This window comes from Streptosporangium oxazolinicum (assembly GCF_039537505.1).
GTDB classification, from domain to species: domain Bacteria; phylum Actinomycetota; class Actinomycetes; order Streptosporangiales; family Streptosporangiaceae; genus Streptosporangium; species Streptosporangium oxazolinicum.
This window is the reverse complement of sequence record NZ_BAABAQ010000002.1, coordinates 860818-917443: the sequence shown is the minus strand read 5'-3', so window position 1 is coordinate 917443 and position 56626 is coordinate 860818. Positions and strand designations below refer to the sequence as shown.

The 56626-nt window shown below is 71.8% G+C and carries 51 protein-coding genes (1 of these 51 cut by a window edge); 35 read left to right on the top strand and 16 right to left on the bottom strand.

The genetic code is table 11. The annotated features are described in order from the left end of the window. A protein-coding gene (locus ABD817_RS09025; RefSeq protein WP_344916964.1) for an AfsR/SARP family transcriptional regulator crosses the window boundary here: on the bottom strand, positions 1-2126 show its 5' portion. Its footprint begins 1330 nt before the window's first position; 2126 of the gene's 3456 nt are visible here — the first part of the coding sequence; it begins with the start codon at positions 2124-2126; the stop codon falls past the left edge of the window. A gap of 149 nt (positions 2127-2275) precedes the next feature. Between ABD817_RS09025 and ABD817_RS09020 the strand changes: the two genes are divergently transcribed. The 6 genes from ABD817_RS09020 to ABD817_RS09000 all read left to right on the top strand — a co-directional run bounded on the left by ABD817_RS09020 (position 2276) and on the right by ABD817_RS09000 (position 8504). Beyond that, on the top strand, positions 2276-2872 hold the full coding sequence (locus tag ABD817_RS09020) for an NADPH-dependent FMN reductase (RefSeq protein ID WP_344916962.1): 597 nt from the start codon (positions 2276-2278) through the stop codon (positions 2870-2872). A 36-nt stretch (positions 2873-2908) separates the two neighbouring features. After that, positions 2909-3478: a dihydrofolate reductase family protein gene (locus tag ABD817_RS09015; RefSeq protein ID WP_344916960.1), complete on the top strand. Its 570-nt coding sequence runs from the start codon at positions 2909-2911 to the stop codon at positions 3476-3478. 125 nt (positions 3479-3603) lie between these two features. Continuing rightward, on the top strand, positions 3604-3696 hold the full coding sequence (locus ABD817_RS39735; RefSeq protein ID WP_486389320.1) for a phosphatase domain-containing protein: 93 nt from the start codon (positions 3604-3606) through the stop codon (positions 3694-3696). Between the two features lie 189 nt (positions 3697-3885). Next, the gene (locus ABD817_RS09010) at positions 3886-5430 is read left to right on the top strand and encodes a serine/threonine-protein kinase (RefSeq protein ID WP_344916958.1); all 1545 of its coding nucleotides are present in this window, start codon (positions 3886-3888) and stop codon (positions 5428-5430) included. Positions 5431-5866: 436 nt separating this feature from the next. Beyond that, positions 5867-7375, top strand: coding sequence for a DUF1996 domain-containing protein (locus ABD817_RS09005; protein ID WP_344916956.1), 1509 nt, complete (start codon positions 5867-5869; stop codon positions 7373-7375). A gap of 412 nt (positions 7376-7787) precedes the next feature. Then, complete coding sequence (locus ABD817_RS09000; RefSeq protein WP_344916954.1) at positions 7788-8504, top strand: maleylpyruvate isomerase family mycothiol-dependent enzyme; 717 nt, start codon at positions 7788-7790, stop codon at positions 8502-8504. 205 nt (positions 8505-8709) lie between these two features. Here ABD817_RS09000 and ABD817_RS08995 read toward each other — a convergent pair whose 3' ends face one another. Next, entirely contained in the window at positions 8710-9777 is a 1068-nt protein-coding gene (locus ABD817_RS08995) for a TerC family protein (RefSeq protein ID WP_344916951.1), read from the bottom strand. A 304-nt stretch (positions 9778-10081) separates the two neighbouring features. Between ABD817_RS08995 and ABD817_RS08990 the strand changes: the two genes are divergently transcribed. Beyond that, on the top strand, positions 10082-11071 hold the full coding sequence (locus tag ABD817_RS08990) for a LacI family DNA-binding transcriptional regulator (protein ID WP_344917261.1): 990 nt from the start codon (positions 10082-10084) through the stop codon (positions 11069-11071). Between the two features lie 92 nt (positions 11072-11163). Here ABD817_RS08990 and ABD817_RS08985 read toward each other — a convergent pair whose 3' ends face one another. Beyond that, on the bottom strand, positions 11164-11352 hold the full coding sequence (locus ABD817_RS08985; protein ID WP_344916949.1) for a hypothetical protein: 189 nt from the start codon (positions 11350-11352) through the stop codon (positions 11164-11166). A gap of 477 nt (positions 11353-11829) precedes the next feature. On the opposite strand from ABD817_RS08985, the gene ABD817_RS08980 reads away from it, so the two are divergent. From ABD817_RS08980 to ABD817_RS08915, 14 genes are all read left to right on the top strand, one after another. Then, complete coding sequence (locus tag ABD817_RS08980) at positions 11830-13467, top strand: ABC transporter substrate-binding protein (RefSeq protein WP_344916947.1); 1638 nt, start codon at positions 11830-11832, stop codon at positions 13465-13467. A gap of 3 nt (positions 13468-13470) precedes the next feature. Then, positions 13471-14481 (top strand): ABC transporter permease, encoded by a 1011-nt coding sequence (locus ABD817_RS08975; RefSeq protein WP_344916942.1) that lies wholly within the window; start codon positions 13471-13473, stop codon positions 14479-14481. Continuing rightward, positions 14481-15530, top strand: coding sequence for an ABC transporter permease subunit (locus ABD817_RS08970; protein ID WP_344916940.1), 1050 nt, complete (start codon positions 14481-14483; stop codon positions 15528-15530). Before ABD817_RS08975 ends, ABD817_RS08970 begins: the two co-directional genes overlap by 1 nt. 6 nt (positions 15531-15536) lie before the next feature. Further along, on the top strand, positions 15537-17525 hold the full coding sequence (locus ABD817_RS08965; protein WP_344916938.1) for a dipeptide ABC transporter ATP-binding protein: 1989 nt from the start codon (positions 15537-15539) through the stop codon (positions 17523-17525). 8 nt (positions 17526-17533) lie between these two features. Beyond that, a complete protein-coding gene (locus ABD817_RS08960; RefSeq protein ID WP_344916936.1) occupies positions 17534-19591 on the top strand; it encodes a hydantoinase/oxoprolinase family protein in 2058 nt (685 codons plus the stop codon). Positions 19592-19704: 113 nt separating this feature from the next. Continuing rightward, the gene (locus ABD817_RS08955) at positions 19705-21402 is read left to right on the top strand and encodes a hydantoinase B/oxoprolinase family protein (RefSeq protein ID WP_344916934.1); all 1698 of its coding nucleotides are present in this window, start codon (positions 19705-19707) and stop codon (positions 21400-21402) included. Continuing rightward, positions 21395-23152 carry a hydantoinase B/oxoprolinase family protein gene (locus tag ABD817_RS08950; RefSeq protein ID WP_344916932.1) on the top strand — a complete coding sequence of 586 codons (1758 nt, stop codon included), beginning with the start codon at positions 21395-21397 and terminating at the stop codon, positions 23150-23152. The genes ABD817_RS08955 and ABD817_RS08950 overlap by 8 nt, the downstream gene beginning before the upstream one ends. After that, on the top strand, positions 23149-24477 hold the full coding sequence (locus tag ABD817_RS08945) for an amidohydrolase family protein (RefSeq protein WP_344916930.1): 1329 nt from the start codon (positions 23149-23151) through the stop codon (positions 24475-24477). Before ABD817_RS08950 ends, ABD817_RS08945 begins: the two co-directional genes overlap by 4 nt. A 149-nt stretch (positions 24478-24626) precedes the next feature. Continuing rightward, complete coding sequence (locus ABD817_RS08940; RefSeq protein WP_344916928.1) at positions 24627-25106, top strand: nuclear transport factor 2 family protein; 480 nt, start codon at positions 24627-24629, stop codon at positions 25104-25106. Continuing rightward, the gene (locus tag ABD817_RS08935) at positions 25103-25291 is read left to right on the top strand and encodes a hypothetical protein (RefSeq protein WP_344916925.1); all 189 of its coding nucleotides are present in this window, start codon (positions 25103-25105) and stop codon (positions 25289-25291) included. The genes ABD817_RS08940 and ABD817_RS08935 overlap by 4 nt, the downstream gene beginning before the upstream one ends. Positions 25292-25304: 13 nt before the next feature. Continuing rightward, positions 25305-25652, top strand: coding sequence for a TIGR04076 family protein (locus ABD817_RS08930; RefSeq protein ID WP_344916923.1), 348 nt, complete (start codon positions 25305-25307; stop codon positions 25650-25652). A gap of 69 nt (positions 25653-25721) precedes the next feature. Then, positions 25722-26750, top strand: a complete 1029-nt coding sequence (locus ABD817_RS08925; RefSeq protein WP_344916921.1) for an LLM class flavin-dependent oxidoreductase — start codon at positions 25722-25724, stop codon at positions 26748-26750. 160 nt (positions 26751-26910) lie between these two features. Continuing rightward, positions 26911-27102: a kynureninase/PvdN C-terminal domain-containing protein gene (locus tag ABD817_RS08920; protein WP_344916919.1), complete on the top strand. Its 192-nt coding sequence runs from the start codon at positions 26911-26913 to the stop codon at positions 27100-27102. After that, the gene (locus tag ABD817_RS08915; RefSeq protein WP_344916917.1) at positions 27099-28433 is read left to right on the top strand and encodes an FAD-dependent oxidoreductase; all 1335 of its coding nucleotides are present in this window, start codon (positions 27099-27101) and stop codon (positions 28431-28433) included. Before ABD817_RS08920 ends, ABD817_RS08915 begins: the two co-directional genes overlap by 4 nt. Positions 28434-28460: 27 nt before the next feature. Here ABD817_RS08915 and ABD817_RS08910 read toward each other — a convergent pair whose 3' ends face one another. Then, complete coding sequence (locus ABD817_RS08910) at positions 28461-29090, bottom strand: helix-turn-helix domain-containing protein (protein WP_344916915.1); 630 nt, start codon at positions 29088-29090, stop codon at positions 28461-28463. Positions 29091-29185: 95 nt separating this feature from the next. Here ABD817_RS08910 and ABD817_RS08905 point away from each other — a divergent pair, with 95 nt between their 5' ends. Beyond that, positions 29186-30454, top strand: coding sequence for a damage-control phosphatase ARMT1 family protein (locus tag ABD817_RS08905; RefSeq protein WP_344916913.1), 1269 nt, complete (start codon positions 29186-29188; stop codon positions 30452-30454). Positions 30455-30623: 169 nt separating this feature from the next. Here the strand turns inward: ABD817_RS08905 and ABD817_RS08900 are convergent, their stop codons facing one another. The 3 genes from ABD817_RS08900 to ABD817_RS08890 form a co-directional block, all read right to left on the bottom strand. Continuing rightward, positions 30624-31289, bottom strand: coding sequence for an AIM24 family protein (locus ABD817_RS08900; protein ID WP_344916911.1), 666 nt, complete (start codon positions 31287-31289; stop codon positions 30624-30626). A 183-nt stretch (positions 31290-31472) separates the two neighbouring features. Further along, positions 31473-32132 carry a DUF47 domain-containing protein gene (locus tag ABD817_RS08895; RefSeq protein WP_344916909.1) on the bottom strand — a complete coding sequence of 220 codons (660 nt, stop codon included), beginning with the start codon at positions 32130-32132 and terminating at the stop codon, positions 31473-31475. After that, complete coding sequence (locus ABD817_RS08890) at positions 32129-33109, bottom strand: inorganic phosphate transporter (protein WP_344916907.1); 981 nt, start codon at positions 33107-33109, stop codon at positions 32129-32131. Before ABD817_RS08890 ends, ABD817_RS08895 begins: the two co-directional genes overlap by 4 nt. A 474-nt stretch (positions 33110-33583) precedes the next feature. Here ABD817_RS08890 and ABD817_RS08885 point away from each other — a divergent pair, with 474 nt between their 5' ends. From ABD817_RS08885 to ABD817_RS08865, 5 genes are all read left to right on the top strand, one after another. Continuing rightward, entirely contained in the window at positions 33584-34285 is a 702-nt protein-coding gene (locus tag ABD817_RS08885) for a RibD family protein (RefSeq protein WP_344916905.1), read from the top strand. Between the two features lie 25 nt (positions 34286-34310). Continuing rightward, positions 34311-34781: a cytidine/deoxycytidylate deaminase family protein gene (locus ABD817_RS08880; protein WP_344916903.1), complete on the top strand. Its 471-nt coding sequence runs from the start codon at positions 34311-34313 to the stop codon at positions 34779-34781. Between the two features lie 402 nt (positions 34782-35183). Continuing rightward, the gene (locus ABD817_RS08875; RefSeq protein ID WP_344916901.1) at positions 35184-36419 is read left to right on the top strand and encodes a glycosyltransferase family 9 protein; all 1236 of its coding nucleotides are present in this window, start codon (positions 35184-35186) and stop codon (positions 36417-36419) included. Between the two features lie 34 nt (positions 36420-36453). Next, positions 36454-37494, top strand: coding sequence for a glycosyltransferase family 9 protein (locus tag ABD817_RS08870; RefSeq protein ID WP_344916899.1), 1041 nt, complete (start codon positions 36454-36456; stop codon positions 37492-37494). Further along, positions 37491-38456, top strand: a complete 966-nt coding sequence (locus ABD817_RS08865) for a UDP-glucuronic acid decarboxylase family protein (protein WP_344916897.1) — start codon at positions 37491-37493, stop codon at positions 38454-38456. The genes ABD817_RS08870 and ABD817_RS08865 overlap by 4 nt, the downstream gene beginning before the upstream one ends. Before the next feature lie 74 nt (positions 38457-38530). Here ABD817_RS08865 and ABD817_RS08860 read toward each other — a convergent pair whose 3' ends face one another. The 3 genes from ABD817_RS08860 to ABD817_RS08850 form a co-directional block, all read right to left on the bottom strand. Then, positions 38531-39259, bottom strand: a complete 729-nt coding sequence (locus ABD817_RS08860; protein WP_344916895.1) for a hypothetical protein — start codon at positions 39257-39259, stop codon at positions 38531-38533. 115 nt (positions 39260-39374) lie between these two features. Next, positions 39375-39878: a GNAT family N-acetyltransferase gene (locus ABD817_RS08855; RefSeq protein ID WP_344916893.1), complete on the bottom strand. Its 504-nt coding sequence runs from the start codon at positions 39876-39878 to the stop codon at positions 39375-39377. 203 nt (positions 39879-40081) lie between these two features. After that, positions 40082-41272 carry an ROK family protein gene (locus tag ABD817_RS08850; RefSeq protein WP_344916891.1) on the bottom strand — a complete coding sequence of 397 codons (1191 nt, stop codon included), beginning with the start codon at positions 41270-41272 and terminating at the stop codon, positions 40082-40084. A 325-nt stretch (positions 41273-41597) separates the two neighbouring features. Between ABD817_RS08850 and ABD817_RS08845 the strand changes: the two genes are divergently transcribed. From ABD817_RS08845 to ABD817_RS08825, 5 genes are all read left to right on the top strand, one after another. Continuing rightward, the gene (locus ABD817_RS08845) at positions 41598-43070 is read left to right on the top strand and encodes a sugar ABC transporter ATP-binding protein (protein WP_344916889.1); all 1473 of its coding nucleotides are present in this window, start codon (positions 41598-41600) and stop codon (positions 43068-43070) included. Continuing rightward, positions 43067-44110 (top strand): ABC transporter permease, encoded by a 1044-nt coding sequence (locus tag ABD817_RS08840; protein ID WP_344916887.1) that lies wholly within the window; start codon positions 43067-43069, stop codon positions 44108-44110. The genes ABD817_RS08845 and ABD817_RS08840 overlap by 4 nt, the downstream gene beginning before the upstream one ends. Before the next feature lie 94 nt (positions 44111-44204). Next, a complete protein-coding gene (locus ABD817_RS08835) occupies positions 44205-45143 on the top strand; it encodes an ABC transporter permease (RefSeq protein WP_344916885.1) in 939 nt (312 codons plus the stop codon). Positions 45144-45174: 31 nt separating this feature from the next. Next, complete coding sequence (locus tag ABD817_RS08830) at positions 45175-46383, top strand: substrate-binding domain-containing protein (protein WP_344916883.1); 1209 nt, start codon at positions 45175-45177, stop codon at positions 46381-46383. Between the two features lie 106 nt (positions 46384-46489). Next, positions 46490-47329 (top strand): sugar phosphate isomerase/epimerase family protein, encoded by an 840-nt coding sequence (locus ABD817_RS08825; RefSeq protein WP_344916881.1) that lies wholly within the window; start codon positions 46490-46492, stop codon positions 47327-47329. A 201-nt stretch (positions 47330-47530) separates the two neighbouring features. Here the strand turns inward: ABD817_RS08825 and ABD817_RS08820 are convergent, their stop codons facing one another. The 3 genes from ABD817_RS08820 to ABD817_RS08810 form a co-directional block, all read right to left on the bottom strand. Next, positions 47531-48988, bottom strand: coding sequence for a hypothetical protein (locus ABD817_RS08820; protein ID WP_344916879.1), 1458 nt, complete (start codon positions 48986-48988; stop codon positions 47531-47533). Between the two features lie 189 nt (positions 48989-49177). Beyond that, positions 49178-50686, bottom strand: coding sequence for a S1 family peptidase (locus ABD817_RS08815; protein ID WP_344916877.1), 1509 nt, complete (start codon positions 50684-50686; stop codon positions 49178-49180). A gap of 86 nt (positions 50687-50772) precedes the next feature. Continuing rightward, on the bottom strand, positions 50773-51732 hold the full coding sequence (locus ABD817_RS08810) for a LysR family transcriptional regulator (protein WP_344916875.1): 960 nt from the start codon (positions 51730-51732) through the stop codon (positions 50773-50775). 326 nt (positions 51733-52058) lie between these two features. Between ABD817_RS08810 and ABD817_RS08805 the strand changes: the two genes are divergently transcribed. Next, positions 52059-52838, top strand: a complete 780-nt coding sequence (locus tag ABD817_RS08805) for a putative hydro-lyase (RefSeq protein WP_344916873.1) — start codon at positions 52059-52061, stop codon at positions 52836-52838. Between the two features lie 93 nt (positions 52839-52931). Here ABD817_RS08805 and ABD817_RS08800 read toward each other — a convergent pair whose 3' ends face one another. From ABD817_RS08800 to ABD817_RS08790, 3 genes are all read right to left on the bottom strand, one after another. Beyond that, positions 52932-53519, bottom strand: coding sequence for a P-loop nucleotide/nucleoside kinase family protein (locus ABD817_RS08800; RefSeq protein ID WP_425583296.1), 588 nt, complete (start codon positions 53517-53519; stop codon positions 52932-52934). 292 nt (positions 53520-53811) lie between these two features. Further along, a complete protein-coding gene (locus ABD817_RS08795) occupies positions 53812-54633 on the bottom strand; it encodes a patatin-like phospholipase family protein (RefSeq protein ID WP_344916871.1) in 822 nt (273 codons plus the stop codon). A gap of 57 nt (positions 54634-54690) precedes the next feature. After that, a complete protein-coding gene (locus tag ABD817_RS08790) occupies positions 54691-55089 on the bottom strand; it encodes a PPOX class F420-dependent oxidoreductase (protein WP_344916869.1) in 399 nt (132 codons plus the stop codon). Between the two features lie 49 nt (positions 55090-55138). Between ABD817_RS08790 and soxR the strand changes: the two genes are divergently transcribed. Both soxR and ABD817_RS08780 read left to right on the top strand, forming a co-directional pair. Continuing rightward, on the top strand, positions 55139-55609 hold the full coding sequence (soxR, locus tag ABD817_RS08785) for a redox-sensitive transcriptional activator SoxR (RefSeq protein WP_344916867.1): 471 nt from the start codon (positions 55139-55141) through the stop codon (positions 55607-55609). 327 nt (positions 55610-55936) lie between these two features. Next, a complete protein-coding gene (locus ABD817_RS08780) occupies positions 55937-56449 on the top strand; it encodes a TIGR02611 family protein (RefSeq protein WP_344916865.1) in 513 nt (170 codons plus the stop codon). Positions 56450-56626 lie beyond the last annotated feature (177 nt).

Genomic DNA, 56626 nt, shown 5'->3' with positions numbered 1-56626 from the left:
GGGACGGCGAGTGCCGCCGCGAGGGATCGGTGGGCCTCGGTCAGCCGGCCGCGCAGGAACCAGTACCAGGCCATCGCGCCGACGAGGCGCAGCGCGCCGTCCGCGTCGCCGTCCCTGACGGCCGCGTTCAGCGCGGCGCGGAGGTTCGCGGCGTCGGCGTCGAGGCGCCGCAGCCAGTGCCGCTGGTCCGCCTCGTAGAGGCGCGGCTCGGCCCGCTCGGCGAGGCCGATGTAGTGGCGCAGGTGCCGCCGCCGCACCCGCTCGTACTCCCCGGAGTGCTGGAGGCGCTCGACGCAGTACGCCGCCACCGACTCCAGCAACCGGTATCTCGGCCCGTCGGCACCGTCCACCACGACCACCAGCGACCGGTTCACCAGCCGTGCCACCAGGTCGAGCACGTCCGAGGCCGGAAGGTCGTCCTCCGCGCAGACGGCCTCGGCGGCCTCCATCGTGCAGCCGTCGGCGTGCACGGCGAGGCGGCGCAGGACGGCGCGTTCGGCGTCGGTCAGCAGGTCCCAGCTCCAGTCGATCATCGCCGTCAGGGTCTGCTGGCGCGGGGGGACACCCCGGTGCCCGGTGGACAGCAGCCTGAACCGGTCGTCGAGGCGGGTGACGAGACCGTGCACCCCGAGGGCGGGGACCCTCGTTGCGGCCAGCTCCAGCGCCAGCGGGATGCCGTCCAGCCTGCGGCACAGCGCCGCGACCGCCGGGGCGGTGTCCGCGTCGAGGACGAACCCCCGGGCCCCCCGGGCCCCCTGGGTCACCGCGGACGCGCGTGCCACGAACAGCCGTACCGAAGCCGTCCGCTCCAGCGCGGGGATGTCGTCGGCGGCGCTGCCGGGCACCTCCAGCGGCGGGACGCTCCAGACCACCTCGCCCGGCAGGGCGATCGGCTCCTGGCTGGTCGCGAGGATCCGCAGCCCCGGGGCGGCGCGCAGCAGCGCTCCGGCCAGCTCGGCGACCGGCTCGACGACGTGCTCGCAGTTGTCCAGCACCAGCAGCAGCCGCCGGGGGCGCAGCGCCTCGGTGAGCCGGTCGGCGGCGGTCACCGGCGCGGCACCCGCGGTGTCCTGGACGTCCAGCACCGTCATGATCGTCTCAGCCAGCCGGTGGACCGCGTCCTCGTCGCCGGGGCGGTCGAGCGCGGCCAGCTCGACCAGCCACACCCCGTCGCGCACGATGCCGGGCGGAGCCGAACCGGTCAGCCGTCTGGCGGTCTCGATCGCCAGACGGGTCTTGCCCACACCGCCGGGACCGGTGAGCGTCACCAGCCGTTCCGCCTCCAGCAGGGCGCGGATCCCGGTGACGGCCTCCTCCCTGCCGACCAGGTCGGTGAGGGGCGCGGGGAGGTTGGTGCCGGGCCTGTCCGGGAGAGGGCCGGGCGCGGCCAGGGCCGGGTCCTGGGCGAGGACGGCACGATGCAGGGCGACCAGGTCGGCGCCCGGATCCAGGCCCAGCTCGTCGGCGAGCAGGACGCGCAGCTCCTCGTAGCTGTCCAGTGCCTCGCTCTGCCGCCCGGAGCGGTACAGGGCACGCATGTGCGCGGCGCGCAGCCGCTCCCTGAGGGGGTGCGCGGCGAGCAGGTCGCCGAGTTCTCCCGCGAGCCGGACGTGCTCGCCCAGCTCCAGCCGTACCTCCGCGTGATCCTCCTGCGCGGTGAGCCACCGCTCCTCCAGCCGCGCGATCGCGGGGCGCGCGAACGGCTCGTCGCCGAAGTCGGCGAACGCGGGACCGCGCCACGACGCCAGCGCGTCGGCCAGCAGCGCCGCCCTGGCCGGTAGGTCCCCGGTCAGGGCCGCCTCGTCGAGCAGGCGCAGGAAGGCGGCCTCGTCGGTGTCGGCTCTCATCACGTAGCCCGCGGGGTGGCGGGCGCCCAGATCCCGGCAGCCGGGCTCGGCGTCCTCCAGCACCCTGCGCAGCTGCGAGACCTTGGCGGCCAGGGCGCCGGTCGGGTTGCCGGGCGGGTCGTCGCCCCACAGGTCGTCGATGAGCCGGTCGGCGGGCACCGGGCGTCCCTCGTGGACGAGGAGGTCGGCCAGCAGGGTGCGGACCTTCAGCCCGGGGATCGCCACCGGTTCGCCGGAGGTCGTCCACACGGCCAGCGGCCCAAGCACCCCGAAACGCATGAGGGCCACGATAACCCCGCCCACCTGTCGCCTCACCACGGTTTTCGCGCCCCCCGATCCGGCCGTAAAACGGCGGGAGCTTTTCCGTAAAAGGGGTGCGGCACGCTGAGGACACGTCGGATCGAGCGGGACACGAGGGAGGTACGGAGATGGCGGAGACGCCGGGGGACGACCGGCTGCGGCTGGCGGTCATCATCGGGAGCACCCGCGACGGCCGGTTCGGGCCCACCGTGGCGGGCTGGTTCACCGCTCGGGCCCGCAGGCGCGGCGATCTGGACGTCGACCTGATCGACCTGGCCGAGACCGGCCTGCCGCAGACCCTCAACGACCAGGACGGGCCCGTTCCTGCCGAGGTGGCCGCCCTGGCGCCGAGGCTGGCGGCGGCCGACGCCTTCGTCGTGGTCACCCCCGAGTACAACCGGAGCTTCCCGGCCCCGCTGAAGACCGCCATCGACTGGTACCACGAGGAGTGGCAGGCCAAGCCCGTCGCCTTCGTCGCCTACGGCAGGGACTCCGGCGGCCTGCACGCGGTCGACCAGCTCCGCCAGGTATTCACCGAACTGCACTCCGTGGCCATCCGCGACGCCGTCACCCTGCCCCGCTACTGGGACCTCTTCGCCACCGACGGCACCTGGCCCAGGGCCACCGCGGAGTGCAACACCGCGGTGCGGACCACGCTCGACCGGCTGACCTGGTGGGCCCGCGCCCTGCGCGACGCCCGAGCCAGGAGCCCGTACGTCACCTGAGCACCCCTTTTCAACGTGAACGACACGGAGGAAACCATGCGGAAGATCATCGCCAAGACCCACACCAGCCTCGACGGCTTCATCGACAACCCCCACCTGTGGTCCATGCCGTACTCGAACGAGGCGGTGCAGAAGTACTCCATGGACCTTGTGCTCACCAGCGACACCCTGCTGCTGGGACGGGTCACCTACGTGGGCATGGCCCAGGCCTGGCCCGGCAGGAGCAACCCCTACGCCGACCACGTGAACGCCATGGAGAAGTACGTGGTCTCCTCGACCCTGGAGAAGGCCGAGTGGGAGCCCTCGACCATCGTCCACGGCGACGACCTCGTCGCCACGGCGACCGAACTGAAGCGGCGGCCCGGAGGGAACATCATGATCTGGGGCTGTGGCCGGCTCACCGACACGCTCATGGAGCACGGCCTGCTCGACGAGTACCGGCTCCTGGTCTCCCCCGTCATCGTCGGTAAGGGGCAGCGGCTGTTCCGGGGGGAGGACGTCACGGCGAGCCTGGAGCTCGTGGACAACACGACGTTCGACACCGGCCTCATCGCCCTCACCTACCGTCCGGTGAACGCGGCCGGAGACCGGGCGGCCACCGGCTGAGCGACCCGGCCGGAGTCCCGGGGGCGCACGCGGCCCGACCGGCTACGCGCGTACCAGCCAATCGGTGATGGCGGCGAAGTCGGCGTGCGTGAGGCCACGGCGGGGGGCGACGCGATGAGGGGAGCATCGCGGCGGTCATCGGGGACCGGGCAGGCGTCGTCCGCATGTGGCGATCCCTTGGCCTGACCGTCCTCCAGGTCGCCGAAGGCGACTACTGACCGGCGTTCCAGCGGCGCCCCGGGATCGCCTACGGCTCGATGAGGCCCGACAGGATGGAAAAACCCAGCTCAGAGAGGATTTGGGACGTATATCCGCAGGTCGGAACCTCCGCTCATATAGTTGTGTGCCAATTGTCGGGCTCATAATCGATGGCGGGGATCGTGGGCGTTTGGGAAGGGACAGCGGCCGTGCTCGCCGGTCGATACCGGCTGGACGAGCTGATCGGCCGGGGCGGCACGGGCGAGGTCTGGCGCGGTTACGACCTGAGGCCGGGCTGGGCGGTGGCGGTCAAGATCCTGTCGCCGGAGGTGGCCGACGCCGCGACGCGTGAGAGGTTCGCCCGGGAGGCCAGGACCGCCGCGCGCGTCGTCCATCCCAACGTGGTGACGGTGCTCGACATGGGCGAGCACGAGGCCCGTCCGTACCTGGTGATGGAGTTGCTGACCGGCCGGGACCTCGCCGCGGAGCTGGCCGGGCGGGGGCCGCTGAGCGTGTCCGAGACGTGCCACCTGGTCAGGCAGGCCGCGCTCGGGTTGGACGCCGCGCACCGGGCCGGGGTCGTGCACCGCGACGTCAAGCCCGCGAACCTGCACCTGGGCGCGGGGGGCGCGCTCAAGGTTCTCGACTTCGGTACCGCCAGGGTCGCGACCGAGGCCGCGATGCGGCTGACCTCGGTGGGAAGCGTCATCGGCACGGCCGCCTACCTGTCTCCCGAGCAGATCCTCGGCGAGCCGGGAAACACGGCCTCCGACATGTACGCGCTCGGCTGCGTCTGCTACGAGCTGCTGTGCGGGCGGCCCCCGTTCGTCGGCGCGGCGACGGAGGTGATCTCCCAGCACGTCCGCGACCGGCCGGACCCGCCCAGGCGGTACCGGCCCGATGTCCCGGTGGAGCTGGAGAGACTGGTTCTCGCCCTGCTGGAGAAGGATCCCGCCGCGCGGCCGACCGGGGGAGAGGTGGTCCGCCAGGTCACCGCGACGGCCCGCCACGCGTCGCCCACCCGCGACACCGCGCCGCCGGTGCCCAGGCCGGGACCGGTGCCGGCGACGGCCAGACCGGGAACGGCATCCGCGTCCGGCGCTGTGCCGCCGGCGGCCGGGTGGGTGCCGGAGCCCGTGTCCGGTGCCCTCTCCGCGCTCGTGCGGGGGCGATCACCCGGGCGGTCCGTCGCGATCGCGCTGGGCGTGGTGGCCGTGCTGGTGGCGACGGCCCTCTGGGCGCTGGCGCCGTCGGACCCGGCCGGGCAGGTCACCTCGGCGGTGTCGTCCTCGATCGCGGCGGTGCCGTCCGAGACGCGGCCTCCGGAGCGGCCCGTGTCGCCGTCACCCACACCGGCCGTCTCGGTGAGCGTGTCCACGGCGCCGTCCCCGATACCGATCCGGTCACCACCGGCGGCGACCGGATGGCAGACACTGCTGCCGGTCTTCCACCGGGCGGTCACCGATCAGGAGCGCCAGGGGAAGATCGACCCCAGGGTGGCCCGCGAGATCCGCGAGAGGGTCTCCAGAGTGGCCCAGGACCTTCAGCGGGGCGAGAACGAGAAGGCGCGCGACGAACTGCGCCGACTCGGCCGGGACCTGTCCGAGGCGCGGCGCAGGGGCAGGCTCGCCTTCGACGGTCCGCTCATCGACTTCCTGCGCGACTCCGGGTTCGTCTTCCCGCTGGACGGCAGGGACGCGGGGTCCCGTCGCCACCACTCCGGGGGAGACGACGATGACGATGACGATGACTAAGGCGTGAAGGATTCGCCCGCGCGTCGCTTTCCGGTCCCACAGGGGACCGGGACTCACCGACCGGCCACCGGTTGCGGGTATCGTGCTCCGCTCCCTGCCGGTCGCTGGTCGCGTCGTCGTCGGCAGGCGGCGGACCCGGGCCATTCGCACCCAAATGCGCGAATGAGGAGACCGGTGTCGGCCTTCCGGTCACCGTTCGGAAGACGGGCCGGGCGCGGGTCGGGCGAAGGACGGAGGCGGGCCGGGCGCGGTCCGGGCGCGGGACGGGTGCGGGACGTGTGTGGGACGTGTGTGGGACGGGCGACAAGACGTTTCGAGTTTTTCCGAAGTTTTCGTTATCCACCCGTGGCCTGCGGGTCTCCTGTGTAGCGGCGCCTGCGAGCGCCGCCGGACGTCCCCTCCACGAGTTCCCAACAGGACAAGGACTTCATTCACTATGAGCACAACCGCCTCGCGCGGCATCCGAGCCGGACGCGCGTCCATTGGACGTCAGGTCCGCAGCCTGTCGCTGGCCGGTGTTCTCGTCGGCCTCCTGAGCACCTCCATGGTGAGCGCCGCCTCCCCGGCCGCCGCGGCCGAGGTGCCCCTCTCGCAGGGCCGTAACGCCATCGCCTCCTCGGCGGAGCGCGGTGACCTGTCGGCCGCGGCCGCCTTCGACGGCAAGGCCGGTACCCGCTGGGGCAGCAAGTTCAGCGACCCGCAGTGGCTCGCGGTCGACCTTGGAAAGTCCACCGCCATCAAGAAGATCGTCATCAACTGGGAGAACGCCTACGCCACGGCGTTCCAGATCCAGACCGCCACCGACGGTGACGGCCCCTGGAAGACGGTGTACAGCACCACGGCGGGCAAGGGCGGTGTCCAGACCATCAACGTGTCGGCCACCGGCCGGTTCGTGCGGCTGTACGCGACCAAGCGGTCCGGCCGGTACGGCGTCTCGCTGTGGGAGTTCCAGGTCTTCGGCACCGGCTCGGGCACCTCGAACCCGACCCCCACCCCGACCCCGACGTCGACGACCCAGCCGAAGCCCACCCCCACTCCGACCTCGACCTCGACAACCCAGCCGAAGCCGAGCACCACCCCGACCGTCGCCCCGCCCACCGCCGGTTGGGTGCCGGTGAACCAGGCCGAGTGGAAGAAGACCCTGGACGCGTACAACAAGGTCGCGCCCGAAGCGGTCCCCGCGAACATCGTGCGGGTCCCCGAGTTCCACACCAACTGCACGGTGGCCAACGAGGCCAAGGACGACCCGGTCGTGCTGCCCGGCCTGCCCGGCGCCTCCCACCTGCACACCTTCTTCGGCCCGAAGGTGACGGCGGACACCACGACCGAGGACCTGCTCAAGAGCACCACGACCTGTGACGCTCCCGGGGACAACAGCGCCTACTGGGCACCGACCCTGCTGAAGAACGGCAAGCCGGTCCCGATGGAGAACTTCCGCGTGTACTACGGCTCCCGGCTCAAGGACCCGTCGGAGGTCGTGCCGTTCCCGCCGGGCCTGCGCGTGGTGCAGGGTGACGCGAAGCGGCAGGTGGCGACGCCGAAGGGTGCCTCCGGCCAGTTCTGGTGCGCCGGTAGCGCGGAGACCGGCCGCAGCGCCGACGGCAACTGGCCCGTCTGCGCCCCGGGCGGCAACCTGATCTACCAGCTGACGTTCCAGGACTGCTGGGACGGCAAGCACATCGACTCGCCCGACCACAAGTCGCACATGGGACCGGCCAAGAACGGCACGTGCTCCGGCGACTACCCGGTCGCGGTCCCGAACCTCTCGTTCATGCTCGGCTACGACTCCCTCGGCGGTGACGGCCTGACGCTGTCGTCGGGCATGCCCTCCTCGATTCACGGGGACTTCATGAACGCCTGGAAGCCGGAGGACCTCGGCGCGCTCGTGAAGATCTGCCTCAACGCGAAGGCCAAGTGCGGCGTCACGCCGGGCTGGAAGAAGTGACCGACCCCGGTCGCTAGTCCCACATGACATGCCGTGCCGGTGATCCCGCGTTTCGCGGGGTCACCGGCACGGTGCGTGTAGCGGTGATCGATCAACGGCCGCGCGGCCGTGTTTCCCTCCGCTCGTACGCGAGCGGCCGGACCGGTCCCCACCCCAACCTGGCGGACCGTTCCGGTCGAGGGCTAGCGCGGCGAGGATCCCTCCTCGTGTCGTCGCGGTGGACGCCCGGGTCGGTACGGTCTCGCCGCGACAAGAGATCGAAGCGTCTTGATCATGCCCGTGGCCAAGGGAACCTCACTCGACCCTGCCCGGACCCGGGAGACGATCCTCGCCTCCGTGACCGGGTGGCCGCGTGCGGCGGTCAGGCGGCTCGACGAGGAGATGTTCGCCGTTCTCCGGGTACGGCTGGGGCATGACCAACGAATCGAAGGATCCCCTGGTGGGACTCGACCCGTTCGACGTCTTCGACGCCGAGGCGGAACGCCTTGACCGCTACTTCGCGGGACTTGACGCGCAGGGCTGGAACCGCCCCTCGCGGGCGGACGGCTGGTCGGTGCGGGACGTGCTGGGGCACCTGGCGGGGGAGGAGCTGTACAACCACGCCTGCCTGGACGACGACATCGACGGTTTCACCGCGATGCTCCGGCGCGAGGGCGTGGGAGGCGGTTTCGACGGTTTCAACGAGTGGTGTGTGGAGAGACGCCGTGGCCTTCCGGTCGAGGAGGTGCTCCAGGAGTGGCGGCGTGAGAACGGGGACACGCGCGAGCGGATGCGCGCGCTCGGCTATGAGGCCCCGTTGCCGACCTTCGCCGGGCCGTACCCGGTGGGGTCGCAGACCTTCCACTACGCCTCCGAGTACGCCACCCACGCCGACGACGTCGGCGCGCCCGTCGCGGAGGAGGAGGCCGGGGAGCGGGCCGGATGGCGGGCGCGGGTGGGCGTGTTCGTGCTCGCCGAGCAGGACTCGAAGGTCCAGGTCGAGCTGACCGGCGACGAGGCCCGGGTGCGCGTGGACGGGATGAGCGAGCGGCTGCCGATCCCCGTGTTCGTGGAGGCGACGGTCGGCCGCCTGCCGGACGACCATCCCCTCGACCGCAGGCTGAAGGCCGCCCTGCGCTGCCTGGCCTGAGCGGCGGCGACCCGCTCGCGTGGTTCTCCGCCGGGGAGCCATCCGGTACGGCGCCGGTTCGCCGGAGCGTCCGCCTCCAAGGAGGTCCGAGGAGGTCCGAGGAGGTCCGAGGAGGTCTGAGGAAATCCGAGGAGATACTCGCCGACGGGGATCCGTTCGTAGGAAATCCGTCGGCGAGACATCCGCTCGCGGGGGATCCGGCCTCTCAGTCGTCGGTGGATCCCCGTCGGCCGGAACGGCCCTCCTGTCCCCGGCTCTCGCTCCCGTCCCGGCCCGGCTGCCCGTCCTTGCGGCGCATCCGGTGCAGGGTGCCCGCGTGCGCGCGCTCCTCCGGGTGCGCGCGCACCCTCCGCAGGCTGGCGATGACGGTGACCAGCAGCACCAGGAAGATCACGCCGAGGGAGACCGGGGTCGGGACCTCGGGGAAGGACTTCGAGACGTCCTCGTGCAGGAACGACAGGATGAGTTTGAGGCCGATGAAGCCGAGGATGACCGCGAGGCCGATCGACAGGTAGACCAGGCGTTCGAGCAGGCCCTCGATCAGGAAGTACAGGGCGCGCAGCCCCAGCAGCGCGAAGGCGTTGGCGGCGAAGACGATGAGCGGGTGCTGGGTGACGCCGAAGACGGCGGGAATGGAGTCGAGGGCGAACAGCAGGTCGGTGCTCCCGATGGCGAGGAAGACCACGAACAGCGGCGTGACCACCCGCTTGCCGTCCTCGCGGGCGACGAGCCTGCCGCCGTGCATGTCGTCGCTGACCGGCAGCACCTTGCCCGCGCGGCGGATCAGGGGGTTGTTCTCGACGTCGGGGTCCTGGTTCCTGTGCCGGACGAGCTGGACCGCCGTCCAGATCAGGAGCAGGCCGAAGATCAGGAACGTGAAGGAGAAGAGGGCGATGGCCGCCGCGCCGACCGCGATGAGAATGGCGCGCAGCACCAGGGCGGTGGCGATGCCGAAGAGCAGCACCTTCTGCTGGTGCTCCTCGGGCACCGAGAACCGCGCCATGATGATGACGAAGACGAAGAGGTTGTCGACGGAGAGGCTCTTCTCCACCATCCATCCGGCGAAGTACTCCGTCGCGAGCCCCGACCCGGCCAGCCACCACAGGACCAAGCCGAAGGCTATGGCCACGCCGATGTAGAAGACCGTCCAGGCGGTGGCCTCGCGCATGCCCACCGCGTGCGGGCGGCGCGCCGCCACCACGAAGTCGAGGGCGAGCAGCACCACCACCAGCGCGATGACCGCGATCCACATACCCACCGAGTCGATCGCCATCCGTGTCCCCTCTTGCCTGTCGAGATCACTCGCTTTACCCCGGGCGTGGACCTCCACACCCGGTGACCACCGGCGGACCCGCCCCGGCGGCGCGGAGAGGCGCGAGCACATGATGTCGAGGTTGAACTGTGAACAAGCGGACACACAGCGTCCTTCGCAGTGGACGTCAACGGATGATCTGCGAGTGATCGGAATGTGATGTCCGAGGCGCTTGACGTGGGGTGTTGTTAGTGATCACAGTCTGTCCCAAGCCGCCGGAAGGAGCCGATCAGTGAGCCCGAGCCTCGGACGTCGTCCGCCGGTGATGGCGGACGTCGCCACGAGGGCCGGGGTGTCGCACCAGACGGTCTCGCGCGTGCTCAACGACCACCCCAACGTCCGCGCCGAGACCCGCGACCGGGTGCTGGCGGCGATCCGCGAGCTCGGATACCGGCGCAACATGGTCGCCCGCGCCCTGGTCACGAGGCACACGCGCACCCTCGGCGTGGTCGGCTTCGACACGACCCTGTACGGACCCGCGAGCACGGTCTACGGCATCGAGCAGGCGGCCAGGGCGGCGGGTTACTTCGTCAGCATGGTCAGCCTCAAGACCATCGACACCGCGGGCGTGCGCGACGCGCTCGGCTACCTGGCCGAGCAGGCCGTCGACGGCATCGTGGTGGTCGCGCCGCAGCGCTCGGCCGCCCCCGCGCTGGCCGGTGTGCCCACCGACATCCCCGTCGTGGCCGTCGAGGGCAGCCACGCGGGCGACGTGTCGGTGGTCAGCGTCGACCAGGTCGAGGGCGCCCGCCTGGCCACCCGGCACCTGCTCGACCTCGGTCACGAGACCGTGTGGCACATCGCCGGTCCGGCGGACTGGCTGGAGGCCGAGGGGCGCGTCGACGGCTGGCGCGAGGTGCTGACCGCCGAGGGCCGTCCGATCCCCGAGTCGCTGTCCGGCGACTGGAGCCCGCGCTCCGGCTACGAGGCCGGGCTGCGCCTGGCGGCGACGCCGGGCGTCACCGCGGTGTTCGTCGCCAACGACCAGATGGCACTCGGGGCGCTGCGGGCCTTCGCCGAACTGGGCGTGCGGGTGCCCGAGCAGATCAGCGTCGTGGGGTTCGACGACATCCCCGAGTCGGAGTTCTTCACTCCGCCGCTCACCACGATCAGGCAGGATTTCGGGGCGGTGGGGAAGTACAGCATCGAGGTGCTGCTCAGGCGGATGGAGGCGGGAGCGGAATGGTCCCGGGAGCGACATGTCGTCCCGCCGAGGTTCGTGCCGAGGGCCAGCACCGCGCCGTTTCGTACCTGAACTCGCCTGCCGTTCCCCGCGCGTCGTCCCTGGCCCGTACGTGGGCCAGCGGGCCAGCGGGACCGCGTACGGAGCGGAGGGCGTGGTGACGGTCAGTCGCTGTCGTAGCTGTCGTCCAGCAGGCGAGAGAGCACGCTGACGGTCGCCGCGCCCGCCGCGACGCCGCTGAGCAGGGAGGGAGCCCAGGCGGACCCGGCCACCAGGGCGAGCGCGCAGGCCAGCGCCGCGATCAGGGCCGTGGCGGTCACGACGAGCAGTACGGGTACAGGTACGGAGAACATCGGCTCACTCCCGCAGGCGGCACCGCCGGGGGCTCGGCGGCACGGTGGTCGAGACCCGGATCCGGTCGAACCCGTCCTCGCCCCGGTTATGTCCTGCCCGTCCTGGGCGATGTAATCACGCGCCGCGTGAACCGGTCCGCTCGCGCGTGAGGGCGGGATCCCGGGGGTGTGCCCGGCCCTGTCGACAGGGTAGGGAGCGCCGGTCACATCCGGGCGTCGTTCTTGTGAAATTCAGTGAACATGACCCCGTGCAATTGATCTCTGAGCTGCTCGGTTGCCTTTCTGAGCACGGCTTTTGCTCGTGAACAAATATCGATCCCTTGTTCACTAAACTCAGGTCTGATAGAACAAACGGCACATGCAGGTCGGATGGGCCGTCAGTGGAGCGATCCGCTAACCTCGCGGCCTATCCCTCATGGCCCCTGGAGGACTGCGATGCCCGGTTTCTCTCACCCCCACGGTCCGGTATCTCATACTTTGTCCCGCCGGTCGATCCTGCAACTCGGGGGTGGGGTCGCTCTCCTCCTCGCGACCGGGTGCGCCGCGGGCACCAAGGCGGGCGGCTCAGGCACCCCCGCGGCGAGTGCCGCCCCCGGCGGGAGCGCCGCCCCCGCCGCCTCGGCGCTGCGGATCGCGGTGGGCAGCTACCTGAGCAGCTGGGACCAGGACTTCGTCGGGTTCGACCTGACCGCGCTGATGCTCTACAAGAACGTCTTCCCCTACATGGTCGACTACGGGGTCACCTCGGTCGGCGGCGGCCAGATCCTCGACACCGAGGCCATCGCCCCGGCCTTCGCCGAGTCCTTCGAGCCCGACGCCGACAACAAGGTCTGGACCCTCAAGCTGCGCAAGGGCGTGAAGTTCGCCAGCGGCAACGAGATGACCGCCAGGGACGTCAAGTGGTCCAAGGACCGCGCCTTCGCCGCGAAGGCCAACGTCGCCGGGATCTACCGGCTGATCGGGCTCACCGAGGCCGACCAGGTCGAGGTGGTCGACGACTACACCGTGACGTTCACCCAGGCGTTCCCCAGCGCCCTCACCCGGCAGATCCAGGCCATCTCGCTGTACGTCTTCGACTCCGAGGAGGCCAAGAAACACGCCACCGGCGACGACCCCTGGGCCAAGGAGTGGTTCGCCAAGAACCCGCCGACCGGGGGCTACTTCAACGTGGGCAAGGCGGTCCAGGGGCAGGAGATCCTGCTCACCGCCAACACCGGCTACCCCGGCGCCGACGGCGCCAAGAGCTCCGAGATCAGGCTCACCGTGGTCCCCTCCGCCGCCAACCAGCGCCTCCAGCTGCAGAACGGCGACATCGACATCGCCTTCGGGATCGGCCAGCGCGACATCAAGGACCTCAAGACCACCCCGGGCATCAAGGTCATCTCCGCGCCGAGCAACAACCAGGTCGCCATCCAGATGTCGGTGACCACCGCTCCCTTCGACGACCCCGCGGTCCGCAAGGCGCTCGCCCACGCCGTCCCGTACGAACAGATCATCGCCAACGTCTACGGCGGCGACGCGCGGCCCGCCAGGAGCGTCGTCCCGCTGGACATGCCCGGCTACTCCGAGACCGGCTACCCCTACGCCTACGACGTAGCCAAGGCCAAGGAGACGCTGGCCGGGGCGGGCAAGACCTCGGTCGCCTCCGAGCTGGTCTTCCAGACCGACAGCGAGGAGCAGCAGCAGATCGCCGTCCTGGTGCAGAGCGAGGCCAGGAAGGCGGGCATCGAGCTCAAGCTCACCCCGCTCGACCCCGCCACGCTCGCCGAGCGCAGGGAGAAGAAGAACATCCCGCTGCAGATCACCGTGGGCCAGCTCTGGGTCAACGACGTGGAGTACATGCTCGGGACCAGCTTCACCAAGGGCGCCAGCCTCAACTACTCCAACTACGTCAACGACGAGATCGAGAAGATCTTCGAGGACTCCCACACCGTCGTCGACGAGGCCGGGCGCGCCAAGCTCTGGCTGCGCGTGCAGGAGATCCTGGCCGGGGACGTGCCGTGGGTCGTCGTCTGCCAGCCCAACTTCAACCTCCCCGTCAGGGAGGAGGTGGCGGGGTGGGTCCAGCCGATGGACGGTCTGGCCCGGCTGCGCTACCTGAGCGTCGCCAGGTAGCCCATGCGCGTCCTCCGGTTCCTCCTCAGACGGCTGCTCCAGCTCGTCCCGGTGCTCCTCGGGGTGGTCGTCCTGACCTTCCTCCTCGTCAGGGTCCTGCCGGGCGACCCGATCCGTACCATCCTCGGCCCCAACGCCACGGAGGCCGACGCCGCCGCCGCGCGGGCCAGGTTCGGGCTGGACCAGCCCCTGTGGCGGCAGTTCCTCGACTACGCCGGGGGACTGTTCACCGGTGACTTCGGCACCTCCATCCAGAGCGGTGCCTCCGTGGGCTCCGAGATGGCCGTGCGCTTCGGGCCGACCGTGGAGCTCGTGGTGATCGCGCTGGCCGTGGCGCTGGTACTGGCCACGGTGCTCGGCATCTGGTCGGCGCGGAACGCGGGCCGGTTCGGCGACCACACCGTCCGCGTCGCGGCGCTCGTCGGCAACTCGGTGCCGGAGTTCTGGCTCGGCCTGGTGCTGGTCCTCGTCGGCTACAGCGTCCTGGGCTGGTTCCCGGCGCCCAGCGGCCGGGTGGACCCCGACACCGATCTCAGCCTGATCACCGGCGCCGACCTGCTCGACGCGGCGCTGACGGCGAACGGTCCCGCGTTCGTCTCCGCGCTGCAGCACCTCGTGCTGCCGGTGGCCACGCTGGTGATCGTCATCGTCGCGCCGCTGCTGCGCAGCGTCCGGGCCTCCGCGCTGGAGGTGCTGGCCTCCGAGGCGTACGCGGCCGCCGCCGCGCACGGGCTCGGGGACCGGCTGCTGCTCCGCGGCTACCTGGTACGGGCCGCGCTGGTGCGGCTCCCCGCGCTGGCCGCCCTGGTGTTCGGCTTCTCCATCGGCTCGACCGTCCTCGTGGAGTACGTCTTCTCCTGGCAGGGCTTCGGGCAGTGGGCGCTGCGCGGCCTGCTCTACCGGGACTACCCGGTGGTGCAGGCGTCGGTGCTCGTGATCGCGCTGTTCTACGTGGTGGTGTTCCTCGTCGCCGACGTCGTGCAGGCGGTCCTCGACCCGAGAGTGAGGATCTGATGCCCGACGCCGAACACGCCCCCGAGGCCGGAGCCGGACGCGTCCCCGAGGCCGGAGCCGAGCACGTCCCCGAGGCCGGAGCCGGACGCGTCCCCGAGGCCGGAGTCAGACGTGCCGCCGAGATCGACGCCGGACGCGTACGGAAGCCCGGCGAGGCGCGTACCCCGGATCCCGCGCGCACCTCGAAGACGGCCCGCACCTCGAAGACGGTGCGCGTCCGGGAGGCCGGTGGGGACCGTCGTTTCGCGTCGTCCCTGATCACGGCCGGGTCCGCGGTCCTGGTGCTGGTCGCCGTGGCGGTCGTGTTCGCGCCGCTGCTGAGCGCGTGGGGCCCCGAGGAGATCGACCCCCTCGCGTCCCTCGCGCCGCCGGGGGGTGCCCACCCGCTGGGCACCGACCTCAACGGCATGGACGTGTGGAGCCGCGTCCTGCACGCCGCGAGGCTCGACATCGGCATCGCGGTCGCCGCGGTCGCCCTGGCCGTGGTCGCGGGCAGCCTCGTCGGCCTGGTCGCCGGATACCGGGGCGGCTGGCCGGACGACGTGCTGATGCGGGTGCTCGACGTCTTTCAGGCGTTCCCCACCTTCATCCTGGCCCTCGCGGTGGCCGCGCTGCTCGGCGGCGGGACCGCGAACCTGGTCGTGGTGATCGCCCTGGTGAACGCGCCCGCGTACGCCCGGCTGGTGCGGGCCGAGGTGCGCTCCATCAGGGAACTGCCCTTCGTGGAGGCGTCCCGCGTCTCCGGCTCCTCCTTCTGGGGGGTGCTCTGGCGGCACGTCCTGCCCAACAGCCTGACGCCGGTGCGCGTCATCGCCCCGCTGAACTGCGGCTGGGCGATGCTCACGCTGGCCGGGCTGTCCTTCCTCGGGCTCGGCGTGCCGGTGCCCACCGCCGAGTGGGGGGCCATGATCAGCCTCGGCACCGGCGACGTCGTCTCCGGCCGGTGGTGGACCTCGGTACCGCCCGGCCTCTTCCTGCTGATCTGCGTCCTGGGCTTCAGCCTCCTCGGTGAGGGCCTCCAGGAACGCGCCGACTCCACGAGGAGGTGACGGACGATGACACTCCTGTCGATCGAGGACCTCTCCGTCGTGATCCACCGCCCCGGACGCCGGGTCGCCGCGCTGAGCGGGGTGAACCTGAGCGTCGAGCCCGGCGAGGTGGTCGGCCTGGTCGGGGAGAGCGGCGGCGGCAAGAGCATGGTGGCCCGCTCGATCGTGGGCCTGCCGCCCGGCGGCTCCCGTACGACCGGGCGGATCCTGTTCGACGGCGCCGACGTGCTGACGATGGGCGCCGCCGAGCTGGAGTCCTTCCGGGGGCACGGTGCCGCGATCTGCTTCCAGAACCCGCGCGGCGCGCTCAGCCCCACCAGGACCGTCGGCCGCCAGCTCGTCGACCGGCTGGTCACCCACCGGGCGCTGGCCCCCGCCCCCGCCAGGGAGGTCGCCGCCGAGCTGTTCGAGTCGGTCGGCATCCGCAGCCCGAGGCGCCGCCTGGACGCCTACCCGCACGAGCTCTCCGGCGGCATGGCGCAGCGCGTCATGATCTCGCTGGCCACCGGGTGCGCCCCCGGCCTGCTGATCGCCGACGAGCCCACCACCGGACTGGACGTGACCCTCACCAGGGAGATCCTCGGCCGCTTCCGGCTCGCCGCGAACGCCGAGCGGCGCGGCGTCCTGCTGATCTCCCACGACCTCGCCTCCATCGCGGAGGTCTGCGACCGCGTCGTGGTGCTCTACGCCGGGACGGTGGTGGAGAGCGGCCCCGGGCCGCAGGTGCTCGACGAGCCCGCCCACCCCTACACGCGGGCGCTGCTGCGCTCGGTGCCCGATATCGGCGGACGCCCGGTGACCGCCACCCCCGGCGCGATGCCGCTGCTCGCGGAGGCGCCGTCCTCCTGCCCGTTCGCGCCGCGCTGCGCGCACGCGACGGAGCTGTGCACGACGGAGCTCCCGCGCGCCGAGGCCCTGGCCTCCGACTGGAGCGCCGCCTGCTTCCACCCCCGCTCCGGGCCCCTCACCGATCTCCCCGCCCTCCCCGCTCGCCCCGGCCCCGCGAAGCCGTCCGCCCGTACGACGACGGGCGGGGAGGTGCTGCGCGTCGAGGACGCGCACGTCGTCTACGGTGCCCGCTTCGGCGGCGGGGGCCACCACGCCCTGCGCGGGGTGAGCCTCAGCGTCGCCGCGGGCGAGACCCTTGGCGTCGTCGGGGAGAGCGGCTGCGGCAAGAGCACGCTGGCCAGGCTGATGCTCGGGCTGGTACCGCCCTCCCGGGGGAGGGTCGAGGTGGCCGGGCGGGTCCTCTCCGAGTCGCGCGGCCGGGAGCTGCGCCGCCTGCGTACCCGGGCCCAGCTGGTCTTCCAGGACCCCGTGGGGTCGCTCAGCCCCCGGCGGACCGTGGAGGACGCGATCGGCGAGCCGCTGCGCGCCGCCGGGGTGCCCGCCGCCGAACGGGCGTCGCGCGTCGCCCGGGTCCTGGAACGGATGGAGCTGGACCCGTCGATCCTCGGGCGGCGCCCGCACGAGCTGTCCGGCGGGCAGGCGCAGCGCGTCGGCATCGCCCGCGCGCTCGTCGGCGATCCCGACCTGATCGTCTTCGACGAGCCGACCTCGGCGCTCGACGTCACCGTGCAGGCGCAGATCCTGAAGGTGATCGCCGAGGTGAGCGGCGACCGCTCGCGCGGCACGGTCCTCATCTCCCACGACCTGGCCGTCGTCCGAGGGTTCTGCGACCGCGTCGTGGTTCTCTACCTGGGACGGGTCGTCGAGGAGGGGCCGGTGGAAGAGGTCTTCGGCAATCCCCTGCACCCCTACACCCGGGCGCTGCTGGCCGGTGCCCCGAGCCTCGGCGCCGGGTACGGCGGACCCCGGGTCGAACTGACCAGGGATCTGGAGGAGGCGGACGCCGCAGAGGGCTGCGCCCTCGCGCCGCGCTGCCCCTTCGCGACCGGCGAGTGCCGGGAACGGGAACAGGAACTCCGCCCGTACGACGCGAGCCTGGTCGCCTGCCGCCGCGTCGCCGAGATCCCCGCGCTGATCGAAAGGTGACACCCGCAATGCCCGACCCCAAGCACCTCCGGCTGGCCGTCGACATCGGCGGCACCTTCGTCGACGCGATGGAACTGGACACGCGTACCCACCAGGTGCGCTTCAGGAAGACCTCGACCACCCCGGCCCGCCCCTGGGAGGGCGTGCTCGACGCGGTCACCGCGCTCGGCACCGACCTGTCGCAGGTGGAGCTGTTCATCCACGGCACCACCCTCGGCCTCAACGCCGTCCTGGAGCGGCGCGGCGAGCCCACCGGGATCGTCACCAACGACGGCTTCCGCGACATCTTCCTGATCGGCAGGGGCAACGTGCCCGCCGACCACATGTACGACTTCCAGTACGAGCGGCCGGAGAGCCTCGTGCTGCGACGCCACACCGCCGGGGTGCGGGGGCGGCTCGACCACCGGGGCCGGGTGGTCGAGGAGCTCGACGCCGCCGGGGTGCGGGAGGCCGCCCGCGTCCTCGTCGAGGAGCGGGGCGTGGTGTCGATCGCCGTCTGCTTCCTGCACTCCTTCCTCGACCCCTCCCACGAGCGGGAGGCCGCCCGGATCATCCGCGAGGCGTACCCGGAGGTGACGGTCTCGGTCTCCACCGACATCGTCAGGGAGTACCGCGAGTACGAGCGGACCAGCACGACCGTCCTCGACGCCTACATCCGGCCGATCTTCGAGAGATACGTGGACCGGCTGGAGCGCGGGCTGGCCGAACGCGGGTTCGGCGGGCGATTCCTGATCATGCGGTCCGGCGGCGGTTCCATGACGTCGGCCGTGGCCAAGACCTCCCCGACGCACACCGTGCTGTCGGGCCCGGCGGGCGGCATCGTGGGCGCGGCGCACATCGCCGACGCCCTCGGTCGCCGGGACCTTCTGACCTTCGACATCGGCGGTACCTCCCTGGACGCGTGCGTGATCGAGCACGGGTACCCGGTGGCCGCCTACGAGGCGCAGCTGGAGCACTTCCCGCTGCTGATCCCCACGTACGACATCCGCACGATCGGCGCCGGAGGGGGCTCGATCGCGTGGCTGGAGCGGGGATTGCTGAAGGTGGGGCCGCAGAGTGCGGGTGCCGACCCCGGCCCGGTGTGTTACGGCCGGGGCGGCACCCGCCCCACCGTCACGGACGCGGCGGTCGTCCTCGGCTACGTGGACCCGGACCGCTTCCTGTCCGGGACCATGGAGCTGCGGGCCGACGCCGCCCGCGCGGCGCTCGACGAGCAGGTGGCCGGGCCCCTCGGGCTCAGCCCGGAGGCCGCGGCGGCGGGCGTCTTCGACGTGCTGCTGGCCAGGACCGTCGGCGCGGTCCGGCAGATCACCGTCGAGCGGGGACACGACCCCCGGGGTTTCTCGCTGCTCGCGTTCGGCGGGGCCGGGCCGCTGCTCGCCCCGCTGCTCGCGGCGGAGATGGGCATCGGCGAGGTCGTCGTGCCGTTCGCGCCGTCGGGCTTCTCCGCCTGGGGCATGCTCAGCGCCGACATCGTCGACGACTTCTCCCGCACGGTGATGACCACCCTGGACGACGCCGACCTCGACGGGCTGGAGACGGTGTTCAAGGACGTCGAGACCGAGGCGGTCGCCTCCCTGGAGGCACAGCGGGTCCCGGCCGGGCGCACGGTCCTTGAGCGCCAGTTCGAGCTGCGTTACCTGGGACAGGAGCACTCGCTCATCGTCACCGCGGGCCGCGACCTCGACCGCGACGCGATCAGGCGGGCGTTCGAGGAGACCCACGCGGCGCGGTACGGGCACGCCATGGACAACCGGGTGCAGATCCTCAACCTGCGGGTGCGCGGCGTCGGCCGCACCGACAGGCCGGAGCTGGTGGCGCGCCCGCCGGGCGACGGCGACGCGGGCCGGGCGCTGCTCACCCGCAGGGACGCCTACGACTTCGGCACCCGCGCCACGGCGTCGTTCGCCGTCTACGACCGCGCGCTGCTGGAGCCCGGCGACGCGTTCGACGGGCCCGCCCTGGTCGACGAGGGCACCTCGACCACCGTGGTCCCCTCGGGACAGCGAGTCGAGGTCGAGGAGCACGGCTACCTGCTGGTACGGCTTGTGGAGGCGGCGTCATGACGGAGCGGCAGGACGGTGGGCGACGGGACGACGGGCGCTCGGACGGTGGGCGGCCGGATGACACGCGGCCGGTTGGCGCGCGGCCGGACGGGGAGCGTTCGGATGGAGCACGCTTGGACGGTGCTCGGTCGGACGGTGCTCGGCCGGATGACGCGCGGCTGGACGGCGCGACCGCCGAGGTGGTGCGCAGCTACCTGCTCGCGGCGGCGGAGGAGATGCGGGCCACGCTGATCCGCACATCGTTCAACCCGGTCATCTACGAGGTCCACGACTTCGGCATGTCGATGTACGACGCGGACCTGCGCCTGATCGCCGAGGCGACCGGGCTCACCTTCTTCCTCGGTGCCAACGACTTCTCACTCCGTAAGGGTGTGGAGTATGTGGGGCGGGAGAATCTGTGTCCGGGTGATGTGGTGTTGTTGAATTATCCGTATTGGAATGCGGCGCATTCTTATGATGCGACGTTGTTCTGTCCGGTGTTTGTGGGTGTGGATCTGGTGGGTTTTTTGTGTGTTCGGGCTCACTGGATGGATTTGGGGGCGAAGGATCCGGGGTATGTGTTGGATTCTACGGATATGCATCAGGAGGGGGTTATTTTTCCGGGGACGAAGGTGTTCTCGGGGGGGGTGCCGAATCGGGAGATCATTGAGTTGATCCGGTTCAATTCGCGGATGCCGGATCTGGTGATCGGTGATCTGAACGCGCAGGTCGCCGCGCTGCGCACCGGCGAGCGCCGGTTCCTGGAGATCCTGGAGAAGTTCGGACGCCCGACCGTGGACGCCGCGGTCCAGCGGATGGTCGAGGACGGGGAGGCGCGCACCCGTGCCGCCCTCGCCGAGCTGCCGCAGGGCTCGTGGACGGCGGTCGACTGGCTGGACGACGACGGCGTCACCGAGGACCCGGTCCGGATGCAGGTCACCGTCACCATCGCCGACGGCACCTTCACCGTCGACTTCGCCGGTTCCGCGCCCGCCACGCCCGGTCCCATCAACATGCCGTTCGGCGCGACCATCGCGATCTGCAAGGTCGTCCTCAAGGCGCTCACCTCGCCCGACGAGCCGTCCAACTTCGGCACGACCGTTCCCCTGGAGGTGCGGGCCGAGCCGGGCACGCTCTTCCACGCCGTCTACCCGCAGCCGACGTTCACCCTCTGGACCGGCATCGTCGCGGTCGAGCTCATCCTGAAGGCGCTGGCGCAGGGCATGCCGGACCGGCTTCCCGCCTCGTCGGGGGGTGACGTGCCGGGGTTCATGATGGTCGGGATCCATCCGGAGACCGGGCAGATGTTCGCGGTCAGCAACAACGACCCGGTCGGCTGGGGCGCCACCCCCTCCCACGACGGCATGAACGCCGCGACCCACGTCTCGGGCAGTACGGGGCGCATCACCCCGATCGAGGTCCTGGAGGCGAGGACCGGGATGTTCTTCGAACGCGTCGAGATGCGGGAGGACTCCGGGGGCGCGGGGCGGTTCCGGGGTGGGGTGGGTCTGCGGCGTGACATCCGGTTCGTCGTGCCGGGGGAGTTCCTGTCGGTGATCAAGAAGACGCGGTCGCGTCCGTGGGCGTTGGAGGGTGGGCTGGAGCCGGAGCCCAACCAGGTGGTGGTGTTCCCCGGTACCGGGCGTGAGCATCGGGTGAGCACCAGGCGGACCAGGGTGGAGGTCGGGGATCGGGTCACGTTGCTGACGGCCGGGGGCGGCGGTCACGGCGATCCGCGCGAGCGTGACCCGGAACTCGTCCGCCGTGACGTCGCCGAGGGCTACGTCTCCCCGGACGCCGCCCGCGCCACCTACGGGATCGACGATGTCTGAGCCCTCCGCCCCCGGCCCCGCCGTCTCCGGCGCCACCGTGCCCGTCGCCGTTCCGGGGAAGGGCTCCGGCCCGGCGGACGAGGGGCGCGGCGCGGTGGACGGCGCGACGGTCGAGGTGGTGCGCAGCTATCTCGCCTCGGCCGCCGAGGAGATGCGGGCCACGCTCGTCCGTACCGCCTTCAACCCGGTCATCTACGAGGTCTTCGACTTCGGCGTCTCCGTCTACGACGCGGACCTGCGCCTGGTCGCCGAGTCGACCGGCCTGAGCCGTTTCCTCGGCGCCAATGACTATTCCATCCGTAAGGGTGTGGAGTATGTGGGGCGGGAGAATCTGTGTCCGGGTGATGTGGTGTTGTTGAATTATCCGTATTGGAATGCGGCGCATTCTTATGATGCGACGTTGTTCTGTCCGGTGTTCGTGGGTGTGGATCTGGTGGGTTTTTTGTGTGTGCGGGCTCACTGGATGGATTTGGGGGCGAAGGATCCGGGGTATGTGTTGGATTCTACGGATATGCATCAGGAGGGGGTTGTTTTTCCGGGGACGAAGGTGTTCTCGGGGGGTGTGCCGAATCGGGAGATCATTGAGTTGATCCGGTTCAATTCGCGGATGCCGGATCTGGTGATCGGTGATCTGAACGCGCAGGTCGCCGCGCTGCGCACCGGCGAGCGCCGCGTCCGCGAGCTCTATCTCCGCTACGGCGGGGACGTCGTCGGGTCCGTCGTCGAGACCGTGATCGCCGCTGCCGCCGAGTCCGCGGCCGAGGCCGTCGCCCGCCTCCCGCAGGGATCGTGGACGGCGGTCGACTGGCTGGACGACGACGGCGTCACCGGCGACCCGATCCGGATGCGGGTCACCGTCACCGTCGCCGACGGCACCTTCACCGTCGACTTCGCCGGGTCGTCCGGCGCGACCGCGGGGCCGGTCAACCTCCCGTTCGGCGCGACCATCGCGACCTGCCGGGTCGCGTTCAAGGCGATCACCACCCCGGGGGAGCAGACCAACGCCGGGCACTTCGCCCCCCTGGAGGTGCGGGCCGAGCCCGGCACGCTCTTCCACGCCGTCTACCCGGCGGCGACCTTCACCCAGTGGACGGGGACGGTCGCCCTGGAACTGATCTACAAGGCGCTGGCGCAGGGCATGCCGGACCGGCTTCCCGCCTCGTCGGGGGGTGACGTGCCGGGGTTCATGATGGTCGGGATCCATCCGGAGACCGGGCAGATGTTCGCGGTCAGCAACAACGACCCGGTCGGCTGGGGTGCCACCTCCTCCCACGACGGCATGAACGCCGCCAACCACCTGTGCCAGACCCAGGCCCGCAACACCCCCGTCGAGGTCCTGGAGGCGAGGACCGGGATGTTCTTCGAACGCGTCGAGATGCGGGAGGACTCCGGGGGCGCGGGGCGGTTCCGGGGCGGGGTGGGTCTGCGGCGTGACATCCGGTTCGTCGTGCCGGGGGAGTTCCTGTCGGTGATCAAGAAGACGCGGTCGCGTCCGTGGGCGTTGGAGGGTGGGCTGGAGCCGGAGCCCAACCAGGTGGTGGTGTTCCCCGGTACTGGGCGTGAGCATCGGGTGAGCACCAGGCGGACCAGGGTGGAGGTCGGGGATCGGGTCACGTTGCTGACGGCCGGAGGTGGCGGTCACGGTGACCCGCGCGAGCGTGACCCGGAACTCGTCCGCCGTGACGTCGCCGAGGGCTACGTCTCCCCGGACGCCGCCCGCGCCACCTACGGAGCCGGGGGCGCCCGATGAACGACGTGGTCAACGACGTGGTCCTCGTCAACTGCACCGTCACCGACGCCCGCGCCACCGGTGTTCCCGGTACGGCCTCGGGGAGCCGTACGACGGAAGCCGGAACGATGGAAGCCGGGGCGGCGGAAGCCGAGACGGCGGGCGGCGAGGGGCGGATCCCCGACGCCGCGGTGTGGATCCGGGACGACCGGATCGCGGCCGTGGGCCCTCGCGAGCGGATCCTGGAGCGGACGGGCGACGCCCACCCGATCGACCTCGACGGCGCGTACGTCACCCCCGGCCTGGTCAACATGCACACCCACCTGTCCCTGTCGCTCCCGGGAGAGGGGGGCGACAGCGTCAAGAACATGACGGCGCACGAACTCGCCCTCTACATGGCCGACGGCGCCCGGCGCACCCTGCACTGCGGGGTCACCACGGTGCGGTGCGTGGCCGAGAAGGACCACGCCGACTTCGCGCTGCGCCGGGCGATCGAGTCCGGCCGGGCGATCGGCCCGCGCATCTTCACCGCCGGTCGCGCCCTGGTCTGCACCGGCGGCCACGGGCACGAGGGGAGCGACACCCTGGAGTGCGACGGCGCCGACGGGTTCCGGCGCGGGGTACGCAGCCAGGTCAAGGCGGGGGCCGACCTCATCAAGATCATGATTTCGGGCGGGATCGCCGGGGAACACGAGAAGATCGACACCCCGCAGCTGTTCTCCGACGAGATGGCGGCGGCGATGCGGACAGCGCACGCCTGGGGGCGCAAGGTCACCGCGCACGCGGGCCCGGCGGCGGTGATCGCCGAAGCCGTCGAGCTGGGCCTCGACTGCGTGGAGCACGGCTACCAGCTCACCCCCGAGGTCGCGAAGAGGATGGCCGAACGCGGAACGTCCCTGGTGCCGACACTGCTCGTCACCCGCTGCAAGGAGTTCTTCGACGAACTCGGGGTGCCGGAGTGGATGCAGTGCCGCTCACTCGGCGCCGGGCCCCGGCACCTGGAGAGCTACGCCATAGCCCTGGACGCGGGGGTGGACGTCCTGCTGGGCAGCGACATGCCACCGTTCTGGGACTTCGAGGGGACCAACGCCACGGTGCGCGAGCTGGAGTGCATGTCCGAGGGCGGCCTCGGCCCGGCCAGGGCGCTGTACGCGGGCACACTCGGCCCGGTGCGCTGGCTCGGCGCCGACGCCGACCTCGGCACCGTCGAGGCGGGCAAGTACGCGGACCTCATCGCGATGGACGCGGACCCGCTCGCGGGCACCTCGGCCTTCCGGGGCGTCCGCTGGGTGATGAAGGGCGGCCGGGTCGTTCGTGACGACCGGTCGGGATGGGAGCAGCCGTGAACGCCGTTTTCCCGGGATCCGGAGACCGGGGACCTTCCGATGGGCCTCCGGCGGTCGGTGGATCGGATGACCCGCCGGGTGACGGGGTGGGTGGTGCTTCGAGTGACCCTGCCATGGGGTTTCCGGCGGTCGGTGGGCCGGAGGACCCGATGGGTGATGGGGTGGGTGGTGCTTCGAGTGACCCCGCCGTCGACCTCGCCATCGACCCCTTCGCTGGCTCCGAGGGGGGTTCCGCTCCCGCTTCCGGCGCGGATGCCGACCTGATCGCGGCGGGCATCGACGACATGTACGACGCGTTCCTCGCGGCGGACCGTCGGCGGTTCGACGGGCATCTGCACGACGAGGTGACCACCTGGGAGACACACCTGCCGGGATCGCTGCGGACCCGGTCGGAACTCGACGCTTACCGCGACCGCAGGGACGGCTCGGGTGCCCGTCCCCACCTCGACAGGCTGTCGGCCGAGGACAAGCGGATCGACGTGTGGGACGACACCGGCCTCGCCCGCTACGTGCTGGTCGCCGAACCGCCCGGCGGGCCCGCGCGGCACAGCCGGGTGACCGACGTGCTGCGCCGCGTCGACGGCGACTGGCTCATCGTGCACCACCACTCCGAACTGCTCGCGCCGTGAACCGGCGGCTGGTCGCCCGCGCGCACGGCGAGCCGGAGGGCATCCTCTCCCTGGCGGAGGTGCCCGAGGACCGTGCCGTCCGGCCGCTGGTGTCGCGCGTGGTGGACCTGGCGGGGACCCCCGCCGCCCTCGCCGACCTGGCCGTACGCCGTACGACAGGAAAGATCATGGTCCGGACGGGCTGAGGGAGGAACCGGCATGGACGACATCGGCGGAAACGACGACGGCGACGACGGCGACATGGAGCTGTACGACCTGCGGGTGGTGGTCGACCGCATCGAGGGCAGGTCCGTCTGCGGGATGGAGGTGGGCGACTGCTTCACGCTGGAGAACAGCGCCCACCTGCGGCTCCCCGACGGCGAGCACTTCTGCGTCTACGCGCTCGCCTCGGTCCTGCCGTTCCTCGCCGCCAAGCAGCGCGACCTCGCCGAGGGCGACTGGCTGGCGCGGGACACCCTGTTCTCCTGCCCCGACCCGGAGGAGCGGCTGGTGATGCGGGTCGAGCGGACCCGGCGCCGCCGGATGAACTCCGCCGACCTGACCTGAGGGATCCACGATGACCGCCGCCGCTCTGCGGGGTCCACGATGACCACCGCCGACCCGAGGGGAACCGCGATGACCGCTGCCGAGATCGGCCTCGGCCTGCAGAGCGACAAGCGGGCCGGTGACTACGCGCGGCTCGCGCGCCGGGCCGAGGAGCACGGCTTCGACGTGCTGAGTGTGTTCGGCGACCTGATGTACCAGCCGCCGATCTTCCCCCTGCTGGAGATGGCCGCCGCCACCGAGCGGGTGCGGCTCGGCGCGGCCTGCCTCAACCCGTACTCGACGGCACCGTACGAGATCGCCGGGCAGCTCGCCGCCCTCGACCTCGCCTCGCACGGCCGCGCCTACCTGGGCCTGGCGCGCGGCACCTGGCTCGGCGCGGTGGGCATCGCCCAGCCCAGGCCGCTGACCGCGCTGGCGGAGGCCGCCGAGGTGGTCTACCGGCTGCTGGCCGGTGACAGCGGAGGGTACGAGGGGGAGATGTTCCGCCTCGCGCCCGGCACCCGGCTGCGCTATCCCGTGCACCGGCCCCGGCCGCCGCTGTTGCTCGGCGCGTGGGGGCCGCGAGGGGCGGCGCTGGCCGGGCGGGTCGCCGACGAGATCAAGGTGGGCGGCAGCGCGAACCCGGCGATGGTCGGGGTGATCCGCGAGCGGGTCGCGGCCGGGGCGGCGGCGGCCGGGCGCGACCCTCGCGAGATCGGCGTCGTCCTGGGCGCGGTGACCGTGGTGGACGCCGACGGCGCCGAGGCCCGCGCCAGGGCGCGCGGCGAGGTCGCCATGTACCTCGCGGTGGTCGCCGATCTCGATCCGACCGTGGAGGTCCCCGCCGACCTGCTCGGCAGGGTCAAGGCGCTGGTCGGCGAGGGGAGGGACGCGGACGCCGGGCGGCTGATCCCCGACGACCTGCTCGACCTGTTCGCCTTCTCCGGCACCCCGGAGCAGGTCGCCGCGCAGGCCCAGGCCCTGATCGACGCGGGCGCGCACCGGGTGGAGTTCGGTACGCCGCACGGGCTCACCGACGACCGAGGCGTGGAACTGCTGGGCACCGAGGTGCTGCCGCTGCTGGACCGCTCCCCGAGAGGGGTGGTGACGGCGCGGTAACCCGGTGTGATTTGCGACACCTCCGGGTGACGCTCCGTCATCGTGAAACCGGCTGCCCCCCGAATCTTCCGTCCGGAAAGCGTGCGGCCCGAGTCCTCTCCGCTCCTGGTTTCACCTGAGTTCAGTATGGGTGAACACCAAGGAGGGAAGAAGAGATGACGTGACGAGTGAGCACGCCGGGAGCGCCGACGATGTCGTCGGCCTGGCCGCCCGGCTGTACGAGGTCCACGGCGTCGTCGCCGACGTGCGGCACCCGGACGTCATCCGGTTCGCCCCCGTGCCCGTGTACTCCACGTTCCACGACTGCCGGCGGGCGCCGGATGCGCTCGCCGGGGAGGTGAGCCCGCGATGAGGTCTCCCGATGAGGTCGCCGTGGTCGGCGCCGGGCTGGTCGGCTGCCTGACGGCCTGCTACCTGGCCCGTCGAAAGTACGAGGTCACCCTGTACGAGCGCAGGCCCGACCCGCGCGAGGCCGCCCCCGAGCGCGGGCGCTCGATCAACCTGGCGATCTCCGAGCGCGGTATCGACGCGCTGCGCCGGATCGGGCTGGACGAGACCGTGCTGAAGGTCGCGCTGCCGATGCCCGGCCGGATGATGCACGCCCCCGACGGCACGCTCAGCTTCCAGCCGTACAGCGCCGGGGGGCGGCGGGCGATCAACTCCATCAGCCGCTCCGAGCTGAACCGCACCCTGCTGGACGCGGCCCTCGGCATGCCCGGGGTCCGCGCCCTCTTCGAGCACCGGCTGACCGGGCTCGACGTCGACTCGGGCCGGATGGACTTCGACACGCCCGGCGGTCCCGTCATCCGCGCCGCCCCGGTCGTGCTCGCCGCCGACGGCGCCTACAGCGCGGTACGGGGACGGCTGCGGTTCCTCCCCGGCTTCGACGTCAGCCAGGAGTATCTCGACTACGGCTACAAGGAGCTGACGATCCCGGCGCGCGACGGCCGGTTCGCCCTCGACCCGGGCGCGCTGCACATCTGGCCGCGCGGCAAGGCCATGATGGTCGCCCTGCCCAACCCGGACAGATCCTTCACCTGCACGCTGTTCTGGCCCGAGTCGGGGCCGGGCAGCTTCGCGGAGCTGGACACCGCGCGGCGGTTCGAGGAGTTCTTCGCCGCCAACTACGCCGACGCCCGCGCCCTCATGCCCGACCTCGCCGGAGACTACGCCCACAACCCGGTCGGGCACCTGGTCACCGTGCGGGCCCGCCCCTGGCACGTACACGGCACCGCCGGAGCGGTGGTCGGCCTGCTCGGCGACGCGGCCCACGCCATCGTCCCCTTCTACGGCCAGGGCGCCAACTGCGGTTTCGAGGACTGCGTGGAGCTCGACCGCTGCCTGGAGGAGACCGGCGACGACTTCCCCCGGGCCCTCGCCATGTACGGGGCCCGCCGCAAGGAGCACGCCGACACCATCGCCGAACTCGCGCTGGAGAACTTCGTCGAGATGCGCGACAAGGTCGCCTCCCCGTCGTTCCTGCTGCGCAAGCGCGTCGAGCACGGCCTGGAACGGCTGCTGCCCGGCGTCTACGTCTCCCGCTACGAGCTCGTGTCGTTCAGCACGGTGCCGTACGCCGAGATCCGGCGGCGCATCTCCCGCCAGCGCGGGGCGGTCGTGGCCGGGGCGCTCGGCGCGCTGGCCGTGGTCGCGGTGGCCGCCCGCGCCCTGCGCCGCCGCTGACCGCTTTCGCCGTACGAGTGGGAGAGGTCAGAACAGCCGGGGGGTCACCACGGACACGACCGTGGTGACCCGGTCGGTGTCGTTGAACATGCTGTGCGGGACGGTCGACCTCAGGTGGACGCTGTCGCCCGGGTACAACCGGTGCTCGACGCCGTCGACCTCGTACAGGAGCTCGCCCTCCAGCACGAAGGCGAACTCCTCCCCGGCGTGACCGTAGGAGTTCTCGCGCTTTCCGCCGGGCGCGATGTGCACCAGCAGTGGTTCGAGCACCAGGTTCGGGCCCCTGGCCGAGAGCATGCGGTAGGTCTGCTGGCCCGAGATGTACTCGGTGGCGGCCGTCGCCGAGCGGGTGAGCGTGAAGTGGCTCGGCAGGTGGGAGACCGTGGCGTGCTCCTCCTCCGTCTCCTCCTCGGGCGGCACGTCGTTGAAGAACTCCGCCACGCTGTGGTCGAGCGCGGTGGCCACGCTGTTGAGCGCGGTCAGGCCGATGGAGGAGATCCCCCTCTCGACCTGCGAGAGAAACCCGATCGAGAGCCCGGAGTGGGTGGCGAGACCGCGTAGTGTCAGACCGCGCTCCTTGCGGAACTGCCGCATCCGGGCTCCGACGGCGTCGTGGCGGTCCAGCTCCTCACCGCTGCGACGCTCCGATGTGCCCACCTACGGCTCCCTCCGTCAAGCGGCGTGACCGCCTGTTCGCTCTAGCTAAACATATTTCATAACAAGAGTCGTCCCGCGTCAAAAAGGAGTCGGAAATGGCAGACGGTGATCCCCGGCAGGGGTCCGGAAGGCCCGTGGCGCCGTACGATCCGCCGGAGTTCCTGAGCGACGTCCCCGGCTCCTATCCGTGGCGGGTTCTTCATGAACGGCACCCCGTCCTGATCGAGAGGGTCCGCGCCGCCACGCCGTACGACATCCACGTGAACCGGGCGCTTGACCAGCTGCTGGAGGAGATCGAGGGGGTCATCGAGCCGCTGGGGGACACCGCGCACGACCGCGACCTGTGGGAGAGCTGGGACCGGGGCCACATCGGGCGGCGATGGTACGACGCGCCGTTCCTGTGGGCGGAGAGTTACTTCTACCGCAGGCTCCTGTCCGCGGTCGGCTACTTCGGGCCCGGCCCGTGGCGGGGCGTCGACCCGTTCGAGCCCTTCAAGCAGGCCGAGTTGCTCGGCGCGGCCGTGGACGAGGAGCTCCGCGAGCTCGACACGCTGGCCGCGCTGCCCTCCGCCGAACGGGCCCAGGCGCTGACCCTGAGGGCGCTGTGGGGGAACCGGGCCGACCTCGTGTTCCGGGTGGCCGGTCCCGAGCTCGCCGGGCGGGAGCCCGGGTTGGTCGCCGACGACAGCGCGCTCCTGTGGTCACTCGTCGGCGGCGACGAGACCGGTGTCCCGGGTGTTCCGAGTGGCTTGGACGTCTCGGACGTCCCCGGGGACGCCGGTCGCGGGGGTGCCGCGCGCATCTGCCTCGTCGCGGACAACGCCGGGAGCGAGCTGCTGCCCGACCTCGTCCTGATCGACCACCTGCTGCACGCCCGGGGGACCGGCGAGGTCGTCCTGCACGTCAAGCCCCTGCCGTACTACATGTCCGACGCCACCCCGGCCGACGTCCTGGCCTGCCTGCGGCGGATGTCGGCCGCGGGCGGCGAGGCGGGAGAGGTCGCGGGGCGGCTGCGGGCGGCGCTCGGGTCGGGGCGGCTGCTCGTGCGGGCGCACGCCTTCTCCTGCGCGCCCCTGCCCTACCGCGAGATGCCGTTCGGCCTGCGGGAGGACTTCGCGTCCGCGTCGCTGACGATCATGAAGGGTGACCTGAACTACCGCCGCCTCGTCGGCGACAGGGCCTGGCCGCACACCACCCCGTTCGCCGAGGCGACCGCGTACTTCCCCGGCCCGGTCGCGACGCTGCGCACCCTCAAGTCCGAGGTAGCGGTCGGCCTGGACGGCGATGTGGTCAAGGCCCTGGAGGCCACCGGCAGCCCCTGGCTGACCACCGGCGCCCACGGTCTCATCCAGGTCAGGCCATAGGACCTGTTTTGTGGATCTTTCGCCTACTGCGGTCGCCCAGATGGCACCCCGCCGCGTTGTCGTCGTCGCCCATAACTCCGTTATGAGCTCCTCCTCCGCCTTGCGGGGCATCCATCTGGCCGATCCTCGCTACGGCGAAGATCCACAAAACAGGTCCCAGGAGACCGGGTCAGCCGGACTGGGGGACGATCGGGCCCTCGCTCGCCTGGACGAGGACGAAGCCCTCTCCCTGGAACGCGAGCTGCAGGGCCTCGCCGCTGCCTCGCCCGATCATCGCCCCCGCCTTCATCGTGCGGTTGACGCCCACGTGCAAACCCGCGCTCCAGCACACCGCGGACTGGCCGTCGGCGAAGGTCGGCGCCTGGGAGGTGTCGAGGAGCACGGGGGCGCCGTGCGCGGTGACCGCCACCCAGCCGGTGCCCTTGAGCGTGGTGTTGAACAGGCCGCCGGTGGCGACGCCCGCGCCCTGGACGCGCTGGATGTCCCAGGTGAGCTGCGGGTCGAAGGCGAGCAGGTTGGTGCCGTTGACGGTGAGCGCCTCGTCCTCCAGGTAGAACAGGTGCACGTCGGTGGCGTTGTCGGCGAAGAAGATCACGCCCTGCCCGCGGACGCGCATCAGCGGCGCGCCCTCCCCGGAGACCATCTTCTTCAGGAAGCGGCCGACGCTCCCCGCGCCCTCGTAGTCGAAATCCATCTGCCCCTGGAACGCGACCATCGCCCCCTGCCGGGCCAGCACCTCCCCGCCCAGCCGCACCCGCAGCATCTTGGAGTTCTGCAGGGCGAAGTGATCGGGGAGCCGATCCTGGTCGAGGTTGCCGAAGAACGAGCTACGCACGGGAGATGCCTCTCAGCGTCAGGGATGTCGCACGGTGGATGATCGCACCTGAAGGACGAACCCGGCCGCGCGGGAGTTCCCGCCCGCCGTTCCGGCGGATTCCGGTGCCCCCCGCCCGAGCGCCCGCGCCGCGTCCCCGCAGCGCCTGGACGCGGTGCCTGGATGCGACGTTTTGGGCCGTTCTCAGTGGCTCCGCTTGAGCATCGCGTCCGCGAGCGCGTCGGCGGCCTCGCCCAGCCGTCGGCCCACCGCGTCGAGCCGCGACAGCAGCTCGCGCCTGCGCAGGGTGTCCATGTCCAGCGGCCCGGCGAACAACTCGGCGAGCCGGGCCTGGTAGAGCTGGCGGACGCGGCTGCACGCCTTGCGCGTGGCCAGCACGGCCACGGTGACCGAGGCCGGGTCGTCGATCACCTTCAGCACGGCGCCCTCCAGCTCGTCGAGGCCGTCGATCACCGCCCGCAGCGGCTCGGCCGCGAACCGCAGATCCTCCGGCCCGAACAGGTCGATCTCGCGCACGTGGTCGCGCAGCTGGTCCAGCACGTCGTCGATCGAACGGGAGAGCCTGAACAGGTCCTCCCTGTCGATGGGGGTCGCCAGCACCCGCCGCAGGATCCGTACCAGCTCGGCCCTGGCCTCGTCCCCCTCGTGCTCCACGTCGGCCATCCGGGCACGCGCCGCCGACCGCTCGATCTCGCCGGACGCGACCGAGCGGGCCAGCTCGGCCCCCGCCCGCGCGATGGCGACCTGGTCCCGTACCAGCCCGACGATCCGCCGCCCGGACCGGCCGCGCAGGTCGTCCCAGGCGCGCGCGAACCTCCGGGGCCGTCCCTTGGCGCGCTTCACATCAGCCTCAGCGCGAGACCGCCGAGACAGCCCAGCGCCATCGACGACGGCAGCGTGACCAGCCACGCCGTACCCACGTTCACGACTCCCTGCCATCGCACTCTCCTCGCTCCCTCACTCGTCGCCGCGCCGACCACCCCCGCGGTGATCGACTGGGTCATGCTCACCGGGCTTCCCAGGGCCGAACTGCCGAGTACGGCGCCGGTGGCCGCGGTCTCGGCGGAGACGATGTGCAGCGGGCGGGTGATGACCACCCCGCGGCCCAGCCGTCCTCCGACGCGGATCAGGCTCGCCAGGGCACCGGCGAGGAAGAGCACCACGAGGGCGGCCATCCACACCGGCGGCACCTCGACGGGCCCCACCCCGCCGAGCCCGTCGCGGCTCACGCCGATCGCCACGCTCACCACCGCGATCATCTTCTGGCCGTCGTTCACCGCGTACGCCACGCACTGGGCCGAGTAGGCCAGCAGGTGGGTGGTGAACACCAGCCGCGGCATGCGGCGGTAGGACGGCACGCGGTGCGACACGGCCCCCAGCAGGTAGCCCAGGGTCAGCCCGGCCAGGGGCGCGCAGGCCCCGATCGCCAGGACGACGCCCAGGTCCCCCCACGAGACGGGGAGCCCGGCGCCGAGTCCCGCGCCGCTGATACCGCCGATCACCGCGAGGGTGAGGCTGGTCGGCAGGCCCCTGCCGGTCAGCACCGCGACCACCGCGACCGCGATCACCACTCCCACCAGGAACGCCGCCGCGCCGCCGCTCGTCCCGAGCCCGGCCAGCCGCTCGGTGAACGTGCGCGCGACCGCGACCCCCAGGAGGTACGGGACGGCGAAGAGCACGGCCACGAGGAGCACGGTGACCGCCCAGCCGGGGGAGCGGGGGAACCTGAGCCCGAGACCGATGATGGTGGCGCCGTCGTTGGCCCCGCTGGCCAGCACGAAGAGGATCGCCACGGCGGCGAACGCCAGGGTCCACCCCATCAGAGGTGGTACCGCCGTCCGTACCCCGCGTCCGCGCGGCACTCGTGTGCCGGGTGGCTCGCCGTCACGCCTCTCCCTCGCCCTGGGAGGCGCGGGCCACGCGACCCGCGAGACCCGCGCGGGCTGTGCTGAGGGCGTGGGCTGTGCGGGTGGCGCGGGCGTGCGAGGCGCCGGTGTCGTGGGGGCGGTGGCCGGTCGGTCCGCGAGGAGGGCGGAGCGGGCCGGGAAGGCGTCCGTGACCACGTCTCAAGGAACTCGCACGCATTTATGCCCCTTCATTTGGAAAGCTTCAGTTTTAGGTTAACAGAGGGTAAACAGTCGGGGAATTGCCGCCGACCTGCAGATGACATCCCGTGTTCGCCGGGACGCGATCGGCGGAGATCCCCGGGCGGGACGCGCGAGGGCGGGCCTCGCCGCGAGCGGTCGGGGCGGAGGTTGTTACGATCGGCCGGTGCCCGACCGGGGAGGTGAAGGGTGGGCGAGCGCCCGTACGTGCTGCTGAGCTGCGCGATGTCCGTCGACGGATACATCGACGACGCCTCCCCGAACAGGCTCCTGCTCTCCAACGACGAGGATTTCGACCGGGTCGACGCGGTCCGCGCCACCTGCGACGCGATCCTGGTCGGGGCGGGCACCGTCCGCCGCGACGATCCCCGGCTCCTGGTCAGGTCACCGGAGCGCGCGCGGGAGCGTGCCGCGCGCGGCCTGCCGCCGTCTCCCGCGAAGGTGACGCTGACCGCCACCGGTGACCTCGACCCGGGCGCCGCCTTCTTCACCGCCGGTGACGCGGAGAAGATCGTGTACGCCGCGCCGGCGGCCGTGGCGAAGCTCGCCGACCGTCTCGGCGGGGTCGCCGAGGTGGTCGACGCCGGTGATCCGGGTGCGCCCGGCGACCCGGGTGACGCGGCCGGGCTCGGCCGCGTCCTCTCGGACCTGCGCGGGCGGGGGGTGCGCCGCCTGATGGTCGAGGGCGGCACCTCCGTCCACACGCGCTTCCTGCGGGAGGACCTCGTGGACGAGCTCCACCTCGTCGTCGCCCCGTTCTTCGTCGGCGACCCCGCCGCCCCGCGTTTCGTGCTCGGCGGGGACTTCCCCCGTGACCGCCGTCGCAGGATGGACCTGGCGGAGGTCCGCAAGATGGGCGACGTCACCCTCCTGCGCTACCGGCTGGCCTGACATGCCGTCCACGGGGGAGGCCGGGATGAGCGACCGCGACTGGCTGGAGCTGGCGTGCGACCTGGCGAGGTCGTGCCCGCCCTCGGAGACGGCCTTCTCGGTCGGCGCCGTGGTCGTCTCCGCCGACGGCGAGGAGATCTCCCGGGGATACTCGCGGGAGGGCGATCCGACGGTCCACGCGGAGGAGTCGGCGCTCGGCAAGATCTCCCCGGACGATCCCCGGCTGGCCGGTGCCACGGTCTACAGCAGCCTGGAGCCGTGCAGCGTGCGCAGGTCGCGTCCCAGGACCTGCACCCGCCTGATCCTGGACAGCGGTGTCCGGCGCGTGGTGATGGCGTGGCGCGAGCCGCTGGTCTTCGTCGACTGTCACGGGGCCGAGGAACTCGCGGCGGCCGGGGTGACCGTGCTGGAGATCCCCGAGCTGGCCGACCGCGCCCGCGAACCCAACGCCCACCTTCTCCCCGGCTTTCCTGGCTTCCCCGGCCTCCCTGGCTGACCGTCTCCTTGGGCGCCCTGTCCCGTACGGGCCCCCTGGCCAACTGACCGTTCGGGCCGTCCGGATCACCCCGGTCGTCCGGTCGCCTGGTCGTCTGGAGCCGTTCGGTCTCGTGGGGGAGATCACCGTCGCGGTGAACCGCCTCGTTACCCGATCAACGGGCCAGATAATCATGAGAATGATTACTTATAGTGACAAAAGTAATCGCATAATCCTCTCAACTGCGCTTATATGCGATTTTTCGGTTTGTGTGGTCGCTCCTCTCGGTAGTCATTAGATATCGAATGAGAGGCCGAGCACCGTGGGATTTCTCGGAAAAAACGCGATATTTCATGATCCGTCGGCCGGTTCCGTGGTCAACGGGGAGACCACCGCTGTCGTGACGCGGCCCGGGGAGCGATGATGACCGGCACCGTCCTCGTCGCCCGTACGGACAGAGCGGGCGACGTCCTGCTGGCGGGTCCCGCGATCCGCGCGGTGGCCGCGGGCGCGCGGGAGGTCGTGCTGATGACCGGGCCGTACGGCCGGGCCGCCGCCGAGCTGCTGCCGGGGGTGTCGCGGGTGGTGGAGTGGCGCACGCCGTGGATCGACCCCGCCGCGCCACCCGTGACCAGCCCGCACGTCCTGAGGTTGCTGCGCGTCATCCGTGACGTGGCCCCCGAGCAGGCGCTGATCCTCACCTCGCTCCACCAGTCTCCGCTGCCGCTGGCCCTGCTGCTCAGGCTGGCGGGTACGCCGAGGATCGCCGCGATCTCCGCCGACTATCCCGGCTCGCTGCTCGACGTGCGGCACGTCGTCGACGAGGACGTGGACGTGCCGGAGCCCGAGCGCATGCTCGGGCTGGCCGGGGCGGCGGGATTCGAACTCCCCGAGGGGGATCCGGGCGGTCTCGCCGTACGGCACCCGCTTCCCGACGTCGGCCACCTCACGGGGGCGCCGGGCTACGTGGTCCTGCACCCCGGCGTGTCACTCCCGGCCAGGGCGTGGCCGGAGGAGAACTGGGCACGCGCGGTCCACGACCTGGTCCGCTCGGGCCGCAGGGTCGTGGTGACCGGCGGCCAGGACGAGCGGGGACTCACCGCGCGGATCGCCTCCGGCGCCGGGCAGCACGGCCTGTCGCCGGGCCCCCTCTTCGCGGGCGGCTGGATGGGAGGCGGTCCCGTCCGCCTGCGCGGCTGGGAGGTGGACGAGCCCGCCTTCACCGAGGGCTGGGTCGACGGGGAGTCCGCCGCGACGGGCGGCCGGGGCCCGGACGGCACCTCGGCTCCGCGCGGCGGGCGGCCGGGCGGGCACGGCGGAAGGTCCGTCGTCGATCTGGGCGGCAGGACGACCTTTCCCGAACTCGCCGCGGTGCTCGAAGGAGCGTGCGCGGTGGTCGTCGCCGACGCCGGTCCCGCCCACCTCGCGGCGGCGGTCGGCACGCCGGTCGTCAGCCTCTTCGCCCCCGTGGTCCCCGCCGGGCGCTGGGCGCCGTACGGGGTGCCGACCGTGATCCTCGGCGACCAGCAGGCTCCCTGCGGGGGGACGCGGGCCGGGACCTGCCCGGTCGCCGGTCACCCGTGCCTGTCGTCGGTGTCGAGCGCACAGGTCGTCGAGGCGGTCGACCGCCTGACGTTCGTGAAAGAGGCCGTCACATGAGGATCGCCCCGATGCTCGCGAAAGAGGAAGTCGGATGAGCGTCCCCCCGGTACCCGGCCACGCGAGCCCCATCGAGGCCGACACCGACACCGACGCCGATGCCGGAGGGCGGAGTGCCGACGTCGCGGGACCCGTGGAGGACCGGCCGGTCATGGTGGTGCTGCGCGGGCTGGGGCTGGGGGACCTGCTCACCGTGGTTCCCGCCCTGCGCGCCCTGCGGCGCTCCCACCCCGGCCACCGGATCGTGCTGGCCACGCCCTCCGCGCTGGCACCCCTGGTGCCGCTGATCGGCGGGGTGGACGAGGTGTGCGACGTGTCGGGCCCCGGTCACGTGCCGCCGCTCGGCCGGAGCGTCGACGTCGCCGTCAACCTGCACGGCGGCGGCCCGCACGGCATCGCCGCGCTCCACCGCACCGGCCCGGCGCGGCTGCTCACCCACGGGCACCCCGCCTTCCCCGACGCGTACGGACCGGAGTGGCCGGACGACGTGCACGAGGTGCGGCGCTGGTGCGACCTGCTCGGCTGGTACGGCATCGAGGCCGATCCCGCCGATCTGGAGCTGGAGCGCCCCCATCTCGGTGACGGGGGGTCGCGGCCGGTCGTCATCCACCCGGGAGCCGCGTACCCGGCCAGGCGCTGGCCACCGGAGCGGTTCGCGCTCGTGGCCGCGGAACTGCGCGGCAACGGGCACGAGGTCGTGGTCACCGGGAGCGAGAAGGAGCGTGCCCTCGCCGAGCGGGTGGCGCTGCTCGCCGGGCTGCCGTCCACGTCCGTGCTCGCCGGGCGCACCGGGCCGCTCGAACTGGCCGCGCTGGTGGCGAGGGCCCGGCTGGTGATCTGCGGCGACACCGGGGTGGCCCACCTGGCGGCCGCCTTCGTCACGCCCTCCGTGGTGTTGTTCGGTCCCGTGGCCCCCGCGCGGTGGGGACCCCCGCGAACGGGACCGCACACCGTCCTGTGGGCCGGGGGTCTCGGCGACCCCTACGCGTACCGGCCCGATCCCGGCCTGCTGGAGATCGGCGTCCGGGACGTCCTCGACGCCGCGGCGCGGTTGACGGAGGTGGGGGTGCGATGAACGGGCGGCGGGTGGTGGTGACCGGCGGCGCCGGGTTCGTGGGGTCGCATCTGTGCGAGCGCCTGCTGGCCGAGGGGGCGGAGGTGGTCTGCCTGGACAACTTCCTGACCGGCTCGCCGCGCAACGTCGAGCACCTGGTCGGGCTGCCCGCCTTCCGGCTGGTGGAGTGCGACGTCACCGATCTCGTACACGTGCCCGGCGCGGTGGACCTGGTGTTGCACCTCGCCTCCGCGGCCTCGCCGGTGGACTACCTGCGCCACCCGATCGAGACGCTGAAGGCGGGTAGCCTCGGCACGCTGCACGCCCTGGGGCTGGCCAGGGAGAAGGACGCCCGGCTCGTGCTCGCCTCCACCAGCGAGGTGTACGGCGACCCGCTGGAGCACCCGCAGCGCGAGACCTACTGGGGCAACGTCAACCCGGTCGGGCCGCGCAGCGTCTACGACGAGGCCAAGCGGTTCGCCGAGGCGCTGACGACCGCGTACCGGACCCGGCACGGCGTCGACACCGCGATCGTGCGGATCTTCAACACCTACGGGCCCAGGATGCGGCCCTACGACGGCCGGGCCATTCCCACCTTCGTACGCCAGGCGTTGCGCGGTGAGCCGATCACGGTGGCCGGAGACGGCGGGCAGACCCGGTCGGTGTGCTACGTCGACGACACCGTCGAGGGGATCCTGGCCCTGGCCGGAGGCGAGCTCACCGGACCGGTCAACATCGGCAATCCCACCGAGCTGACCGTGCTCGCCCTGGCCGAGACGGTCCGTCGGCTGACCGGCTCCGAGTCGCCGATCCGCTTCGTCGGCCGTCCCGTGGACGACCCCGAGGTCCGCCGCCCCGACATCTCCCTCGCCGTCTCCGCACTGGGGTGGCGGCCGGAGGTCGACGTCATCGAGGGACTGCGCCGCACCGTCACCTGGTTCACGCGGGAGCTCAGCGCGTCGCGGGAACTGATCCCCCACTGAGAGGCGTCCCTTCCCGCTTCCCGCTTCCCGCTTCCCCTCCCACCCCCGCTTTTCCGTCGTACGCGGAACGGCGGTCAGGCGTGGCCGTGGGCGTCGGCGCGGACGAGGCGCAGGAAGGCCTTGAGCCCGGTGATGACCTCGTGGTTGTCGGTGAGGCCGTCCACCGTGTCCTCGAAACGCCGGGCGAGACCGGTGATCGTGCGCTCCAGGACCTCGTCGCCGTTCCGCAGGTCGGCGCCGAGCGCCGCGGTGTCGCCCTGGAGCCGCTCGGTGGCCTCGGTCAGCGCGGTCACCTCGGCGGCCAGGCCGTCCACCCGGGCGACGAGGGAGACGATGTCCTCACGGGGGTGGCGGGCCTCGCTCATCAGCGTGGTGACCCGCTCACGGAGGTGGGACAGGTAGGCGCCCGCCGGGCGGAAGCCGGTGCTCAGCAGGTAGAACCCGGCGAAGTAGTAACCCACCGAGGCGCCGGAGAAGTAGGTGATGACCGCCAGGAGCGCCGCCGAGACGATGTGCCCGCCGATGGCGAACCGGCGCATCCGTCGGGCGATCTCCAGGGCCTCGGCCTCGTGCCCCTCGGGCACCGCGATGCCACGTTCCCTGGAAACGTGGATCTCGTGGACGACCTGGCGTGCCCCGAAGTAGAGGTTCCACGGCAGGGTGAGGAGCACTATCAGCCAGACGAGGCTGATCGCGCCGAGCCCGAGCGACAGGAACGTGGAAAGCGGGACGTGGGCGTACACGAGCAGCCACGCCGCGACCACCGTGGTGACGAGCGCGACCAGGAAAATCCACCATTTCATGATCTGAGGATTTCGAAGATCGCGAAATTCGGGGAGGGCGCGCGCACTCAACAGCCCCTGAGCATTCCTACTCAGATCCGTCCCGATCCCGCGCGGGGAACACCCGCTCCCGGGCCTAGCCGGATCTCCAGACGACCTCGCCGTCCACCCTGCCGTCGGTCGGCGACAGGCCCGCGCGGCGGGCCACGGCCGATGAGGCGGCGTGGTCGGGATGGATGGTGGCGACGATGACGGCCGTGCCGTGCTCCCTGAGCCAGGCGACGAGCGCGACCGCCGCCTCTCCGGCGATGCCACGGCCCTGCCAGGGGGTCCCCACGACCCAGGCCACGACCGCGCGGTCACGGGTGACGGTCGCCTGGACGTAGCCGACCAGCCGGTCCGAGCCGCCGTCCGGGTCGTCGAGGCGGATCACCCAGTTGAGCCACGACTCGACCCGGCCGGGGGGAGGGGCGGCGACCAGGCGGGCATAGCGGTCGCGGAGCTGGCGGGGGGTCTCGGGCGAACCGCCGATGAAGGCGTGCAGGGCCGGATCACCGAGCACCTCGGCCATCTCGGCCGCGTGGTGCACCGCGAGCGGCTCCAACGTGAGCCGGGCGGTCCTTACGGGTTCGGCGTTCATGGTCGGACGAGTGTCCCACGAGCACCGGTCAGACGGCGGGATCGGTCACCGGCGGTGACGAACCCGCACCACCGGACGACGGTGACGTGTACGGGCCGATCGGACGGCGGCCACGAGTACGCACCGGCTGACGGTGACTGACATGGGCCGATCGGACGGTGGACACGGGCACGTACCGGCCGGCGGTGACGGACACGGACCGGTCAAGCGGCGGAGACGGACCGGTCGACGCTGCCGGGAGCCAGCACGTGCTCGATGACCATGACGGCGGCGCCGATCACGCCCGCGCGGTCGCCCAGTTCGCTGGCGGTGATCGTCAGGTGCTGGGTGGCGAGGGGGAGCGACCGGCTGTAGATGACCTCGCGAAGACCGGCGAGCACCTGCTCCCCGGCCTCGGAGATGTCGCCGCCGACCACTATCACCGAGGGGTTGAAGAAGTTGACGATCGAGGCGAGCACGTCGCCGACCTCGCGGCCCGCCTGCCGGATGAGCTGCACGGCGTGGGTGTTGCCGCCGCGTACGAGGCGGACCACGTCGCGGCTGTCCTCGGCCTCCACCCCGTCCGCGGAGAGTTTGGCGGCCATGGCGGCGCCACTGGCGACGGCCTCCAGGCAGCCGACGTTGCCGCAGCGGCAGACGGTGCCCAGGGCCGAGGCCACGCGGATGTGCCCGATGTCACCGGCCGCGCCCTGGGCGCCCCGGTGCAGGCGGCGGTCGCTGATGATGCCGCAGCCGATGCCGGTGCCGATCTTGACGAAGATGAGGTGGTCGGACTCTGGGCGGGCGGCCCAGTGTTCGCCCAGCGCCATGATGTTCACGTCGTTGTCGACGAGCACCGGGGCGCCGAGGCGCGAGCCGAGCCACTCGGGGACGGGGAAACCATCCCAGCCAGGCATTATCGGCGGGTTGACCGGGCGTCCCGAGCTGTGCTCGACCGGGCCGGGGAGACCGACGCCGATGCCGCAGATCTCGTCCGGGCGGTGGCCGGTCTCGGTGAGCATCTCCTCGAAGGTGCGCTGGAGCCAGCCGAGCGTCTCCTCGGGGCCGCGGTCTATCGACACCTCGGCCGCGCGCTCGGCCAGGACCGTGGTGCCGAGGTCGGTGACCGCCACCCGGGCGTGGGTGGCGCCGAGGTCGGCGGAGAGGACGACGCGGGCGGTGCGGTTGAACGTGAAGGCGATGGCCGGACGGCCTCCCGAGGAGATGGCCTCCTCCGTCGGGATGATCCACTGTTGGCTCAGCAGCGCGTCGAGACGCTGGGCCAGGGTGGACCTGGCCAGCCCGGTGAGCTGGACCAACTCGGCCCTCGTTCTGGCCTGACCGTCACGCAGGATGTTGAGAAGCGCCCCCGCACCGGCGATCGAACCGTTCGAACCGTTCGCTTCGCTAAGCATGCGCACAGTCAACACTCCTTGTTTCCACCGAGTCAAAGCGACTTAGGCCATCTACCAGCCCCATTATGCCAAATGGTGACATCCTTTTGCTTGACCATCGCCATAAGAGCGCTTTAGCATCCGGAAACATGGAGGAAATCGGGCGGTTACCGACGAATCAATTACCATCCGGTGTCGTCGGAACCGGCTTTTCGGATGTGTTCGCCCTGTCCCTGACGCCTTTGACGCCCTTGACGCGCCTGTCCCCGACGCCCCTGTCCCTGACGTCACTGACACCCCCGACGAGGTTCCCCGCCGCCGGACCTCACCCGGGGACGGTAACCCCATGATCCTGAGGATGCGCGGCATCGCCAAGAGCTTTCTCGGGGTCCGTGTACTGAGCGGGGTCGATCTGGACGTCGCCGCCGGAGAGGTGCACGCGGTCGTCGGAGAGAACGGCGCCGGAAAGTCCACGCTGATGAAGGTCCTCGCCGGGGTGCACGCCCCGGACGAGGGCACCGTCGAGATCGACGGCGCCCCGGTCTCCTTCGCCCACCCGGTCGAGGCCCAGCGCGCCGGGGTCGCGATCATCTACCAGGAGTTCAACCTGCTGCCCGAGCGCAGCGTCGCCGAGAACGTCTTCCTGGGCCGCGAGCCCGTCCGGCGGGGGCTCGTCGACCGGGAGGCGATGGAGACCGCCACCACCCGGCTGCTCCAGGAACTCGGCGAGACCTCCTTCGCCTCCCGCGACCTGGTCCGCCACCTCTCCATCGCCCAGCAGCAGGTCGTGGAGATCGTCAAGGCGCTCTCCCAGGACGCCCGGATCATCGTGATGGACGAGCCCACGGCGGCGCTGGCCGACCACGAGGTGGAACTGCTCTACCGGCTGGTGGCCCGCCTGCGTGAGCGGGGGATCGCCGTCCTCTACATCTCCCACCGGCTGAAGGAGGTCTTCGACCTGTCCACCCGGGTGACGGTCCTGAAGGACGGCGCCCTGGTCAGGACCGCCGACACCGCCGGGATCACCTCCGACGAGCTGGTCCGGCTGATGGTCGGCCGCGACCTCGGCACCTACTTTCCCGCCAGGGGCGCCGAGCCGGGGGAGGTGCGGCTCAGCGTGCGCGGCGGCGGCAACGCCGTGCTCGACGGGATCGACCTCGAACTGCGTGAACGCGAGATCCTCGGGGTGGCCGGACTGCAGGGATCGGGCCGTACCGAGCTGGCCAAGGCCCTCTTCGGCGCCGAACCGTTCACGCGCGGCACGATGAGCCCGCTGCGGCCGGTGTCGGTACGGCAGGCCGTGGCCGCCGGGATCGGCCTGGTGAACGAGGACCGCAAGGCCGAAGGGCTCGCGCTGCGCCAGTCCGTACGCGACAACGCCCTGCTCGTCTCCCGCTCGGTGCGCAGGATCGGCAACGACGGCCGGATCGGCGGGACCGGCGGCACCGGCGTCCTCGAACTCCTGGAGGCGGTACGGCTCCACCCGCCCCGCCCCGACCAGGAGGTCCGCTACCTGTCCGGCGGCAACCAGCAGAAGGTCGTGCTGGCCAAGTGGATGACCGTGGCGCCGAAGGTCCTGATCTTCGACGAGCCCACGCGCGGGGTCGACGTGGGGGCCAAGGCCGCCATCCACGACCTGATGCGCGGCCTGGCGGAGGACGGAATGGCGATCATGATGATCTCGTCCGAGCTTCCCGAGCTGATCGGCATGAGCGACCGCGTCGTCGTGATGCGCGACGGCCGCGTCGCCGGGGCGCTCCCGGCGGGTTCCTCCGAGGAGGCCGTCATGCGCCTGGCAGCCGGCGAGGGGGCGTCGTGACCGGCGGCGTCCGCCCCGCCGCGGTGACCGGCACGGCCGGTCCCGCCGCCCCCCGCCCACCGGGAGGCGGTGGACGGCGCCTCCTGGCGGGCCGCATCGGCTCGACCCAGGTCATCTACCTGGCCCTGGCCGGGGTCATGCTCGTCGGGTGGGTGCTGGTGGCCTTCGACGGGGGGAACTTCCTCACGCTGGAGACTGTCGTCGGCATCCAGCAGCGCTCGGCCGCGCTGGGCATCGTCGCGGTGGGGCAGACGCTGGCGATCCTGGTCGGCTCGCTGGACCTGTCGGTGGCGTACCTGATCAGCCTCACCTCGCTCGTCGCGGCCGAGATCATGGCCGGGCAGGACGGCGGGATCGTCCCCGGCGTCGCGGCGGTGCTCGCGGTGAGCGCGCTGATCGGGCTGGTCAACGGCCTGGTCATCACCCGGCTGCACGTCCACGCCTTCATCGCGACCCTCGGCACGGCACTGATCGTCAAGGGGATCGTGGACCACCTCTACGACGGGCCCGCGGGCAGCGTGCCCGAGTCCTTCCAGCGGCTCGGCTACGACAGGATCGGGCCGGTCCCGGTCTCGGCGCTGCTCTGGGCCGCCGTCGCGGTCGCCGTCTGGTTCCTGCTGCGCCGTACGAGGCTCGGATACCGGATCTACGCGGTCGGCGGGGACGAGGAGGTGGCCCGGCTGTCCGGCGTGCGGACCGGCAGGGTCGTCGTCGCCGCGCACGTCCTGTGCTCGGTCTGCGCGGGCGTCGCCGGGCTGCTGCTCGCGAGCAGGCTCGGCGCGGGCGCGCCCACGGTCGGCACCGACGGCGGCTACGACCTGGAGTCGATCGCCGCGGTGGTCCTCGGCGGCACGGCCCTGGCCGGGGGCCGGGGCGGGGTCGCGGGGACGGTCGGCGGGGTGCTGCTGCTCGCCGTGCTCGACAGCGTCTTCAACCAGCTGGAGGTCAACGCGTTCTTCAAGGACGTGGTCCGCGGCGTGGTCATCGTCGCCGCCGTGGCCGTCTACGCCCGCCGTACCGCCCAAAGGCGATCCCGATGACCGTCCACGCCCGGCCGCGGATCCCGATGACGCGGTGTTCGGAGGCGATTCCGATGACCGTCCACGCCCGCCGTAGCGCCCGGAGGCGATCCCGATGAGAGCCCTCAGGTCCATGGGGCCGATCCTGGCCGTGCTGGCGGTGCTGCTGGTGCTGATCGCCGTGGCCAACCCGTTCTTCCTGGAGCCCGCCGGGTTCCTCGCCTTCCTCAAGCGGGCCGCGCCGCTGGTCATCCTGGCGGCCGGGCAGTACTTCGTGATCGTCTCCGGGGAGTTCGACCTGTCGGTCGGGTCGCTGGTCACCGTGCAGGTCGTGGTGGCCGCCCGGCTGATCGACGGGCAGGAGCAGGCGACCTGGCCGGTGCTGGCCCTGCTGATAGTGATCGGGCTGCTGGTCGGGCTCGCCAATGGGGTCATCACCACCGGGCTGCGGGTGCCGTCGTTCATCACCACGCTCGGCATGATGCTCGTGCTGTCCGGCGCGGTGTTCCTGTGGACCGGCGGAGCTCCGCGCGGCGCGCTGTCGGAGACGTTCAGGATGTTCGGCCGCAAGGACCTCGGCCCGGTGCCCTGGTCGGTGCTCATCCTCCTGGCCGCGGGCGCCGCGGCGATCCTGCTCATGCGTTCCGACTTCGGCAAGCGGCTCATCGCCACCGGCGACAACGAGCGCGCGGCCGGACTGTCCGGGGTCCGGGTGGACCGGACCCGGATCGCCGCCTTCGTCCTCTCCGGCCTGGCCGCGGCCGTCGCGGGCATCCTGCTCGGCGGCTTCGCGGGGGTCTCGGCCCAGGTCGGTCAGGGCCTGGAGTTCCAGGCCATCACGGCCGTCGTCCTCGGCGGCGTCGCGCTCGGTGGCGGGCGCGGCTCCGTGGTCGCCGCGATGGCCGGGGCCTTCACCCTCGAAGCGCTGTTCACCCTGCTCAACCTGTACGGGATCTCGGGGGCCCTGGAGTTCGCGGTCCAGGGCGTGATCATCATCGCCGCGGTCGCGGCGAGCGCCGTACGGCTTCCGTTCAGGCGCGCGGTACGCGTCTGAACGCACCCCCCAGAAAAGAAGGAGACCTTCATTGAACAGGCCGATCACGGCGCTCGTCGCGGGTGTCTCCGCGATGCTGCTCGCCGCGGGATGTGCCAGTGACAAACCGGCGACCTCCAGCGCCGCCCCGGACAGCTCGGCGGCGGCCCCGTCCGCCGCCGCGTCCCCCAACACCGGTGAGCAGTCGAAGTTCTTCGTCCAGGCCGATTTCGACGCCCAGCTGGCCATGCGGACCCAGAGCGCGGAGGGGCCCGCGGACAAGCCGTGGGAGCAGGCCATCGCCCCGGAGATGGTGGACACGGCCAAGTACAAGAAGGACGGCCCCTACAACCTGTGCTTCTCCAACGCCGCGGTGAACAACCCGTGGCGGCAGGTGGGCTGGAAGACCATGCAGGCCGAGGTGGCGCTGCACAAGGAGATCAAGCAGTTCACCGCCCTCGACGCGGAGGGCAAGGACGACAAGCAGATCTCCGACATCGCCGAGCTGGTCGGCAAGGGCTGCGACGCGCTGATCGTCTCGCCCAACACCACCGCGACACTAACCCCCGCGGTGACGGGCGCCTGCCCCAAGGTCCCGGTGATCGTCTTCGACCGCGGCGTGGAGACCGACTGCCCGGTGACGTTCATCAACCCCATCGGCGGCTACGCCTTCGGCGCCGACGGCGCCGAGTTCCTGGTGGGGAAGGTGCCCGCCGGGGGCAAGGTCCTCGCGCTGCGGATCCTGCCGGGCGTCGACGTGCTGGAGACCCGCTGGTCGGCGGCGAAGGTCGTCCTGGACAAGAGCCAGCTCGACGTGGTCGGGGTGGAGTTCACCGACGGCGACGCGGCCAAGACCAAGAGCATCGTGAGCGACTACATCCAGCGGCACGGCAAGATCGACGGGGTGTGGATGGACGCGGGCGCGACCGCCGTGGCGGCCGTCGAGGCGTTCGAGGACGCCGGGGTCCCGGTGCCCGCGATCGTCGGCGAGGACCAGCAGGACTTCCTGCAGAAGTGGAAGAGCGGCGGCCTCACCGCCATCGCGCCGACCTACCCCACCTACCAGTGGCGCACCCCGATCATCGCCGCCCTGAAGATCCTCAAGGGCGAGGAGGTGCCCAAGACCTGGAAGCTGCCCCAGCCCAAGATCACTTCCGAGAACCTGGACAGCTACCTGCAGCCCAACATGCCGCCGCTGCACTACGCGCTCTGCGGCTGCGAGAAGCTGCCGGACTTCCCCGCAGGCTGGGGCGGTAAGTAAGGCCGGTCCACCGGGCTCCGGGCACCGCAGGGTGGTGCCCGGAGCCCACCGGTACGTTCACGAGGCTCACGACGAGCCCGCGCCGAACTCAGGGAAGGGGTCGCCGATGTTCCCCATCGGGGTCAACACGTGGGTATGGGTCTCACCGCTGACGGACGAGGATCTCGCCCGGCTGGCGCCGAAGGTGGCCGCCTGGGGGTTCGACGTGATCGAGCTGCCGGTGGAGCGGGCCGGTGACTGGGACCCCGAATGGGCGGCCGAGCTGCTGGGGAACCTCGGGCTGAGGGCCTCGGTGGTCCTCGTCATGCCGCCGGGCAGGGAACTGGTCGGCGCCGACGCGGGGACGGTCGCCGACACCCAGGACTACCTGCGGCGGTGCGTGGACGCCGCCGTGACGGTGGGCAGCCCGGTGATCGGCGGGCCCGCCTACGCCTCGGTGGGGCGGACCTGGCGGATGTCGGGCGAGGAGCGCAAGGCCCGCTACGCCGAACTGCGGGAGAACCTGGCCCCGGTCGGCGAGTACGCGGCCGAGCGCGGGGTGACGGTCGCCGTCGAACCGCTCAACCGCTACGAGACCAGCCTGCTCAACACCGTCGAGCAGGCCGTCGAGGCGGTCGGCGGGATCCCGGGCGTCGGCCTCGCGCTGGACGTCTACCACATGAACATCGAGGAACGGGACCCGGCGGCGGCCGTACGGCGGGCCGGGGACCTGGTCGCGCACGTGCAGGTCTGCGCGAACGACCGGGGCGCGCCGGGGGCCGACCACCTGGACTGGCCCGCCCTCGCCGACGCCCTGCGCGCCGTGGACTACCGGGGCCCGCTCTGCATCGAGTCGTTCACCGCGCACAACCGGACGATCGCCACGGCCGCCTCGATCTGGCGTCCCCTCGCCGACACCCAGGACGCCCTCGCCACCGCGGGCCTGGCCTTCCTGCGCACACTCTGACAGCCGTACCTCCGCCGTCGATCTTCCTGCGCACGCTGTACCTCCACAGTCGGCCTTCCTGCGCACGCTCTGACGGCCGTACCTCCGCCATCGGCCATCCGGGCCCGCGTCATCCCACCGGCGGGTCTGCGTCCGGCTTCGGGCCTGAGCCGTTCGGCGGCCGGATTCGCGGGTCCGGATCCAGCTCGGGACCGGAGCCGTTCAGCGGGCGGCGTCCCCGTCCGCCGCGCCGGGTGCCCGCCGGGGGCGCCTGAAGAAGGCGGCCACCGCGTAGGGGTCGACGGGGTCGGAGAGCAGGCCGAGCATCTCCTCTCTCCGCTCCGGATCCACCTTGAACGGGTGGCCGAACACGTGCGGTCCCGTCCCGTCGCCCAGCATCCTGGTCAGCATCAGGTCGCCGGGCAGCGCCTGCCCCGACAGCAGCTCGTCGGCCAGCGTCACCCGCTCCCCTTCTCCGTTCCCGGCGGCGGCCACGGTGATCTCGTCCCCGGACACGTCCAGGACCTCCCACAGCCGCAGCGGCGTCCGCCGCCAGGACTCCAGCAGCTCCACCTCGTCGTCGCGCAGCCACTCGGCCCGCGCGTCCAGGAACTCGCCGACGACGTCGTTCTCGAACAGCGCCAGGTCCGCCAGGGCGGGCTCGGCCACCCGGACGCTCAGCGCGATCAGATCTTCGATCAGCCGGTCGCGGGCCGGGCGGTAGGCGTACGCGAGCAGCTGCCGGAACAGGTGCGCGGCCCGTTCGGGCAGCGGGGCGCCGGGGTCGGTGCGGCACGCGGCGTACTCGGCCGCGTCGCGCACGGCCGGTGCCAGATCGGGGGAGAGGGAGAGCACCTCGGAGATCAGCCCGGCCGCCTCGAAGGAGCGGCCCTCGCCCTCGGCCGACCTCGCGATCAGCAGCAGCGCGGCCGGTTCGGTGCGGGGCAGGGCCTCGACCAGCGCCGGGCCGAGTGGCTCGCGCTCCACCTCGTCGGCGATCCTCGCGAGCACCGCCTCCGACCGCGACAGGTAGGTGACGGCCTTGGAGAGGTCGGCGCCCTCGTCGTACGTCCGCAGCGCGCTGCGCACCAGGGCGAGCCTGATGATGTCCAGCGGCGCGAGGTCGGCGACCGACGCCGTGTCCCACGGGGCGCCCACGATGCCCACCCGGCCGTCGCGCAGCTCCAGCGAGGCGTTGCGCAGCAGCGGGGACAGCGGCGGCAGCGGGTCGGCGAAGGTCTCGGGGGCCTTCATCAGCAGCTCCAGGACCACGACGTCGACCGGCACACCGGGACCGGGCTCCAGCCCTTCGGCGAAGGCGCGCAGCGCGTCGAGCGCCTGCTCCCCGAACTCCTGGACGACCCGCATCACCCGCTCGGCGGGGACGTCGTCCAGCTCGGTGACCGACAGCTCCAGGGCGCCGTCGCGCAGGCGCAGCGCGACCACCTGCTCGGGCTCCACCCCGGCGAGCCAGCCGTCGGGGCCGGTCAGGACGGGCTCGCCGGTGTCGAGCGAGGTCCGTACCCGGCCGCCGCCCGCGAGCGGCACCCCCTCGCCGTCGGCCAGCCGCGCCCACAGCCGCAGGTCGTCGGAGGCGGGCAGCACCCCGCTCGCCAGCTCGGCCCGGGTGGCGAGGTGCGTCAGCACCGCGCCCTCGCTCAGCGTCAGAAGGTCGCTCATCCCCCCATTGTTCTCGACGTCCGGGCATGACGAGGCCGCCCTCCCGTCCAGGAGCTCGCACAAGCTCGTGGAGGGGAGGGCGGCGGGGGTGGCCGGTCCGCGGGGGCGGCGGACCGGCCTGGTCTTGGGACGCCTTTCCCGGGGCCGCTCCTCGGCGGGCGCGACCCCCGAGTCCGGCCGGGAAGGTCCCTACGGCCTGGTCAGGCCGAGGGTGTAGGAGCCGGAGCCGCTGTAGGCGTGCACCCGCACCCGGTAGGTGCCCGCGGTGCCGCTGTAGGTGAAGGCCTCGTCCGGGTTGGCGGTGGTCCCGCTGGCCACGGTGGTCCAGGTGGAGCCGCTCAGCTTCTGCAGGTAGGCGTCGTAGTCGGTGCCGTTGGGACCGTCCAGGCAGACGCGGTGGACACCCGAGGCGGCGCTGTAGCCGGAGGTGCCGGGCTGGTAGGCGTTGGCGTTGGACGTCAGCGAGCCGGTGTAGGAGCTCTGGTAGCCGCTGCAGCCGGTGGGCGGCGGCGGGGTCCCGTTGGTCACCAGGGTGAGCCCGTACACCGAGAGGATCTCGTTGATCGGCTGGTGGTAGGTCGTGCCGCCGGAGGTGCAGTTGCCCGAGCCGCCGGAGGTGACGCCCTGGGCCTGGCTGCCGGAGATGTAGGAGCCGCCGGAGTCGCCGGGCTCGGCGCACACGGTGGTGCGGGTCAGGCCGGTGATGGTGCCCTCGGGGTAGGTGACGCTCGTGTTGTGCTGGCTGATGGTGCCGCAGCGGTACTGGGTGGTGGAGCCGGAGCGGCAGATGGAGCTGCCCACGACCTGCTGGGTGGAGCCGGTCACCGGGAGGATGCCCGCGCTGTAGCCGTTCACCACGCCGGTCGGGGTCCAGTTGGCGTTGACCGCGACCCACGCGTAGTCGTTGCCGGGGAAGGACGAGCCCTGGAAGGTGCCCTGGGCGACCTGGTTGTAGCCCTGGGTGGCGGTGCCGGGTGTGCCGCAGTGGCCGGCGGTGGCGAAGCCGCCCTGGCTGCCGCGGGTGACCGAGAAGCCGACCGAGCAGCGGCCGCCCATGTAGAAGGCGTCGCCGCCGCGGACGTCGTAGAGCGGCCTGGGCTTCTCCTGCGAGGCCTCGACGCGGACCAGCGCCCCGTCCACGCCGCTGCCGTCCACGAACGCCTGTGCCTCGGCGACGTCACCGGCCAGTACGACGACGCTGTTGCTCCGCACGTCGACGTACCAGGACGGGATCGACTTCGGCGCGGAGGCCACGAGCCGGTCGAGCCGCTCCTTGGCCGTGTCGAGCGTGGCCAGCGAGTTCTTGACGAGTTTGACCTCGGCGCCCGACCTGGCGAGCGAGGCGACCTTGGTGGAGTCGCTGGTGGCGATCACCAGGTTGGAGGTGGGACCCGTCACCCAGGATCCGGCGAAGGAGGCGCCGAGCTGCCCGCGGAGGGCGGGTTCGACCTTGGCGGCGGCGGCCTCGTTGACCAGCCGGGCCGAGGCCTGCTCGCTCGTCCCGCCGAGGTCGCGCCGGATGGCGTCGACCAGGCCCGGAGACGGCTTGGCGGTGGCCTCCACCAGTGTCCGGGCCTCGGCGAGCGTGTACGGGGCGGCGGCGGTCTCGCCGGGTCCCTGGTGAGCGGCGGTGGCGGGGGTGGCCACCAACGCGGCAGCGAGCACGAGGCCCGCTGTCACGGCACTTCTGCGGAGCATGTGGTTCTCTCCTCATGTGGGGGGTGCCGTCAACGTAACGGTGTGCACATGAGGCGCGCCTCTACCAAATGTCCCATACCGTCACGTTATGGAGAGGTGCCCAGCCCGGGATTCTCGGCCAGCCACGCGGCGTACCGTCTGCTTCGTCCGACCGCGTCGGAATGCGCGGCCTTCGCGTGCTCGAAGATCGACGTCGCGACCGCGGCGCTGGACGCCTCCGGGTGCCAGCCGAGCAGCTGCCGCCAGCGCAGCGGAGCTCCCGCGAGCGGTACCAGCTTCAGTCCCTCGGCGGGCTGGAAGGTCGCCTGGCACAGCGCGGCGGCGCGGCCGACCTTGGCCAGATGCATGCAGGTGGCCACGTCGGTCTCGTAGATGGTCCTGGGGGTGAAACCGGCACGGGCGCAGGCCGTGGCGAAGCAGTCCCCGAAGCAACTGTCGCCGGGGGTGACCGTCCACTGCTCCTCGGCCAGCTCCGCGAGCTCCACCTCCTTCCTGTCCACCAGCGGATGGTCCTCGTTGAGCAGCACGAAGACCGGGTCGGTCCCCACGGTCGACCACACCACGGGACCCTCCACCGGCGGCGGGCTCTCCCCGCAGGCGCCGATGAACGCGAAGTCGATCCGGCCCAGCATCACCATGGCGGTGAGCTCCCTCGCGGACCAGGAGGTGTGGGTGCTCACCGGGGTGGACGGCCAGGCGGTGGCGAGGCGGTCCATCAGACCGCCGAGTATCGGCCCGTTGGTGGCGCCCAGCCGGTAGCTGGGGATGTCGGCGTTCGCGTTGGCGAATCGGAGTGCCTCCTCCTGGAGTTCGCGGGCCGCGGGCAGCAGCACCAGCGCACGTGACAGGACCAGCTGTCCCAGGGGCGTGGGCCTGGCACCGTTGTGGTCGCGTTCGAAAAGAGCTCCCCCGAGAACCCGCTCTATCCGTTTGAGCTGCGCCGTCAGCGCGGGTTGGGCCAGTCCGAGGTGGGTGGCGGCCTTGGTGACGCTGCCGGCCTGTGCCACCGCGCGCACGATCTTGAGGTGTCGGAGCTCGAGATCCATACCGGGAACGTAAGGCCGGGACGTTATACCCGCAATGCAAACATGTCATGAAATATGACTCAATTTTGTCGAATCGTTCCAAAAATGATTTAGGTTCTTTGAATACAGCACTTACGGATGGCCGTTAATCCCCTCTCGGTTATCTCGTCTAGAGAGTTCCCGCTTCCCCTCGCCGGTCTCTGGCAGCGGTGTCCGACATCCGAGACTCCGGGGATTGGGGTTTCGCCGGTGTTTCGGCCGCCGGGGCCGCCGGTATCCGGCAGCCGTATCCTCGGCGCGGGCGAGGAACGCTGGGCCGGGACCGGGGCCGGGGTTATGATCCGCCGATGGACGTAGCGGCGCTCACCCCCGAACGGGCCCGAAGTCACTTCAGGGAGGGGCTGCGGACGCCCACCGCCGGGTGGTGCCGGGGCTGGACCCAGGCCAACCTGCTCGCCGTACCCCGCGAGCTCGCCTACGACCTGCTCCTGTTCGCCCAGCGCAACCCCGTCGCCTGTCCCGTCCTGGACGTCGGCGATCCCGGCGCGGTGAGCACCGCCCTGTTCGGCGGCGACCTCCGCACCGACCTGCCCGCCTACCGCGTCTACGAGGACGGCAGGGCCGTCGCCGACGTCGGTGACGTCCGCGACGCCTGGCGGGACGACCTGGTCGCCTTCCTGCTGGGCTGCAGCTTCACCTTCGAGGACGCGCTGCTGCGGGCCGGGGTCCCGGTGCGGCACATCGAGGCGGGGACGAACGTGCCCATGTACCTCACCTCGATCGCCTGCCGTCCCGCGGGATCGCTGGGCGGCCCGCTGGTCGTCTCGATGCGCCCGGTCCCGGCCTCCCTGGTCCCGGCCGCCGTACGGGTGACCGCGAGGTATCCGGCCGTGCACGGGGCGCCGGTCCACGTCGGCGACCCCGGTGAGATCGGGATCGCCGATCTGGGCGTTCCCGACTTCGGCGACCCCGTCGAGGTGCGGACGGGGGAGATCCCGGTCTTCTGGGCCTGCGGGGTGACGCCGCAGGCGGCCGTCATGGCGAGCGGGGTGTCCTTCGCCATCGGCCACCTCCCCGGCCACATGGCGATCACCGACGCCAGGGACGACCGCTTCCAGGTCCCGTGACCCCGCTCCCCGGCCGTCATGGGAGCCGGGGAGTTGTCGGCCGGCGGCGTGACGCCCACGGTCGTGGGACCACGCGTACGGGAGAGCCGGGGGTTACGCGCGGCCGGTGCCCCAGGAGGTGACGAGCCGTTCCAGCTGTGAGGTGAGCGAGGGGGCGCCGGGGCGGTTGTCGATCTCGTCGTGGGGTACGGCGGGCGGTTCGTCCACCCTGATGGCCCGCAGGTAGTCCTCGAAGCGGCCGAGCTTGCCCGCGTCCCTCGCCAGTCCCCTGCCCTCCAGCCGGGCTCGCAGCGCCGGGCCGTCCGAGCGGACCCAGAGGAGATGTACGGGCGGCCCGCCCAGCCGCCCGACCCAGCGCTCCCACACCGCCGCGTCGTGCACCTGGGTGGTGAAGGGACCCTCCAGCATCACCGGGCAGCCGTGGGAGCGGACCTGCCGGGTGACCTCGGTCAGCCCCTCGTATTCGTACCGCTTGACGTGCTCGTCGTACCAGGGCCCCTCGCGTTCCCCGTCGTCGCGGCCGTGGGCGCGGAGGGTGGCCGCGACGAAGCCGCCGTAGACGGTGTCCTTGTCGAGCAGCGCGGGAACCGGGTCGAGCAGTGCCAGCAGAGCCGCCGCCACGGTCGACTTCCCCGCGCCCGGCGGCCCGCTCACCACCCACAGCGGCGCCACCCCGCCCACGCCCGCTCCACCGTCAGCCCCGCCGTGGACTCCCGAGGAAACCCTGCCGGAAACCCCGCCGTGGCTCCCCTCGAAAACCTCGTCGCGAGCCCCGCCGTGAACCTCACGGTGAACCTCATCGTGAGTCCCGCTGTGAGCCCCGTCGCGGGCTTCGCCGCAGACCTCATGGTGAACCCCGTCGTGAACCTCGTCACGAACCCCGCCACGAGCCTCACCATGAGCCCCATCGCGAGTCCCGCCACGAGCCTCATGATGAGCCCCGTCGCGGGCCCGCCTCCCGCCCACGCCGGTCTCAGTCCTTCCAGGCCCTGGCCACGCTCTCCGCGACGACGGGCGCCTGGGCGAGACCGGCCTTGAAGGCGGGGCGCCACAGGGCCGGGTCGAGGACGTTGTCGCCGAACACGGCGATCGACGCCTCGTCCGGGACGACGTGGGCGATCGTGGCGTCACCCAGTTCGGCGAGCTCGGCCTCCAGGCGGGTCCTCGGTGAGACGTGCGCCAGCGGCTCCAGGAGGACCACGGCGGAGCTGCCCGCCGCCAGGTCGGCGTTCGTCACCGAGCGGACCCCGCCGTCCATGTAGCGGCGCCCGCCGATCTCCACCGGCGGGAACACGCACGGGACCGCGCAGCTGGAGGCGACCGCCGACACCAGGGGCACCCCCGAGCCGCGCTCCCAGACCACGAACTCGCCGGTCCCCGCGTCGACGGCGGTGATCAGCAGGCGGCGCTCCGGCCACTCCTTGACGGGCAACCGGCTGCCGATCGTCTCGATCCTGGCGCCGGTGTCCTTCACCGCCAGAGCCATCTCACCGACCCGGCGCCGGGCCTCCTGCGGTTCCAGGGAAGGGTCGTGGAGCACGCCGAAGGCGGCCATGACCGCCTCCGCGTCGACGGCGAAGCCGGTCGCGGCCTCGGTCTCCGCCTGGGCGCCGACCGAGCTCTCCAGATCGACCTCGGTGGCGACGAGCGTCCCGACCACCGACCCGGCGGAGGTGCCGACGACCAGGTCCGCCTCTCCCAGCTCTATGCCCGCCCGGCGCAGACCGGTGATGATCCCCGCCTCCCAGGCGATGCCCGCCACGCCTCCGCCACCCAGCACCAGTGTTCTCGTCATGCGCCATTCCTGCCTGATCGGTTTTCCCGGCCGGGAAACGCCCCCGAGGATACGGGGTCAGACATCGCGGCCTTTCATGCCCTCCTGGGCGGGGTCGACGCCCCAGGAGATGATCCGCCGGGGGTGGATGCGGATGATCTGACGGCTGAGGTGCGGGGAGGGCGGCTCGTGGTCCTCGACGGCCTCGGCCTCGCCCCGGATCTCCACGCCCCTGACCCGCCAGGGATCGGTGGAGGCGACGTCGTCCACCACGAAGGCCACCTGCGGATTCGTCCGGACGTTGTGGAACTTCCTGGTGGTGCCCATCGCGCGGCCGTAGATGTCGACGACGCCCGTCTCGGTGTCGACGCGGAAACCGGTCGGGCTGTTCTGCAGGGAGCCGCCGGGCCCCGTGGTGGCCAGGCGGCCCAGGCGCTGTCCTTCGAGATAGGCGAGCTCCGCCTTCGTGAATGTCATGCCCCACTCTGTAACCTCAATATTGATTGAGGTCAAGTTAGACTGGCGCATGCCCAACAATCCGGAGATGACCGTCGGCCAGCTCTCCTCCCGCAGCGGGGTCGCGGTCTCCGCCCTGCACTTCTACGAGGCCAAGGGCCTGATCCGCAGCCGCCGAACCGCGGGCAACCAGCGTCGTTTCCCCCGCGACACGCTCCGCAGGATCGCCTTCATCAGGGTCTCCCAGCGGGTCGGGATCCCGCTCAAGACGATCCAGGAGGCGCTGTCCGCCCTCCCCGACGAGCGCACCCCCACCAGGGAGGACTGGGCGAGACTCTCGACGATGTGGCAGTACGAGCTCGACGACCGCATCAGGCAGCTCGAACGGCTCCGGCACGGCCTGACCGACTGCATCGCCTGCGGCTGCCTCTCACTGGACCGCTGCGCGCTGGCCAACCCCGACGACGTGGCCGCCGCGAGGGGGCCGGGCTCGCGCCTGATGATCCCGCCCCGGGAGAGCTGCGCCCCCTGCGAGGTGTGAGGCTCTGAAAGTGGAAACAGCGGGCCCATGGTCAGGAGGCTTGAGGAGACCGCCGTCCTCAACCTGGTCAGCCCGCCGTCCTCGACCCGGTCAGCCCAGCGTCCGGTGCCCCGCTGGTCAGCGGGCTGGGCGACATCGGCGGCTTCCGGCACCGTCCCACCGGCCAGGCCGGGCACCCCGGCCGCCTCGGCGATCAGCTCGTCGGGCGCGGCGTCTCCCCCTGGCGGCCCCCCTGCCCTCCGCCTTGAGGATGATCTGGGGACGTCGGCGGGGCCCGGCCACCCAGCAGAGCCTATTGTGGAAGAAACCGACTGTCCTGGAGAGAACATGACGATCTCAGATGGGGTGCGCGAGCCTCACGGCGCGACCGGGCAGCCGTCTGAGACCGGCGGCGTACGGGGTGACGGCCGGGTCGAGACGGGCGACGCCGACGCGCTGAAAGGCGCGGCGGCCGGGCGGTCCGGCATCCACGGCTGGCTCGACGGCGTCAGGTCCACCCGCGCGGGCCGCCTCACCCTGAAGATCGTTATCGGTGCCATCGGCGCCGTGCTGGTCATCGGCGGCCTGATCATGGTGCCCTTCCCCGGGCCTGGCTGGCTGGTCGTCTTCGCGGGGCTGGCGGTGCTGGCCACCGAGTTCCACTGGGCCCACCGGCTGCTGGAGTTCGGCAAGCGGACCCTGTCGGCCTGGACGGGCTGGCTGGGCCGTCAGGGCTGGACCGTCAAGATCCTGGTCGTCCTCGTCGCCGCGATCACCGCCACCGCCATCGTCTACTACGGCCTCAAGCTCAGCCTCCACATCGACCTGATCGTCGAGGCCCAGAAGCTCCTCACCCGATAACCCGGTCCGCCCGCTCCCTCCCGGTCCCGCTGCCGGTCCTCCCGGTTTGCTCGGGCCCGCCGCCGGTCTCACGTGGTCCCACCGCTGGTTCCTCCAGATTCGCCCGATGTGCCCGATTCGCTCGGTCCCGCCCGGCCCGGCTTCGCCCGACGCGACGACGACACCCCCTCCACCCGT

Excerpts from the sequence above, each read along its gene's own strand:
- ABD817_RS08940 (WP_344916928.1), top strand. The coding sequence starts at position 24,627 with ATGGGTGATGGGGTGGGTGGTGCTTCGAGTGACCCCGCCGTCGACCTC.
- ABD817_RS08995 (WP_344916951.1), bottom strand. The coding sequence starts at position 9,777 with ATGGCGATCGACTCGGTGGGTATGTGGATCGCGGTCATCGCGCTGGTG.
- ABD817_RS08835 (WP_344916885.1), top strand. The coding sequence starts at position 44,205 with ATGAGAGCCCTCAGGTCCATGGGGCCGATCCTGGCCGTGCTGGCGGTG.
- ABD817_RS08805 (WP_344916873.1), top strand. The coding sequence starts at position 52,059 with ATGGACGTAGCGGCGCTCACCCCCGAACGGGCCCGAAGTCACTTCAGG.
- ABD817_RS08990 (WP_344917261.1), top strand. The coding sequence starts at position 10,082 with ATGGCGGACGTCGCCACGAGGGCCGGGGTGTCGCACCAGACGGTCTCG.
- ABD817_RS08870 (WP_344916899.1), top strand. The coding sequence starts at position 36,454 with ATGAGCGTCCCCCCGGTACCCGGCCACGCGAGCCCCATCGAGGCCGAC.
- ABD817_RS09015 (WP_344916960.1), top strand. The coding sequence starts at position 2,909 with ATGCGGAAGATCATCGCCAAGACCCACACCAGCCTCGACGGCTTCATC.
- ABD817_RS08850 (WP_344916891.1), bottom strand. The coding sequence starts at position 41,272 with ATGCTTAGCGAAGCGAACGGTTCGAACGGTTCGATCGCCGGTGCGGGG.
- ABD817_RS08810 (WP_344916875.1), bottom strand. The coding sequence starts at position 51,732 with ATGGATCTCGAGCTCCGACACCTCAAGATCGTGCGCGCGGTGGCACAG.
- ABD817_RS08950 (WP_344916932.1), top strand. The coding sequence starts at position 21,395 with ATGTCTGAGCCCTCCGCCCCCGGCCCCGCCGTCTCCGGCGCCACCGTG.
- ABD817_RS08915 (WP_344916917.1), top strand. The coding sequence starts at position 27,099 with ATGAGGTCTCCCGATGAGGTCGCCGTGGTCGGCGCCGGGCTGGTCGGC.
- ABD817_RS08960 (WP_344916936.1), top strand. The coding sequence starts at position 17,534 with ATGCCCGACCCCAAGCACCTCCGGCTGGCCGTCGACATCGGCGGCACC.
- ABD817_RS08875 (WP_344916901.1), top strand. The coding sequence starts at position 35,184 with ATGACCGGCACCGTCCTCGTCGCCCGTACGGACAGAGCGGGCGACGTC.
- soxR (WP_344916867.1), top strand. The coding sequence starts at position 55,139 with ATGCCCAACAATCCGGAGATGACCGTCGGCCAGCTCTCCTCCCGCAGC.
- ABD817_RS08985 (WP_344916949.1), bottom strand. The coding sequence starts at position 11,352 with ATGTTCTCCGTACCTGTACCCGTACTGCTCGTCGTGACCGCCACGGCC.
- ABD817_RS08855 (WP_344916893.1), bottom strand. The coding sequence starts at position 39,878 with ATGAACGCCGAACCCGTAAGGACCGCCCGGCTCACGTTGGAGCCGCTC.
- ABD817_RS08890 (WP_344916907.1), bottom strand. The coding sequence starts at position 33,109 with ATGGGGTGGACCCTGGCGTTCGCCGCCGTGGCGATCCTCTTCGTGCTG.
- ABD817_RS08905 (WP_344916913.1), top strand. The coding sequence starts at position 29,186 with ATGGCAGACGGTGATCCCCGGCAGGGGTCCGGAAGGCCCGTGGCGCCG.
- ABD817_RS08865 (WP_344916897.1), top strand. The coding sequence starts at position 37,491 with ATGAACGGGCGGCGGGTGGTGGTGACCGGCGGCGCCGGGTTCGTGGGG.
- ABD817_RS08845 (WP_344916889.1), top strand. The coding sequence starts at position 41,598 with ATGATCCTGAGGATGCGCGGCATCGCCAAGAGCTTTCTCGGGGTCCGT.
- ABD817_RS08975 (WP_344916942.1), top strand. The coding sequence starts at position 13,471 with ATGCGCGTCCTCCGGTTCCTCCTCAGACGGCTGCTCCAGCTCGTCCCG.
- ABD817_RS08945 (WP_344916930.1), top strand. The coding sequence starts at position 23,149 with ATGAACGACGTGGTCAACGACGTGGTCCTCGTCAACTGCACCGTCACC.
- ABD817_RS09020 (WP_344916962.1), top strand. The coding sequence starts at position 2,276 with ATGGCGGAGACGCCGGGGGACGACCGGCTGCGGCTGGCGGTCATCATC.
- ABD817_RS08925 (WP_344916921.1), top strand. The coding sequence starts at position 25,722 with ATGACCGCTGCCGAGATCGGCCTCGGCCTGCAGAGCGACAAGCGGGCC.
- ABD817_RS09000 (WP_344916954.1), top strand. The coding sequence starts at position 7,788 with ATGACCAACGAATCGAAGGATCCCCTGGTGGGACTCGACCCGTTCGAC.
- ABD817_RS08780 (WP_344916865.1), top strand. The coding sequence starts at position 55,937 with ATGACGATCTCAGATGGGGTGCGCGAGCCTCACGGCGCGACCGGGCAG.
- ABD817_RS08860 (WP_344916895.1), bottom strand. The coding sequence starts at position 39,259 with ATGAAATGGTGGATTTTCCTGGTCGCGCTCGTCACCACGGTGGTCGCG.
- ABD817_RS08815 (WP_344916877.1), bottom strand. The coding sequence starts at position 50,686 with ATGCTCCGCAGAAGTGCCGTGACAGCGGGCCTCGTGCTCGCTGCCGCG.
- ABD817_RS08880 (WP_344916903.1), top strand. The coding sequence starts at position 34,311 with ATGAGCGACCGCGACTGGCTGGAGCTGGCGTGCGACCTGGCGAGGTCG.
- ABD817_RS08930 (WP_344916923.1), top strand. The coding sequence starts at position 25,305 with ATGGACGACATCGGCGGAAACGACGACGGCGACGACGGCGACATGGAG.
- ABD817_RS08790 (WP_344916869.1), bottom strand. The coding sequence starts at position 55,089 with ATGACATTCACGAAGGCGGAGCTCGCCTATCTCGAAGGACAGCGCCTG.
- ABD817_RS08970 (WP_344916940.1), top strand. The coding sequence starts at position 14,481 with ATGCCCGACGCCGAACACGCCCCCGAGGCCGGAGCCGGACGCGTCCCC.
- ABD817_RS08965 (WP_344916938.1), top strand. The coding sequence starts at position 15,537 with ATGACACTCCTGTCGATCGAGGACCTCTCCGTCGTGATCCACCGCCCC.
- ABD817_RS08795 (WP_344916871.1), bottom strand. The coding sequence starts at position 54,633 with ATGACGAGAACACTGGTGCTGGGTGGCGGAGGCGTGGCGGGCATCGCC.
- ABD817_RS08820 (WP_344916879.1), bottom strand. The coding sequence starts at position 48,988 with ATGAGCGACCTTCTGACGCTGAGCGAGGGCGCGGTGCTGACGCACCTC.
- ABD817_RS09005 (WP_344916956.1), top strand. The coding sequence starts at position 5,867 with ATGAGCACAACCGCCTCGCGCGGCATCCGAGCCGGACGCGCGTCCATT.
- ABD817_RS08825 (WP_344916881.1), top strand. The coding sequence starts at position 46,490 with ATGTTCCCCATCGGGGTCAACACGTGGGTATGGGTCTCACCGCTGACG.